The sequence below is a fragment of the Streptomyces sp. NPDC057565 genome (genome assembly GCF_042801455.1).
Taxonomy (GTDB): domain Bacteria; phylum Actinomycetota; class Actinomycetes; order Streptomycetales; family Streptomycetaceae; genus Streptomyces; species Streptomyces yanii.
This window is the reverse complement of sequence record NZ_JBHVFU010000059.1, coordinates 1-46,379: the sequence shown is the minus strand read 5'-3', so window position 1 is coordinate 46,379 and position 46,379 is coordinate 1. Positions and strand designations below refer to the sequence as shown.

Genomic DNA, 46,379 nt, shown 5'->3' with positions numbered 1-46,379 from the left:
CAAGACCCGCACCCCCTACGACGAAGCGACCGCCTGGTCACACCACGCACACCCCCATGCCACTTGACGTCAAACGGCATGGGATGTCTGATCCGTGGCCCGGTCCGGTCCGGCCCGGCTGCCCTTTGCGCACGGTCCGTAGCCCCGCCGGAGCGGTGGCGCCGCGGACCGTACTCTTGTCCCCGTGCAGGAACTCCACGATGCCCCCCTCGCCCCCCTGACCACCTTCCGGCTCGGCGGCCCCGCGGCCCGCCTCCTCACGGCAACGACGGACGCCGAGGTGGTCGCAGCCGTGCGTGAGGCCGACGAGGACGGCACTCCGCTCCTCGTCGTCGGTGGCGGCAGCAACCTGGTCATCGGCGACAAGGGCTTCGACGGCACCGCCCTGCGCATCGCGACCAAGGGCTTCGCGCTCTCCGGTACGACGCTGGAACTGGCTGCCGGAGAGATCTGGACTGACGCCGTCGCCCGCACGGTCGAAGCCGGTCTCGCGGGCATCGAGTGCCTGGCCGGAATCCCCGGCTCGGCAGGTGCGACGCCGATCCAGAACGTCGGTGCCTACGGCCAGGAGGTCGCGTCGACCATCACGGAGGTCGTCGCCTACGACCGGTACACCCGCGAAACGGTCACCATCCCGAATGCCGAGTGCGCATTCTCGTACCGCCACAGCCGCTTCAAGGCCGAACCCGACCGCTTCGTGGTGCTGCGTGTCCGTTTCGAGCTGGAAGACGCGGGCGGTCTCTCCGCGCCCATCAAGTACGCCGAAACGGCCCGTGCCATGGGGGTCGAACAGGGCGACCGGGTGCCCGCGGCGGCCGCCTGTGAGACCGTGCTGCGGCTCCGGGCCGGCAAGGGCATGGTGCTCGACCCGGAGGACCACGACACCTGGTCGGCGGGGTCCTTCTTCACCAACCCGATCCTCGACGGTGCGCAGTACGAGGCGTTCCTCGCCCGTGCCAAGGACCGGCTCGGCCCCGAGGTGACGCCCCCCGCCTTCCCCACGGACGGGGGACGCACCAAGACCTCGGCGGCCTGGCTCATCGACCGGGCCGGTTTCACCAAGGGGTACGGATCCGGGCCCGCCCGCATCTCCACCAAGCACACGCTCGCCCTCACCAACCGCGGCGGGGCGACCACCGAGGACCTGCTCGCGCTCGCCCGCGAGGTCGTCGCGGGCGTTCACGACGCCTTCGGCGTCACGCTCGTCAACGAACCGGTGACGGTCGGCGTCACCCTCTGACGCGGGTGTGGTGTCAGTACGCCACACCCACGCCCTGCTTCACCGCCGCCGGATCGTCGATCAGCGCCAGCATCGCGTGCGCCACATCGGCCCGCGAGATGGACCGGCCGCTGCGCGGATTGCTGCCGTAGACCGTCCGGTACGTCCCGGTCAGCGGACCGTTGGTGAGCTTCGGCGGCCGGACAGACGTCCAGTCCGTCGCGCTGCGGGCCAGTGCGGCCTCCATCAGCGTGAGGTCGGCATAGACCTCCTTGAGAATCGCCCCGATCGCCTTCAGCATCATCCGGTCCGGCAACGGATCGTCCGCGGGTTTCGGTGCGACCGGGGCCGCGCTCACCACGAGCAGCCGCCGCGTCCCCTCCGCCTCCATCGCCCGCAGCACCGAGCCGGTGAGCCGTTCGGCGATCCCGTCGGCCTTCCGGCCGCGCGAGCCGAGTCCGGAGAGCACCGCGTCCCGCCCGGCGACCGCTTCGCGCAGCGCCTCCGGATCGTCGATCCGCGCCGCTGTATGGACCGTGACGTCGGAGAGCGGGACCGGCAGCCGTGCCGGATCGCGGACCACTGCCGTCACGTCATGGCCCGCGGCCACCGCCTGGCGGACGATCTCCTGGCCGATGCCGCCCGTCGCGCCGAACACCGTGAGTCTCATCGCGCACCCTCCCCGGGTGGGTAAGTATTCACTCACCTCTAGAGTGAGTGGATACTCACCACGCGTCAAGCCTCATTGGAGTGCACATGGAGCAGAAGCCGGCCCGCGTCCGCATCATCGACGCCGCCCACCAGCTGATGCTCACCATCGGCCTGGCCCGGGCCACCACCAAGGAAATCGCCCGGGCCGCGGGCTGTTCGGAGGCGGCCCTCTACAAGCACTTCCCCAGCAAGGAGGAGCTGTTCGTGGCTGTCCTCAAGGAGCGGTTGCCGAAGCTCAACCCGCTCCTGCGGCGGCTGACCGCCGACCCGGCGGCGGGGGAGCGGACGGTCGAGGAGAACCTCACCGAGATCGCCCGCGAGGCCGCGCTCTTCTACGCCCAGAGCTTCCCGATCGCCGCGTCCCTCTACGCCGAGCCGCGGCTCAAGAGCCGCCACGACGCGGCCATGCGCGAGCTCGGCACCGGCCCGCACATGCCGATCCAGGGCGTCGCCGCCTACCTCCGCAGCGAGCAGTCCGCGGGTCGTGTCCGGCCCGGCGCCGACACCTATGCCGCCGCGTCGCTGCTGCTCGGCGCCTGCGTCCAGCGCGCGTTCGCCTACGACGCGACGGACGAGGGCCGCCCGCCGCAGTCACTCGACGAGTTCGCCGCATCCGTGGCCCGGACGGTGCTGCACGGAATCGGCGCGTGAGGGCTGTCCCGTCATCCCTGCGGGCGAACCGGCCGGGCCGACAGTCGCCGGCGGGCTGCTGGACCATGACGTTCCCGCGGTTGGAGGCGTTGACGAGGGCTATGGCGCACACCAGGGCCGCGAGCTGGTCCTCGGCGTAGTGCTTGGCGGCATTCGCCCAGGCCTCGTCCGTGACCCCACCGGCCGCGTCGGCTGTGCGAGTGCCCTGCCCCGCCGGCTCCAGGGCGGCGCGCCCGGCATCGGTCCCCACGAAAATGCCGGCCGGGTCCCGGGGTGATCCCGCCTTCTTCCCGGCCGTCGTGCTGTCAGGCCGGCTTCGCCAGCCAGTCGTCGATCCCGCCGAGGAGCCGCTCCCGTACGTCGGACGGCGCCGCCGACCCCCGTACCGACTGCCGCGCCAGCTCCGCCAGCTCCTCGTCCGTGAACGCGTGGTGGCGGCGTACGAGTTCGTACTGCGCGGCCAGCCGGGAGCCGAAGAGCAGTGGGTCGTCCGCGCCGAGCGCCATCGGCACCCCGGCCTCGAACAGAGTGCGCAAGGGTACGTCCGACGGCTTCTCGTAGACGCCCAGTGCCACGTTCGACGCAGGGCACACCTCGCAGGTCACCCCGCGCTCCGCCAGCCTGCGCAGCAGCCGCGGGTCCTCGGCGGCCCGTACGCCGTGGCCGATCCGGGCCGCGTAGAGGTCGTCCACGCAGTCCCGCACGCTCGACGGGCCGGCCAGCTCCCCGCCGTGCGGGGCTGCCAGCAGGCCGCCCTCCCTGGCGATGGCGAAGGCCCGGTCGAAGTCGCGCGCCATTCCGCGCCGCTCGTCGTTGGAGAGCCCGAAACCGACGACGCCCCGGTGCGCGTAGCGGACCGCGAGCCGTGCCAGAGTCCGCGCGTCCAGCGGGTGCTTCATCCGGTTCGCGGCGATCACCACCCGCATCCCGAGGCCGGTCTCACGGGCGGCGGCGTCCACCGCGTCCAGAATGATCTCGATCGCCGGGATCAGCCCACCGAGCAGCGGGGCGTACGAGGTGGGGTCGACCTGGATCTCCAGCCAGCCGGAGCCGTCGGCGACGTCCTCCTGGGCCGTCTCGCGCACCAGCCGCTGGATGTCCTCCGGCGCCCGCAGACAGGACCGGGCGATGTCGTAGAGCCGCTGGAAGCGGAACCAGCCGCGCTCGTCGGTGGCCCGCAGCTGGGGCGGTTCGCCGCCGGTCAGTGCCTCCGGCAGGCGTACGCCGTACTTGTCGGCGAGTTCGAGCAGTGTCGTGGGCCGCATCGACCCGGTGAAATGCAAATGCAGATGGGCCTTGGGCAACAGCCGTACATCACGCTCCATTCGAAGATCCTGCCGCACCGGCGGGTCCTCGCGGTAGCCGGATTCCTCATCGAGTCGATCCCCGAACAAAAAAATGACCCCCGGCCGCGGCCGGGGGTCACAGGGACGGGATCCGGGACGGTCAGTCCTTCGCCTCGCCCAGCAGCTTCTGGAGCCGCGACACGCCCTCGACGAGGTCCTCGTCGCCCAGCGCGTACGACAGCCGCAGGTAGCCCGGGGTGCCGAAGGCCTCGCCCGGAACGACCGCGACCTCGGCCTCGTCCAGGATCAGTGCCGCCAGCTCGACCGAGGTGGCCGGGCGCTTGCCGCGGATCTCCTTGCCGAGCAGTGCCTTCACCGACGGGTAGGCGTAGAACGCGCCCTCGGGCTCCGGGCACAGCACGCCGTCGATCTCGTTCAGCATCCGCACGATGGTCTGCCGACGGCGGTCGAAGGCGGTCCGCATCTCGGCGACCGCGTCCAGGTTCCCGGAGACGGCGGCCAGCGCGGCGATCTGAGCGACGTTGGAGACGTTGGACGTGGCGTGCGACTGCAGGTTGGTCGCGGCCTTGACGACGTCCTTCGGGCCGATGAGCCAGCCCACGCGCCAGCCGGTCATCGCGTACGTCTTGGCGACACCGTTGACCACGATGCACTTCTCGCGCAGGGCGGGCACGAGCGCCGGCAGCGAGGTGAACTTCGCGGTGCCGTAGACCAGGTGCTCGTAGATCTCGTCGGTCAGCACCCACAGGCCGTGCTCGACGGCCCACTCGCCGATCGCCTTGGCGTCGGCCTCGCTGTACACCGCACCGGTCGGGTTCGACGGGGAGACGAACAGGACGACCTTCGTGCGCTCGGTGCGCGCCGCCTCCAGCTGCTCGACGGAGACCCGGTAGCCGGTGGTCTCGTCGGCCACGACCTCGACCGGGACACCGCCGGCGAGACGGATCGACTCGGGGTAGGTGGTCCAGTACGGCGCCGGGACGATGACCTCGTCGCCCGGGTCGAGGATCGCGGCGAACGCCTCGTAGATGGCCTGCTTGCCGCCGTTGGTCACCAGGATCTGGGAGGCGTCGACCTCGTAACCGGAGTCGCGCAGCGTCTTCTCCGCAATGGCGGCCTTGAGCTCGGGGAGCCCGCCGGCGGGGGTGTAGCGGTGGTACTTCGGGTTGCGGCAGGCCTCGACCGCGGCGTCGACGATGTAGCCGGGGGTCGGGAAGTCGGGCTCGCCGGCACCGAAGCCGATCACCGGGCGGCCGGCGGCCTTGAGGGCCTTGGCCTTGGCGTCGACGGCGAGGGTGGCGGACTCGGAGATTGCACCGATGCGGGCGGAGACCCGGCGCTCGGAGGGGGAAGTGGCAGCGCTCATGGGCCCCATCGTTCCAGACCCCGATCCCGGCAGGCACACGGGTTTCAGGGACCGGACAGGACTCGGACAGCATGCGGACAACATGCGGCCACGAGTTGTCGGGAGCTGTCTGTTCGACGCCAGGCCGCTGAGCACGTACACTCACCTGTCGTTGGCCTTCACCAGCCGCACCGTTGCTGCACCCGAGGTAGGGGAAAGATGCGGTAGGTTGGTGGAAACCACAAAGGGTCGTAGCTCAATTGGTAGAGCACTGGTCTCCAAAACCAGCGGTTGGGGGTTCAAGTCCCTCCGGCCCTGCTACACACTCCTTCGCCAGGATGTGTGCGCATGTACGTACTTCAATGCACCGCCGTGCGGCTCCACCGGGCGCGGCACGGCCATGACCCGGAATCAGGTGAGTAGCGTGACGGACGCCGTGGGCTCCATCGACATGCCTGATGCTGAGGATGAAGTGCCCGAGTCGAAGAAGAAGACTCGGAAGGGCGGCAAGCGCGGCAAGAAGGGCCCCCTGGGCCGTCTCGCGCTGTTCTACCGCCAGATCATCGCCGAGTTGCGCAAGGTTGTCTGGCCGACTCGCAACCAGCTCACGACGTACACATCCGTGGTGATTGTCTTCGTCGTCGTCATGATCGGTCTTGTTACCGTGATTGACTTCGGATTCCAGCGGGTCATCAAGTACGTCTTCGGCTGATCCCGCGGAGGGCGCCCCAAGGGCGCCCCTTTCGCATGTTCCACCCATTTGTATCCAGGAAGAAGCAGCCACCGTGTCTGACCCGAACCTGAACGACGCCGTCGACGCGACGGCGGGCGACGTCGAGTCCGCCGAGGACGAGTTCGAGATCGTCGAGGCGGCGGACGCTGTGGAGCCGGACCAGGCCGAAGCCGACGACGCTGCCGCGGGCGAGCCCGCCGAGCAGGCCGCCGTGCGCGTCGAGGACGAGGACGGCTCCGAGGACGAGACCGACTCCGAGGAGGCCGAGGACAGCGCGTCCGAGAGCGACGAGGAGGCCGAGGAAGAGGCCGAGCCGGCCGCTCCCGTCGACGCCGTCACCGCGCTCCGTGACGAGCTCCGCGGTCTCCCCGGTGAGTGGTACGTCATCCACACCTACGCCGGTTACGAGAAGCGTGTGAAGGCCAACCTGGAGCAGCGCGCCGTCTCGCTCAACGTCGAGGAGTTCATCTACCAGGCCGAGGTGCCCGAGGAAGAGATCGTCCAGATCAAGAACGGCGAGCGGAAGAACGTCCGTCAGAACAAGCTCCCGGGTTACGTCCTGGTGCGCATGGACCTGACGAACGAGTCCTGGGGCGTCGTCCGCAACACGCCCGGAGTCACCGGCTTCGTGGGCAACGCCTACGACCCGTACCCGCTGACCCTGGACGAGATCGTCAAGATGCTCGCCCCGGAGGCCGAGGAGAAGGCCGCCCGCGAGGCCGCGGAGGCCGAGGGCAAGCCGGTTCCGTCCCGCAAGGTCGAGGTCCAGGTGCTGGACTTCGAGGTGGGCGACTCGGTCACCGTCACCGACGGCCCGTTCGCGACGCTGCAGGCGACGATCAACGAGATCAACGCCGACTCGAAGAAGGTCAAGGGTCTCGTCGAGATCTTCGGCCGCGAGACCCCGGTCGAGCTCAGCTTCGACCAGATCCAGAAGAACTAGCGGTTTCCGCCGACTCCTGGACACATGCCTACCGAGCAGGTCAGAGAGGCTTCGCAGCTTCTCTGACCTGCTCGGTTTTTGGTCGCGCAGCTATACCCGTTATCGTTGTGCGGTATGCCTGCATCCGGATGACCGGATGACGGCGAAAAACTCTCACTAGGACCCGGAGAGAGCAATGCCTCCCAAGAAGAAGAAGGTCACGGGGCTTATCAAGCTCCAGATCAACGCCGGAGCGGCCAACCCGGCCCCGCCGGTCGGCCCCGCGCTCGGCCAGCACGGCGTCAACATCATGGAGTTCTGCAAGGCCTACAACGCCGCGACCGAGTCGCAGCGTGGCATGGTCGTGCCGGTGGAGATCACGGTCTACGAGGACCGCTCCTTCACCTTCGTGACGAAGACCCCGCCGGCCGCCAAGCTCATCCTCAAGGCCGCGGGTGTGGACAAGGGCTCCGGCGAGCCGCACAAGACCAAGGTCGCGAAGCTCACGAGCGCCCAGGTCCGCGAGATCGCCACGGTCAAGCTGCCCGACCTGAACGCCAACGACCTGGACGCCGCGTCGAAGATCATCGCCGGCACCGCCCGTTCGATGGGCATCACGGTCGAGGGCTGATCAGCCCCGTAGTCCTTCAGTGGCAGGGCCAAGCGCTGGCCCGTACCACGCCTCCACACCTGAAACCACAGGAGCAAGAAGTGAAGCGCAGCAAGAACCTCCGCGCTGCGGACGCCAAGATCGACCGGGAGCGCGTCTACGCCCCGCTCGAGGCTGTCCGTCTCGCCAAGGAGACCGCGACCACCAAGTTCGACGGCACCGTCGAGGTCGCCTTCCGCCTGGGTGTTGACCCTCGCAAGGCCGACCAGATGGTCCGTGGCACCGTGAACCTCCCGCACGGCACCGGCAAGACCGCCCGGGTCCTGGTCTTCGCGACCGGTGACCGTGCTGCGGCCGCGGAAGCCGCGGGCGCCGACATCGTCGGCGCCGACGAGCTCATCGACGAGGTGGCGAAGGGCCGTCTGGACTTCGACGCCGTCGTCGCCACCCCGGACCTCATGGGCAAGGTCGGCCGCCTCGGCCGGGTGCTCGGTCCGCGTGGTCTGATGCCGAACCCGAAGACCGGCACCGTCACCCCCGATGTCGCGAAGGCTGTCAACGACATCAAGGGCGGCAAGATCGAGTTCCGCGTCGACAAGCACTCGAACCTGCACTTCATCATCGGCAAGGTCTCCTTCGACGAGACGAAGCTGGTCGAGAACTACGCCGCGGCGCTGGAGGAGATCCTCCGTCTGAAGCCGTCCGCCGCCAAGGGCCGCTACATCAAGAAGGCCGCACTGGCCACCACGATGGGCCCCGGCATCCCGCTGGACGCCAACCGCACCCGTAACCTCCTCGTCGAGGAGGACCCGGCCGCCGTCTGAGCCTCCGCGCTCGCACGACAGCCGTGTCACGTGTGACACCGACGGGCCCCGCAACCTTTCGAGGTGCGGGGCCCGTCCTCGTATCCGCCAGGGGGCGTACGGGGCGTCGCCACCACGCACTACCCCGGGACGGCCGACGCCGACAGGCCGACCGCGAAAAGGCTCCCGGCTCGACGCCGGTACGGCACCCAGGCCACGGTCGAGGAGCCTCCTGCCGCCGGCACGGTCGACTTCCAGAAGCTCGTGGAACAGCAGCAGGGCGGCACCGCCAGCGCGTCCTAAACCTCCCGCACCGCCCGAACCGGGGCGGATTTGCTTGGCGCGACCCCGGTCGCGTACTCTCCTCCAGAAGCCAAAGACCGCTGGTCGTTGCTGCGCTCTCGCAAGAGGGGGCAGTGACCGAAGGATCCGTTGAGTGCGGGCGACCTGCGCAGGTGACTGTGGAAAGCTCCCGGACTTCGTTCGGTCGAGCTACGCCCTGGCGCCTGCGCCGGGGCGTTTCGTCTTTCCCGGCCCCTTCTGAGCGGTCCTCATCACCCGGAAGGAGGCCGACGCTCATGGCAAGGCCCGACAAGGCTGCCGCGGTAGCCGAGCTCGCGGACCAGTTCCGCAGCTCGAACGCCGCCGTGCTGACCGAGTACCGGGGTCTCACCGTGGCACAGCTCAAGCAGCTGCGCCGTTCGCTCGGTGAGAACGCCCAGTACGCCGTGGTGAAGAACACGCTGACCAAGATTGCGGCCAACGAGGCCGGGATCACTTCGCTGGACGACCAGTTCACTGGTCCGACGGCGGTTGCCTTCATCACCGGTGACCCGGTGGAGTCGGCGAAGGGTCTTCGTGACTTCGCCAAGGAGAACCCGAACCTGATCATCAAGGGCGGTGTCCTTGATGGCAAGGCGCTGTCCGCCGATGAGATCAAGAAGCTTGCGGACCTCGAGTCCCGCGAGGTTCTGCTCAGCAAGCTGGCCGGTGCCTTCAAGGGCAAGCAGTCTCAGGCTGCCTCGCTCTTCCAGGCGCTGCCGTCGAAGTTCGTCCGCACCGCGGAGGCGCTTCGCGTCAAGCTCGAAGAGCAGGGCGGTGCCGAGTAATTCGGCTCGCGCAATGATCGTCGCCCACTAGGGAGACGGTCGCAGCGGGCCGAACGTACGCCCGCCTACATGTACATCCGGCACCTGCCGAATTAGTGGAAGGACGCCATCATGGCGAAGCTGTCCCAGGACGACCTGCTCGCGCAGTTCGAAGAGATGACCCTCATCGAGCTCTCCGAGTTCGTGAAGGCCTTCGAGGAGAAGTTCGACGTCACCGCCGCCGCCGCGGTCGCCGTTGCCGCCCCGGGTGCCCCCGGCGCCCCGGTCGAGGCTGCTGAGGAGAAGGACGAGTTCGACGTCATCCTCACCGGCGCCGGCGAGAAGAAGATCCAGGTCATCAAGGTCGTGCGTGAGCTGACCTCGCTGGGTCTGAAGGAGGCCAAGGACCTCGTCGACGGCACCCCGAAGCCGGTCCTCGAGAAGGTCGCCAAGGAGGCCGCCGACAAGGCTGCCGAGTCCCTCAAGGCCGCCGGCGCTTCCGTCGAGGTCAAGTGACTCAGGGAGTCTGCTGACTCCTTCTGACGGCCCGTGCCGCACGGCACGGACGTCACATCACGAAGGGCGACCACCCATCCGGGTGGTCGCCCTTCGGCGTACCCGAGACGGTTGCCTTGCTCTTCCGTGGTTGACGAGTATGGTGATCATCGCCGTACGCCTCTCGGGGCTGTCGGCCGATGCCGAGGGGCTGCGGGTGACGGTCTCGGGGGCCCTGTCCTGGCAGGGGGGGGCCTTGACGAACCGCACGTGGCGCGCAATTCTCAGGACGCGTCGTCACATCGATCCGAATCCGAGGCATGGATCGGTGACGAAGAGGGCAGTAAAGAAGAGCGCGTTCCGCGCGAGGGCGATTCATAGGTGTTGAGAACAGCTGTTGCGAGCTACAAGGGTCTCTGAGAACCCGGACTGGACATCAGTGTGCCGTTTGGCTACACTGACCCTTTGCGCTGCCTGTTAGCTGCCTCCTGCCCGTCACCAGGGGCATGCCCACGCTTGAGCACCGATGACCGATCCTCCCTGACCTGGGATTTCTGTCTCCGTGTCCAACTTGGGACCGGTACGCGCGTAGTGAGTCCGAGCCCTCGGAAGGACCCCCTCTTGGCCGCCTCGCGCAACGCCTCGACCGCGAATACGAACAACGGTGCCAGCACCGCCCCGCTGCGCATCTCTTTTGCAAAGATCAAGGAGCCCCTCGAGGTTCCGAACCTCCTCGCGCTGCAGACCGAGAGCTTTGACTGGCTCCTCGGCAATGCCGCCTGGAAGGCTCGCGTCGAGGCTGCTCTGGACAGTGGACAAGACGTCCCCACCAAGTCCGGCCTGGAGGAAATCTTCGAGGAGATTTCACCGATCGAGGACTTCTCCGGGTCGATGTCGCTTACGTTCCGCGACCACCGCTTCGAGCCCCCGAAGAACTCGATCGACGAGTGCAAGGAGCGCGACTTCACGTTCGCCGCCCCGCTCTTCGTCACGGCCGAGTTCACCAACAACGAGACCGGCGAGATCAAGTCCCAGACGGTCTTCATGGGCGACTTCCCGCTCATGACCAACAAGGGCACCTTCGTCATCAACGGCACCGAGCGTGTCGTCGTGTCGCAGCTCGTCCGCTCGCCGGGTGTCTACTTCGACTCCTCCATCGACAAGACGTCCGACAAGGACATCTTCTCCGCCAAGATCATCCCGTCCCGGGGTGCCTGGCTCGAGATGGAGATCGACAAGCGCGACATGGTCGGTGTCCGCATCGACCGCAAGCGCAAGCAGTCCGTGACCGTTCTCCTGAAGGCTCTCGGTTGGACCACCGAGCAGATCCTCGAGGAGTTCGGCGAGTACGAGTCCATGCGCGCCACCCTGGAGAAGGACCACACCCAGGGCCAGGACGACGCGCTGCTCGACATCTACCGCAAGCTGCGCCCGGGCGAGCCGCCCACCCGCGAGGCTGCTCAGACGCTGCTCGAGAACCTCTACTTCAACCCGAAGCGCTACGACCTCGCGAAGGTCGGACGCTACAAGGTGAACAAGAAGCTCGGCGCGGACGAGCCGCTGGACGCCGGGGTGCTCACCACCGACGACGTCATCGCGACCATCAAGTACCTGGTCAAGCTGCACGCCGGGGAGACCGAGACGGTCGGCGAGTCCGGCCGGACGATCGTCGTCGAGACCGACGACATCGACCACTTCGGCAACCGTCGTCTGCGCAACGTCGGCGAGCTCATCCAGAACCAGGTCCGTACGGGTCTCGCCCGTATGGAGCGCGTCGTGCGTGAGCGCATGACGACCCAGGACGTCGAGGCGATCACGCCGCAGACCCTGATCAACATCCGGCCGGTCGTCGCCTCCATCAAGGAGTTCTTCGGCACCAGCCAGCTGTCGCAGTTCATGGACCAGAACAACCCGCTGTCGGGTCTCACCCACAAGCGCCGTCTGTCGGCACTCGGCCCGGGTGGTCTCTCCCGTGAGCGGGCCGGCTTCGAGGTCCGTGACGTGCACCCGTCCCACTACGGACGCATGTGCCCGATCGAGACCCCTGAAGGTCCGAACATCGGTCTGATCGGTTCGCTCGCCTCGTACGGACGTGTCAACGCGTTCGGCTTCATCGAGACGCCGTACCGCAAGGTCGTCGACGGCCAGGTCACCGACGAGGTCGACTACATCACGGCCGACGAGGAAGACCGTTACGTCATCGCCCAGGCGAACGCGACCCTCTCCGAGGAGCTCCGTTTCGTCGAGCCCCGCGTCCTGGTCCGCCGTCGTGGCGGAGAGGTCGACTACGTGCCCGGCGCGGACGTCGACTACATGGACGTCTCGCCGCGCCAGATGGTGTCCGTCGCCACCGCGATGATCCCCTTCCTGGAGCACGACGACGCCAACCGTGCCCTCATGGGCGCGAACATGATGCGTCAGGCGGTGCCGCTGATCAAGTCTGAGGCTCCGCTCGTCGGCACGGGCATGGAGTACCGCTGCGCCACCGACGCCGGTGACGTCCTGAAGGCCGAGAAGGACGGTGTCGTCCAGGAGGTCTCCGCGGACTACATCACCGTCACCAACGACGACGGCACGTACACCACGTACCGCATCGCCAAGTTCTCGCGCTCCAACCAGGGCACCTCGGTCAACCAGAAGGTCGTCGTCTCCGAGGGCGACCGGGTCATCGAGGGCCAGGTCCTCGCCGACGGGCCGGCCACCGAGAACGGTGAGATGGCGCTCGGCAAGAACCTGCTCGTGGCGTTCATGCCGTGGGAGGGTCACAACTACGAGGACGCGATCATCCTGTCGCAGCGCCTCGTGCAGGACGACGTCCTCTCCTCGATCCACATCGAGGAGCACGAGGTCGACGCCCGTGACACCAAGCTCGGCCCGGAGGAGATCACCCGGGACATCCCGAACGTCTCCGAAGAGGTCCTCGCCGACCTCGACGAGCGCGGCATCATCCGTATCGGTGCCGAGGTCGTCGCCGGTGACATCCTCGTCGGCAAGGTCACGCCCAAGGGTGAGACCGAGCTGACCCCCGAGGAGCGCCTGCTCCGCGCGATCTTCGGTGAGAAGGCGCGCGAGGTGCGCGACACCTCGCTGAAGGTGCCGCACGGTGAGATCGGCAAGGTCATCGGCGTCCGCGTCTTCGACCGCGAAGAGGGCGACGAGCTGCCGCCGGGCGTGAACCAGCTGGTCCGCGTCTACGTCGCGCAGAAGCGCAAGATCACCGATGGTGACAAGCTCGCCGGCCGTCACGGCAACAAGGGCGTCATCTCGAAGATCCTCCCGATCGAGGACATGCCGTTCTTGGAGGACGGCACCCCGGTCGACATCATCCTCAACCCGCTGGGTGTCCCGTCCCGAATGAACCCGGGACAGGTCCTGGAGATCCACCTCGGCTGGCTCGCCAGCCGCGGCTGGGACGTCTCCGGCCTCGGTGACGAGTGGGCCAAGCGCCTGCAGGCCATCGGCGCCGACCAGGTCGCCCCCGGCACCAACGTCGCCACGCCCGTCTTCGACGGTGCGCGCGAGGACGAGATCTCCGGTCTCTTCGAGGCCACGATCCCGAACCGCGACGGCGACCGCCTGGTCCAGCCCTCGGGCAAGGCCAAGCTGTTCGACGGCCGCTCCGGTGAGCCGTTCCCGGACCCGGTTTCGGTCGGGTACATGTACATCCTCAAGCTCCACCACCTCGTCGACGACAAGCTGCACGCTCGCTCGACGGGTCCGTACTCCATGATCACCCAGCAGCCGCTGGGTGGTAAGGCTCAGTTCGGTGGACAGCGCTTCGGTGAGATGGAGGTGTGGGCGCTGGAGGCATATGGCGCCGCTTACGCCCTCCAGGAGCTGCTGACGATCAAGTCCGACGACGTGACCGGCCGCGTGAAGGTCTACGAGGCCATCGTCAAGGGCGAGAACATCCCCGAGCCGGGCATCCCCGAGTCCTTCAAGGTGCTCATCAAGGAAATGCAGTCGCTCTGCCTCAATGTGGAGGTGCTCTCCTCGGACGGCATGTCCATCGAGATGCGCGACACGGACGAGGACGTCTTCCGCGCGGCGGAGGAGCTCGGTATCGACCTGTCCCGGCGCGAGCCGAGCAGCGTCGAAGAGGTCTGACGGGTCTGGCCGGGGCCTCGCTCATGAGGCCCCGGCCCTGCCCCGGACCCGTTCAGACCATTGATTGAGACTCGACCCCGAAAGAGGGATTGACGACAAGTGCTCGACGTCAACTTCTTCGACGAGCTGCGGATCGGCCTTGCCACCGCGGACGACATCCGGACCTGGTCGCACGGCGAAGTGAAGAAGCCGGAGACCATCAACTACCGCACGCTCAAGCCCGAAAAGGACGGACTCTTCTGCGAGAAGATCTTCGGTCCGACCCGGGACTGGGAGTGCTACTGCGGCAAGTACAAGCGTGTCCGCTTCAAGGGCATCATCTGTGAGCGTTGTGGCGTGGAGGTCACGCGCGCCAAGGTGCGTCGTGAGCGCATGGGCCACATCGAGCTTGCCGCCCCCGTCACCCACATCTGGTACTTCAAGGGCGTCCCGTCGCGTCTCGGCTACCTGCTTGATCTCGCGCCGAAGGACCTCGAGAAGGTCATCTACTTCGCCGCGTACATGATCACGTTCGTGGACGAGGAGCGCCGTACGCGTGACCTGCCCTCGCTGGAGGCGCACGTCTCCGTCGAGCGTCAGCAGGTCGAGAACCGTCGCGACTCCGACCTGGAGGCCCGCGCCAAGAAGCTCGAGAGCGACCTGGCCGAGCTCGAGGCCGAGGGCGCCAAGGCCGACGTGCGCCGCAAGGTGCGCGAAGGTGCCGAGCGTGAGATGAAGCAGCTGCGCGACCGTGCGCAGCGCGAGATCGACCGTCTCGACGAGGTGTGGAACCGCTTCAAGAACCTCAAGGTCCAGGACCTCGAGGGCGACGAGCTGCTCTACCGCGAACTGCGTGACCGCTTCGGCACGTACTTCGACGGCTCCATGGGTGCCGCTGCCCTGCAGAAGCGTCTGGAGTCCTTCGACCTCGACGAGGAGGCCGAGCGCCTCCGCGAGATCATCCGTACCGGCAAGGGCCAGAAGAAGACCCGTGCGCTCAAGCGCCTCAAGGTCGTCTCCGCGTTCCTGCAGACCAGCAACAGCCCCAAGGGCATGGTGCTCGACTGCGTGCCGGTCATCCCGCCGGACCTGCGTCCGATGGTGCAGCTGGACGGTGGCCGCTTCGCGACCTCCGACCTGAACGACCTGTACCGCCGTGTGATCAACCGCAACAACCGCCTCAAGCGTCTCCTTGACCTCGGTGCCCCCGAGATCATCGTGAACAACGAGAAGCGGATGCTGCAGGAGGCCGTCGACGCGCTGTTCGACAACGGCCGCCGTGGTCGCCCGGTCACCGGTCCGGGCAACCGCCCGCTGAAGTCCCTGAGCGACATGCTCAAGGGCAAGCAGGGTCGTTTCCGTCAGAACCTTCTCGGTAAGCGTGTGGACTACTCCGCGCGTTCCGTGATCGTCGTCGGTCCGCAGCTGAAGCTGCACCAGTGCGGTCTGCCGAAGGCGATGGCGCTGGAGCTCTTCAAGCCGTTCGTGATGAAGCGCCTGGTCGACCTGAACCACGCGCAGAACATCAAGTCGGCCAAGCGCATGGTCGAGCGCGGCCGCACCGTGGTGTACGACGTCCTCGAAGAGGTCATCGCCGAGCACCCGGTGCTGCTGAACCGTGCACCCACCCTGCACCGCCTCGGCATCCAGGCCTTCGAGCCGCAGCTGGTCGAGGGCAAGGCCATCCAGATCCACCCGCTCGTCTGCACCGCGTTCAACGCGGACTTCGACGGTGACCAGATGGCCGTGCACCTGCCGCTCTCCGCGGAGGCGCAGGCCGAGGCCCGCATCCTGATGCTGTCCTCGAACAACATCCTGAAGCCGGCCGACGGTCGTCCCGTCACCATGCCGACCCAGGACATGGTGCTGGGCCTGTTCTTCCTCACCACGGACGAGGAGGAGCGCAAGGTCATCGGCCAGGGCCGTTCCTTCGGTTCCACGGCCGAGGCGATCATGGCCTTCGACGCCGGCGAGCTGTCGCTCCAGGCGCAGGTCGACATCCGCTTCCCGGTGGGCACCATCCCGCCGCGTGGCTGGGTGCCGCCGGTCGCCGAGGAGGGCGAGCAGGAGTACCAGCAGGGCGACACGTTCCGGCTGCGTACGTCCCTGGGCCGCGCGCTCTTCAACGAGCTGCTGCCCGAGGACTACCCGTTCGTCGACTACTCGGTGGGCAAGAAGCAGCTCTCCGAGATCGTCAACGACCTGGCCGAGCGCTACCCCAAGGTCATCGTGGCGGCGACGCTCGACAACCTGAAGGCGGCCGGTTTCCACTGGGCGACCCGCTCGGGTGTCACCGTGGCCATCTCCGACGTCGTCGTGCCCGAGGCCAAGAAGGCCATCGTCGCGGGTTACGAGGCTCAGGACGAGAAGGTCCAGAAGCAGTACGAGCGCGGTCTGATCACCAAGGACGAGCGCACGCAGGAGCTCATCGCGATCTGGACCAAGGCGACCAACGAGGTTGCCGAGGCGATGAACGCGAACTTCCCGCGGACGAACCCCATCTTCATGATGGTTGACTCGGGTGCCCGAGGAAACATGATGCAGATGCGTCAGATCGCCGGTATGCGTGGTCTGGTGTCCAACGCCAAGAACGAGACCATCCCGCGTCCGATCAAGGCGTCCTTCCGTGAGGGCCTCACCGTTCTGGAGTACTTCATCTCCACGCACGGTGCCCGTAAGGGTCTGGCGGACACCGCCCTGCGTACCGCCGACTCGGGTTACCTGACCCGTCGTCTGGTGGACGTCTCGCAGGACGTGATCATTCGCGAGGAGGACTGCGGCACCGACCGTGGCCTCAAGCTGAAGATCGCCGTCAAGGGTGCGGACGGTGTGCTCCGCAAGACGGAGGACGTCGAGACCTCGGTCTACGCCCGCATGCTCGCCGAGGACGTCGTCGTCGACGGCAAGGTCATCGCGCCTGCCAACGTCGACCTCGGTGACGTCCTGATCGACGCCCTGGTGGGCGCCGGCGTCGAGGAGGTCAAGACCCGTTCGGTCCTGACCTGTGAGTCCGCGGTCGGCACCTGTGCCTTCTGCTACGGACGCTCGCTCGCCACCGGCAAGCTGGTCGACATCGGTGAGGCGGTCGGCATCATCGCCGCCCAGTCCATCGGTGAGCCCGGTACCCAGCTGACGATGCGTACCTTCCACACCGGTGGTGTGGCCGGTGACGACATCACCCAGGGTCTGCCCCGTGTCGTCGAGCTCTTCGAAGCCCGTACGCCCAAGGGTGTCGCCCCGATCTCGGAGGCGGCCGGCCGCATCCGTATCGAGGAGACCGAGAAGACCAAGAAGATCGTCGTCACCCCGGACGACGGCAGCGACGAGACGCCGTTCCCGATCTCGAAGCGTGCCCGTCTGCTCGTGGGCGAGGGCGACCACGTCGAGGTGGGCCAGAAGCTCACCGTGGGTGCCACCAACCCGCACGACGTGCTGCGCATCCTCGGTCAGCGCGCGGTCCAGGTCCACCTGGTCGGCGAAGTCCAGAAGGTGTACAACTCGCAGGGCGTGTCGATCCACGACAAGCACATCGAGATCATCATCCGGCAGATGCTGCGCCGCGTGACGATCATCGAGTCCGGCGACGCGGAGCTGCTGCCGGGCGAGCTGGTCGAGCGGTCGAAGTTCGAGACCGAGAACCGTCGTGTGGTCACCGAGGGCGGTCACCCCGCCTCCGGCCGTCCGCAGCTGATGGGTATCACCAAGGCCTCGCTCGCCACCGAGTCGTGGCTTTCGGCGGCGTCCTTCCAGGAGACGACCAGGGTTCTGACCGACGCGGCGATCAACGCCAAGTCGGACTCCCTGATCGGCCTCAAGGAGAACGTCATCATCGGTAAGCTCATCCCGGCCGGTACGGGCCTGTCCCGCTACCGCAACATCCGGGTCGAGCCGACCGAGGAGGCCAAGGCCGCGATGTACTCGGCCGTCGGCTACGACGACATCGACTACTCGCCGTTCGGCACGGGCTCCGGCCAGGCCGTTCCGCTGGAGGACTACGACTACGGTCCGTACAACCAGTAAGCGAGTCGGTTCGAAGGTCTGAACGCCTGAAGGGCGGTCACCCCGTTGCGTACGGGGTGGCCGCCCTTCGGCGTGCGTGGGTCGGCGTCCGGGCCACAGACAGGGCCGCAGGTGGTGCAGCCGGGTCGTCCTGGCTCTCACCCAGGTGCACGGTGTGCAGCACCTCGGCGAGCATCCGCGCGAAGCCGAGCGCGGTGGCGCGCAGCTCGGCGCGGCGGCCGGCGGCGGCCATCGGGCAGGGGAGGACGGGCAGGAGCAGCGGCAGCCCGTACAGGACGGTGACGGTGGCAGGACGGTGACGGTGGCGAAGGCGAGGGCGCCGAAGAGAGGTGTGACGGTGTGCACGGGGCGTCATGGGGTGCGCCGCGTCGACCGGTGAGCACGTGGGCTGATGAAAATGACCGGGGCATGTGCGGGGAACGACTGGTTTGCACCAGGTGGTGAACGGGCCGCAACGCTCTGTCCTGCGTGTCCCGGCGGACAGCATTTGTTTTGACCGGAGTCCGTGAGGTAGGTACGCTCAGACCTTGTGCCTGGGGTGTGCCTGGGCTCGTGTGCGTGTCCTCAACCGCACGGCGAGTCCGTCAGTGGCCACCGCGATCTGTGCCCCCTTCTGCCCTCGGGCGGGAGTCCACAGTATTCGACACACCCGACCGCGTGGGTCGGTGACGTTCCAGGTTAGTTTCACGAACGGCACACAGAAACCGGAGAAGTAGTGCCTACGATCCAGCAGCTGGTCCGGAAGGGCCGGCAGGACAAGGTCGAGAAGAACAAGACGCCCGCGCTTGAGGGTTCGCCCCAGCGCCGCGGCGTCTGCACGCGTGTGTTCACGACCACCCCGAAGAAGCCGAACTCGGCCCTCCGTAAGGTCGCGCGTGTGCGTCTGACCTCCGGTATCGAGGTCACGGCCTACATCCCGGGTGAGGGACACAACCTGCAGGAGCACTCCATCGTGCTCGTGCGTGGTGGCCGTGTGAAGGACCTGCCGGGTGTTCGTTACAAGATCATCCGCGGCTCCCTTGACACCCAGGGTGTCAAGAACCGCAAGCAGGCCCGCAGCCGCTACGGCGCCAAGAAGGAGAAGTAAGAATGCCTCGTAAGGGCCCCGCCCCGAAGCGCCCGGTCATCATCGACCCGGTCTACGGTTCTCCTCTTGTCACCTCGCTGATCAACAAGATCCTGCTCAACGGCAAGCGTTCCACTGCCGAGCGGATCGTGTACGGCGCCATGGAAGGCCTCCGCGAGAAGACCGGCAACGACCCGGTCATCACGCTGAAGCGCGCGCTTGAGAACGTCAAGCCCTCGCTCGAGGTCAAGTCCCGCCGTGTCGGTGGCGCCACTTACCAGGTGCCGATCGAGGTCAAGCCCGGTCGCGCCGCCACCCTCGCGCTGCGCTGGGTCGTGGGTTACTCCCGCGCCCGCCGCGAGAAGACGATGACCGAGCGCCTCATGAACGAGCTGCTCGACGCCTCCAACGGTCTTGGCGCTGCCGTCAAGAAGCGCGAGGACACCCACAAGATGGCCGAGTCCAACAAGGCCTTCGCGCACTACCGCTGGTAGTCGCTACCCACATCGAGACCGAGAGAAGATTGAGCCTTATGGCCACCACTTCGCTTGACCTGGCCAAGGTCCGCAACATCGGGATCATGGCCCACATCGACGCGGGCAAGACGACCACCACTGAGCGGATCCTCTTCTACACCGGCGTTTCTTACAAGATCGGTGAAGTCCACGACGGCGCAGCCACGATGGACTGGATGGAGCAGGAGCAGGAGCGCGGCATCACGATCACGTCCGCCGCGACGACCTGCCACTGGCCGCTCAATGATGTTGACCACACCATCAACATCATCGACACCCCGGGTCACGTCGACTTCACCGTCGAGGTGGAGCGTTCGCTCCGCGTCCTCGACGGCGCTGTCACCGTGTTCGACGGTGTCGCGGGCGTCGAGCCGCAGTCCGAGACCGTCTGGCGTCAGGCGGACCGCTACGGCGTGCCGCGTATCTGCTTCGTCAACAAGCTCGACCGCACCGGTGCCGACTTCTTCCGCTGTGTCGACATGATCACGGACCGCCTCGGCGCGACCCCGATCGTGATGCAGCTCCCGATCGGTGCCGAGGCCGACTTCACGGGTGTCGTCGACCTCGTGACGATGAAGGCGTTCATCTACCCGGTGGAAGCCACCAAGGGCGAGGCGTACGACATCGTCGACATCCCCGCGAACCTGGTGGAGAAGGCCGAGGAGTACCGCGCCAAGCTCCTCGAGGCCGCCGCGGAGAACGACGAGGCCCTCATGGAGCTCTACCTGGAGGGCGAAGAGCCTTCCGCGGAGCAGCTCTACGCGGGCATCCGTCGCATCACCATCAACTCGGGCAAGGGCGGCGAGACGACCGTCACCCCCGTGTTCTGCGGCACCGCGTTCAAGAACAAGGGCGTTCAGCCCCTGCTCGACGCCGTCGTGCGCTACCTCCCCTCCCCCCTGGACGTCGAGGCCATCGAGGGCCACAGCGTCAAGGACCCGGAGGAGGTCGTCAAGCGCAAGCCGTCCGAGGACGAGCCGCTCGCGGCCCTCGCGTTCAAGATCATGAGCGACCCGCACCTCGGCAAGCTCACCTTCGTCCGGGTCTACTCGGGCCGCCTGGAGTCCGGCACCTCGGTGCTGAACTCCGTCAAGGGCAAGAAGGAGCGCATCGGCAAGATCTACCGCATGCACGCGAACAAGCGTGAGGAGATCGAGTCGGTGGGCGCCGGCGACATCATCGCCGTCATGGGCCTGAAGCAGACCACCACCGGTGAGACGCTGTGCGACGACAAGAACCCGGTGATCCTGGAGTCCATGGACTTCCCGGCGCCGGTCATCCAGGTCGCCATCGAGCCCAAGTCCAAGGGTGACCAGGAGAAGCTGGGTGTCGCCATCCAGCGTCTCTCCGAGGAGGACCCGTCCTTCCAGGTGCACTCGGACGAGGAGACCGGCCAGACCATCATCGGTGGTATGGGCGAGCTTCACCTCGAGGTGCTCGTCGACCGGATGAAGCGCGAATTCCGCGTCGAGGCCAACGTCGGCAAGCCCCAGGTCGCGTACCGCGAGACGATCCGCAAGGCCGTCGAGCGCATCGACTACACCCACAAGAAGCAGACCGGTGGTACCGGTCAGTTCGCCAAGGTGCAGATCGCGATCGAGCCCATCGAGGGCGGCGAGGCCTCGTACGAGTTCGTCAACAAGGTCACCGGTGGCCGCATCCCCCGTGAGTACATCCCCTCGGTGGACGCGGGTGCTCAGGAAGCCATGCAGTTCGGCATCCTGGCCGGTTACGAGATGGTCGGCGTCCGCGTCATCCTTCTCGACGGTGGCTACCACGAGGTCGACTCCTCCGAGCTGGCGTTCAAGATCGCCGGTTCGCAGGCGTTCAAGGAGGGTGCCCGCAAGGCGTCCCCCGTGCTCCTCGAGCCGATGATGGCCATCGAGGTGACCACGCCCGAGGACTACATGGGCGATGTCATCGGTGACATCAACTCCCGCCGTGGCCAGATCCAGGCCATGGAGGAGCGCAGCGGCGCTCGCGTCGTGAAGGGCCTCGTGCCCCTTTCGGAGATGTTCGGCTACGTCGGAGACCTCCGCAGCAAGACCTCGGGTCGCGCAAGCTACTCGATGCAGTTCGACTCCTACGCCGAGGTTCCGCGGAACGTCGCCGAGGAGATCATCGCGAAGGCCAAGGGCGAGTAACTCTCCCGAGCTCACGCTTTAGGCTTGTCACCGGAGCCTGGTGGGGCATTCGTCGCAGAGCGCAAGCAATGCGGTGAATGCCCCCGGGCCCGGCATCCCAGCAAAGATCACCTGGCGCCGATGAAGCAAGGCGTACAGAACCACTCCACAGGAGGACCCAGTGGCGAAGGCGAAGTTCGAGCGGACTAAGCCGCACGTCAACATCGGCACCATCGGTCACATTGACCACGGTAAGACGACCCTCACGGCCGCCATTACCAAGGTGCTGCACGACGCGTACCCGGACCTGAACGAGGCCTCGGCCTTCGACCAGATCGACAAGGCTCCTGAGGAGCGCCAGCGCGGTATCACGATCTCGATCGCGCACGTCGAGTACCAGACGGAGTCGCGTCACTACGCGCACGTCGACTGCCCGGGTCACGCCGACTACATCAAGAACATGATCACGGGTGCCGCGCAGATGGACGGCGCCATCCTCGTGGTCGCCGCCACCGACGGCCCGATGCCGCAGACCAAGGAGCACGTGCTCCTGGCCCGCCAGGTCGGCGTTCCGTACATCGTCGTCGCCCTGAACAAGGCCGACATGGTGGACGACGAGGAGATCCTGGAGCTCGTCGAGCTCGAGGTCCGTGAGCTCCTCTCCGAGTACGAGTTCCCGGGCGACGACCTGCCGGTCGTCAAGGTCTCGGCGCTCAAGGCTCTTGAGGGCGACAAGGAGTGGGGCCAGACCGTCCTCGACCTGATGAAGGCCGTCGACGAGTCGATCCCGCAGCCCGAGCGCGACGTCGACAAGCCGTTCCTGATGCCGATCGAGGACGTCTTCACGATCACCGGTCGTGGCACTGTCGTCACCGGTCGTATCGAGCGTGGTGTCCTGAAGGTCAACGAGACCGTCGACATCGTCGGTATCAAGCAGGAGAAGACCACCACCACGGTCACCGGCATCGAGATGTTCCGCAAGCTGCTCGACGAGGGCCAGGCCGGTGAGAACGTCGGTCTGCTCCTCCGTGGCATCAAGCGCGAGGACGTCGAGCGCGGCCAGGTCATCATCAAGCCCGGTTCGGTCACGCCGCACACCGAGTTCGAGGCCCAGGCCTACATCCTGTCGAAGGACGAGGGTGGCCGTCACACCCCGTTCTTCAACAACTACCGCCCGCAGTTCTACTTCCGTACCACGGACGTGACGGGCGTTGTGACCCTCCCCGAGGGCACCGAGATGGTCATGCCGGGCGACAACACCGTCATGAACGTCGTGCTGATCCAGCCGGTCGCCATGGAAGAGGGCCTGAAGTTCGCCATCCGTGAGGGTGGCCGGACCGTGGGCGCCGGCCAGGTCACCAAGATCGTCAAGTAATTACCTGACTGTCTGACCTGGTAGCTCCGCACAGAGCACCAAGAAGGGCCCCGGCCCGCCGCGCAAGCGGTGGACCGGGGCCCTTCGCCATGTCCCGGTGCGGCGTCACGGACGCCAGAACCAGGGGCGGGCGTCGGGCCCCAGCCCCACCACCGCCGGGCGCCTCACGCCTTCCGCGTGGAGCGCGGGACCGTCGAGCGCCACCGCTCCCCGCGTGCGTACGGAGAGCCCCGCGCCGGTACGGAGCTGGATCTGGCCCTTCTCGGTGCGGCCCAGCAGCACCTGACCGAACGGCGAACCGGCCACGGTCACCGGCCCGTACCCGTCGAAGTCGGTGCGTTGCTCCGCCGCACCCGCGCGTACGACCGTCAATGCGGCTCGCGCCGCCGCCCGGTACAGCAGCTCCACGGACCCGTCCGCGACGACCTGCGCGGCCGCCCCGTCGCCCGGCACCGGCGCCCCGTCGATCTGCGGATGGGCGGTCAGTTCGGCTCCGGGTGTCTCCTGCGTCCAGTGGTGCACCGTGTGATGCCCGGCGGCGAACACATGGACCAGGCCCTGCCCGTCCACCACGGCGCTCAGTCCGTCCTGGACCTCGCCGCCGCCCGTGTCCCGCCAGTCGCTCCACCACCCGGACGGTTCCCGCACCCGCGTGCTCACGCCCTTGTCCGCGTTCCGTACGAAGAGATGGACCCGCCCGTCGGAGGCCGTCACCGCCACCGGGACGCCGATCCTGCGGCCGCGGTCCTCGTCCCGCTCCGGGTTGCCCAGCCCCCGCCAGGCGCGGAAGGCGCCGTCGGGGGAGCTCTGTTCGAGGAGCACGATCTCCCGCTCGTCGGCCGCCCCGTGTCCACCGAGCGCCGCGAAGCGCAGCCCGAACAGCAGCTGCCTGCCGTCCGCCGTCGTCGCCCCGCCGAGCACCGGTGCCAGCGGTCCGCCGCCGAGATCGTCGGGATCGTCCCAGACCCCGCTGCCGGGTGCGCTCTCGCGCCACCGCACCGCCCGCAGTCCGAGGACTCCGTACGCGGTGAGCCGCCCGTCCGTTCCGGTGGCGAGGGTCGGGCGGGGGCCCGGGTAGCGGTAATGGGTGGAGCGGACCCAGCCCTTGCGGTTGGTCAGCGGCCTGCCGCCGCCCACGTTGTAGTCACCGCAGCCCGCCACGTTCCCGCACCGCCAGTCGGCCTCGCCCCCGTACGGGACGAGGTGCGCCGCCTTCTCCTTCAGCACGCGGTACGGCAGGTTCTTCGGCCAGTGCCGGTTGTAGTAGCCGCGGTACGCCGTGGTGACGAACCGCGGCACGGGCCCACCGCCGCCGGTGACGCGGGCCACCCACCGGATCAGCGCCGCCCAGGTGAACGAGGCGGTCGCGGTGTGGTCGGGGTGGTCGGAGTAGCCGGGCTGCTCGCTGTCCCGGCGGCGGGCAGCCTCGGTGCTGTGCTGGATGTCCGGGTCCGGGTCCATGGTGTGGACGAGGGTCGGCCGGTAGTGGTCGAGGAGCCCGACGAGGACGTCGATCATCCTGTCGTACGTGTACCAGCCCACCCGCTTCAGCGGCGAGCCCTCGGCGACGACGGTGGGCAGGCCGAGCTCCCGGTCGTGCCAGAGGCTGGGCAGGCCCAGCCTGCCGCGGCCGGTGTGCATCGCCGTATTGAGGAAGATCAGCTCGACCCGGCGTCCATGGTGCGTCAGGGTGTTGATCTCGGCCCGGAGCCCGTCCGCCGGCGCGATGACGGACTTCTGCCAGGCGGTGAACATCGGCAGCCCGAGCTGGATCGCGTACGACTGGCGCAGCCCCTGGTGCCTGGCGGAGGAGTATGCGGCCTTGTCGGCGGCGGGCCGTGGCGCGCCGGGAATCCGGTTGAGGCCGATGGCCTCACCGGCGGTGAGGTACACACAGACCACCGGGGTCCCGGCGTCCAGAGCCTGCTGGGTGTCCGGGTTCATGAAGTACAGGTCGTCGTCCGGGTGGGCGAGGATCTGCATCAGCAGGGACTGCCGGGCGTCTCCGATCACCATTCCGGGCGCCGGATCCGCCATGGCGTCACTGCGCCGGGGCGCCGGTACGGAACAGGCGCCGACGCCCATCAGGGCGGCTGCGGCGGCCGCCACGACGCTGCGCCGCCGCACCCCGGCACCGCCCGGTCCCAGGCCGAATCGATCCCTCACGCCCCGTGCTCCGTCCGTTCACCCCGTCGAAGCGGCCGGTCGGTGCCGCTTCCCGCGGCAGATTAGACGGGGATCGGAGCGGTCGCGTTGCTTGTCGCGGCTACACGCCGGACCGGCGCACCATAAAGACATCGATCGGGTCCTCGCGCTCCAGGGTGAACCCGTGGCGTTCGTACAGCTGACGGGCGGCGCTGCCCTGGAGGACGTCCAGGCGGACGTCCACGCCCGCGGCATCGGCGCGTTCCAGCAGTCCGCGCAGGACGGCGGTACCGATACCACGGCCCTGGAGGGCGGGGGAGAGGTAGAAGTTCTCCAGCCACCAGCCGCTCTCGACCGGGCGCAGGGTGACGCAGCCGGCGAACACGCCGTCGGCGACCACGACGGAGGTGTGCTCCGCCGCGAAGATGTCCCGCAGCCGCTGCCGCACGCGATGCTCGTCGTAGCGGCCCAGGCGCTCCAGGTCGGGGCGCATGACAACGGCCCGGAGCTCCGCCACCTGCTCGACGTCGGCGGGGTCCGCGGGGCGCAGGGCCCAGCCCCGGTTCGTAGGCACAGACATGGCGGGATTCTCGCAGGGCCGTCAGCGGCCGCCGTGAGGGCGCTGTACGTCCGGGGCACCGCGCCCGGGCCCGGTCAGTGCAGGGTCGGCACGTCCCCGCCGTCGACGCGCGTGAGAGTGACCCCGGTGAGTCCCCGCAGTCGGCGCTCCGCGACCCCTTCGACCAGTGCGTGGTCCGGAGGGACCGGACCGAGGCCGATCGCATAGCGGACCGGGTCCGCGCCGAAGGGGCGGGGCCAGGCGTGGGACTCGGGGGCGACTTCCGACAGGTCGCCGAGCAGGGCGCGCATGCGGCCGCGCACCCGGCCCTCGTCCGGTCCCGGGCGTACGGCCACGACCGCCCAGGCCGCGTGGCGGCGGTGCAGCGGTGGCGGCGACAGCAGCCCGGGGGAGCCCGCCTCCAGCAGCTCCCAGGCACGGAACAGCTCCTGGGTGAGCAGGTCGCGCATGCCCGGCGTGACCTGGTCGGTGCAGGAGCGTACGGGCTCCGACGGAGTCGTGATCGTGACCGGCGGTTCCGGCGTCTGCGGTCCCGCCGTACCCACCGGCACGCGCCAGTCCCAGGCCGCCCAGGTCGCGAAGAAGCGCCTCAGCAGCCCGTCGGGCGACAGGTCATCCGCCCCGCGGACCGTACGGGCCGCCAGGAGGGACCACGCCAGGCCGGGAAGTCCGCCGAACGGCGCCGAGTCCAGGCCGCGTGCCTTCGCCCACGCCTTGACCTCCCGGGCCAGTCGCGCGAAAGCCTCCTGCCGGTCGCCCGCCAGGGCGAGCACCGCCTCCGCGTCGCTCACCGCGCTGAGCGCGACCGCCGCCGCCTCGCCCAACTCCGCTCGGCGCTCGATCGCATCCGCCGGGTCCATCGGACCGGTGGGGACCACGACCAGGTCCACGCGCAGGCCGTCGACGTCCGTCCGCAGGCCGGGGACCCGCGCTCCGGCCACCTCCCGGACGTCCGCCGCGTCCGGCAGCACCGCCGCCAACCGGGCTCGTACAACGGTCAGTTCGGCATCGCCCGGCAGCGCCGCCACCAGATCCAGATCCGCGCCGGGCAGGGCGCAGCCCATGCGCCGGGAGCCGACGACGTGAACGACCCCGTCGGCCAGCGCCTCGCGGACGCGGCGCACGACACCGGTGGCGTCCGCGACCGGTCGGGCGCCGCCCGAGGCCGGGCCGGGGTTCCCGTGTCCGGGGTTTCCGTGTCCGGGCGCGAGGGGCTCGTCCGCCGGGTGCGCGTCCGGTACCCAGCGCACCTCGCCCGTTCCCAGCGCCACCGTCGCCCGTATCCGCATCGGCTCGTCGCCGCGGCGCGACAGCAGCGCCAGCTCCCCGACCCGGACCGGCATCGGATCGAGCCGCCAACCGCACTCGGCGGCCAGGGCGTGCGGGTCCCTGGTCCGGCCCAGGCTGAGGTGCGGGGTGAATCCCCCGTGGTGGCCACGGCAGGTGGGGAACCGCCGTACGAGCTCCTCCCACAGGCCGGCCCACGGTTCCCCGCCCCCGGCCGCCGGGTCCAGCCACACCGTGGCCCCCTCGCGGTGCCCGAACCACTGCACACCCGCCAGCAGCGCGTCGAAGGGTGCACACCCGGCGGCAGCGGCGGCGAGCAGCGGCGCGGCCTGTTCGAAGGCGTACTCCGGGACGAAGCCGAAGAGCAGATTGACGTGCGGCGGCCAGCGGCGGATCTGCGGGTCGTGGTCCCGCCGGATCGCCTGCAGCGGCGGCCAGAGCTCCTGCGGCGGAATCCATGCCAGTGCCGTACGGGGCGTGGGCTTCACGTCCAGGGCCTCGGCGCTCTCCGCGTCCACAGGGGCCAGTTCGGTCAGCACGCCGTAGTGGTCGGAGATGTACAGGCCCTCGGCCGTGGGGATGTCGCCACGGAGTTCGGCGCGCCGCACCCGCAGTCCCTCCGCGCGCAGCAGTACCCGGTCCAGCCGGGACGCACGCCCGGTCAGCGAGGCGACGGAGGCCAGCGGATTGACGCGCGGGTCGAACGTCGGTGTCGCATCGTCCGGACCGTGGACCTCGCTCCACGCGTCGCGCATTCCGAGCGTCGTGCCCGGCGCGTCGGTGCCGTCGTTGAAGTCGCCCATGAGGACGAGGTCACCGTCCAGGGATGCCAGCCCCTCGGCGATCCGGGCCAGCTCGGCGTTGCGCCGCTGTGTGCCGTTCTCCGAGTGGTCGCTGCTCAGGTGGGTCGTGGCTACTGTGACCGGCCCGGCGCCGGTCTCCGCGACGAGGGCCGCCACCGCCTTGTGCGGGCCGAGCTCGTGGTGACCGGCCTCCCGCACGGGCAGCCTGCTCAGCAGCAGCAGACCGCACGCGTCGACGTCCCGCGCCGCCGGTTCCGTCCCCAGGGTGTACGCCTCACGCACCCACGGCTCCCGCAGCAGCAGGGTGAGCAGCTGCGGCTCGACCTCCTGGAGCGCGATGACATCGGCGTCGGCCTCGCGGAGCGCGGCGATCAGCAGCGGTCTGCGCGCGGCCGTGTCGATGCGGTCGGCGTCGTAGCGGTCCCACAGGGTGTTCCAGGTCAGTACGCGCAGCCGTCCCCCGGGCCCGGCGCCCCGGGGTGTCCGCGCAGGGACCCAGTCGGCGCCGTCCCAGGCGTACGGCGTGCGGGCGGTGAAGAACGGCGCCCGCAGCCTGCGTGCCTCGCGCACCCGCCCGGCGTCCGTGTCGTCGATCCGGTCGACGCCCGTGGTCCGGTCCCATACGACCTCGCCGTCGGCCTCGAAGAACAGCACCCGGTGCCAGGGGATCTCGCCGCCCGGCACGAACGCGGGCAGCGGGATGCGCTCGGGCGGGGCCCCGCGCTGGTTGATCCCGACCACGAAACGGGCGGGGTCGAAGCGCGCGTCCCAGCACACCCGGTGGTAGATCTCCTCGCTGGTGCGCACGGCTATGCCTCCTCCTCGATCGTCCCGCTCGCCCCGATGTACCAGGTGCGGTGCGCCTGGCCCGGGTACGGCGGGGCGAAGCGGTGCAGCTGGGCGGCGAGAACGCCGGGCGGCACCGGGTGCTCGCGTCCCGCGTTGCGCCGGGTCAGCTCGTCCTCGTCGACGAGCATCACGGCGTGGGTGACCAGTGCGTCCCGGCGCCGGGCGACGGAGCGCACCAGGGAACGCTGCTGCTGATTGAGTGAGGTCGCGTCCCACACCACGGTCCCGCCGGCGGCCAGCGCGGCGTCCAGCCGGTCGAGTCCGGTGCGCAGGACATCCGCGTTTGCCTTCTGGTCGGCGCGGGAGCCGCGGGCCGCGCGCAGCTCGTCGAGGCAGATGAGGGTGTCCACCCCGGCCAGCTCCCGTGCGAACGTGCTCTTGCCGCTGCCTGACGGGCCGACCATCTGGATCAGCTTCGGGAAGGCGCCCGACCGCCACCGCCAGGTGGCCGCGACCGCTTCCCCGGCCGTGCGGATCCGTCCGAGCGCGTACGCCTCGCGTGCCTCGGCCAGGCAGCGGACCGAGGCGTCGGTGTCCAGCCCGGCGAACTGCTCCCGCAGCCCGGCGAGCGGTCCGGCGTCCTGCGCGTGCAGCGCGGACCACTCCACCTGGTCGCGCGCCTCGTCGTCCCGGGCGGTCGCGCGTGCGACGGCATGGAGGACGCCCAGGTCGGCGGCGTACGACAGCCGCACCAGACCGGCGCGCCGCTCCTCGTCCGGGTAGGGCCGGTGCAGGGCCGGATGCAGCCCGACGAGGTCGGCGACGCGCCTGGCCAGCGGCATGCCCAGCGCCGGGGCGAGCTTCGGCGCGAGCCACGACCGCCGGCTGCCGTGCAGCAGCGCAGCCAGTACGCCGGAGAGACGGACGTCCCCCGACTGCCCGACGGCCAGCCGGCCGAGGGCATCCGCGTCCCCGCCGGGCAGATCCAGCGCGGCGGCCAGAGCCTGCGCGTCGGCGTCGGCGCCCGCCCGCACCGCCCACAGCGGTGCCTGCGGGCCCAGACCGTTCGCGACGACGGCCGCGTGCATCCAGTGCGTACCGGTGCGTACATGGTGGGGCCTGACCCACTTCGCGACCCGCCGCGCGAAGTCGTCGTCGGCGAATCCTTCGACGGTCCGGACGACGTACCCCTCCTGGCGGTCCCGGTCGACGCCGAGCGCCCGCAGCGCCCGCTCGTCGAACGTGCCCCTCCACAGCACCCTGGGCACGGGGATGCCGAGTGCGCGCAGACAGCTCACCGTCTCGTCCCAGTCGAGGCAGCGCCCGTCCGCCTCCCACACGGAGAAGCCGTAGAAGTAGCTGTCCAGGCCCTCGTACGCGATCGAGTGCCGGGCGTACATGTTCTCGCCGCACACTCGCCGGCCCGTGGGGATCGCGTGCCCGATCCGGCCCTGCAGGGCCTTGACCCAGGTCCTGGACGGGTGAGGCGCCGAATCCGGCGAACGGGCGTGCACACCGTCGGCGTACAGAGTGGTGTTCTCGCCGTCGAGCTTCTCGGTGACGACGACCTCGCGGCCACGGAACCCGCACAGGCCGGTCACCCGTACATCGTCCGTGGTCGCCCCTGGGGACCACGGCAGATGCGGTGTCCGTGGATAGTGCGTACGCATGACGGTCGAGGCCCCCGTGTCGATGACGTGGTCAGCGTAGGAGGGTGGGGGAGCGGCGTTCCAGCGGATATTCCTCCCGCTGTTCTCCCGGCTCCCCGCCGCCGCGTCGCAGGGCGTCGGACGAGCCGCGGTTTGACACGCAACACCCGCGGGGTAATCTCTTCGGCCGGATTGGCCAGGCTCCCGCCGCGTATGGCACACTGACCAGGTTGCTCGGTTGAGTGTCAATGCTGCGCGCCTCCCGCCGGGAGGACCGGAAGCGAGTCCCACAGTACTCGTCGGCCCCATGAGGGCCGGACGTACGGGAATCTTTCGGGAAGCGTAAGTGGGGCGCCGGCCAGGCACCCGGTGGGTGTTCCACCCCCGACGCTCTTCATTGAGCACAGCGCGGTCCATGGCCCGCACCCCCTTGGTTGGGAAATCCTTCGGGAGATCTGCGTAGAGGGGATGCGACACGCCCGACCGCGTGGGTCGGAGGAGGAGTTACCAGAACCCCCGGGTTCCAGAGCGTTACGAGAGACAGGACTACTAGTAGCCATGGCGGGACAGAAGATCCGCATCCGGCTCAAGGCCTACGACCACGAGGTCATCGACTCCTCGGCGAAGAAGATCGTCGAGACGGTGACCCGCACTGGTGCGTCGGTCGCGGGCCCGGTGCCGCTGCCCACTGAGAAGAACGTGTACTGCGTCATCAAGTCGCCGCACAAGTACAAGGACTCGCGCGAGCACTTCGAGATGCGCACGCACAAGCGCCTCATCGACATCCTCGACCCCACGCCGAAGACGGTTGACTCGCTGATGCGTCTCGACCTGCCGGCCGGCGTCGACATCGAGATCAAGCTCTGAGGTGACGCGCGAGATGGCTAAGAACATTAAGGGCGTCCTGGGCGAGAAGCTCGGCATGACCCAGGTCTGGGACGAGAACAACCGGGTCGTCCCGGTGACCGTCGTCAAGGCCGGGCCCTGCGTCGTCACCCAGGTCCGCACCAACGACAGCGACGGCTACGAGTCGGTCCAGATCGCCTTCGGCGAGATCGACCCGCGCAAGGTGAACAAGCCCCTCAAGGGCCACTTCGCCAAGGCCGACGTGACCCCGCGCCGCCACCTGGTGGAGCTCCGCACCCCTGACGCCAGCGAGTACACGCTGGGCCAGGAGGTCACTGCCGCAGTGTTCGAGTCCGGCGTCAAGGTTGACGTCACGGGCAAGAGCAAGGGCAAGGGCTTCGCCGGTGTGATGAAGCGTCACAACTTCAAGGGTGGCAAGGCGTCCCACGGTGCCCACCGTGTGCACCGTATGCCCGGCTCCATCGGTGGCTGTGCCACCCCCGGCCGTGTCTTCAAGGGCATGCGCATGGCGGGTCGCATGGGCAACGAGCGTGTCACCACCCAGAACCTGACCATCCACGCGGTTGACGCGGAGAAGGGTCTGCTCCTCATCAAGGGCGCAGTCCCCGGTCCGAACGGCGGCCTCGTCCTGGTCCGTACCGCGGCCAAGGGGGCTTGAGGTAATGAGCACCATTGACATCCTTTCGCCGGCAGGCGACAAGGCCGGTACCGTCGAGCTCCCCGCGGAGATCTTCGACGCGAAGACCAGCGTTCCGCTGATCCACCAGGTCGTTGTCGCTCAGCTGGCTGCTGCCCGTCAGGGCACGCACAAGACCAAGCGTCGCGGCGAAGTCCGTGGTGGTGGCCGCAAGCCGTACCGCCAGAAGGGCACCGGCCGCGCCCGCCAGGGTTCGACCCGCGCACCGCAGTTCGTCGGCGGTGGCGTCGTCCACGGCCCGCAGCCGCGCGACTACTCGCAGCGCACCCCGAAGAAGATGAAGGCCGCCGCCCTGCGCGGTGCCCTCTCCGACCGGGCACGCCACTCCCGTATCCACGTCGTCACCGGCGTGGTCGACGGTGCAGTCTCCACGAAGGCCGCCAAGACGCTGTTCGGCAAGATCTCGGAGCGCAAGAACCTGCTCCTGGTCGTCGAGCGCGCCGACGAGGCCGCGTGGCTGTCCGCCCGCAACCTGCCCCAGGTGCACATCCTGGAGCCGGGCCAGCTCAACACGTACGACGTGATCGTCTCCGACGACGTGGTCTTCACTCAGGCCGCCCTCGAGTCCTTCGTGTCTGGCCCCAAGGCCGATGAGACCGAAGGGAGCGACGCCTGATGAGCGAGGCGACCGTAACCAGCAAGACCTTCACGGACCCGCGCGACGTTCTCGTCAAGCCGGTCGTTTCCGAGAAGAGCTACGCGCTGCTCGACGAGAACAAGTACACGTTCATCGTCGCGCCCGGCTCCAACAAGACCCAGATCAAGCAGGCCGTGGAAGCGGTCTTCTCGGTCAAGGTCACCGGGGTCAACACGATCAACCGGCAGGGTAAGCGCAAGCGCACCAAGACCGGTTTCGGCAAGCGCGCCGACACGAAGCGCGCCATCGTGACCCTCGCCGAGGGCGACCGTATCGACATCTTCGGCGGTCCGACCGCCTAAGGGCGGTCTGGATCGTCCGGAATCGGACGAGGACTGAGAAATGGGTATCCGCAAGTACAAGCCGACGACCCCGGGCCGTCGTGGCTCCAGCGTCGCCGACTTTGTCGAGATCACGCGGTCCACGCCGGAGAAGTCGCTGGTCCGCCCCCTGCACAGCAAGGGCGGCCGTAACAACGCCGGTCGTGTGACCGTTCGCCACCAGGGCGGTGGCCACAAGCGCGCCTACCGAGTGATCGACTTCCGTCGTCACGACAAGGACGGCGTGCCGGCCAAGGTCGCGCACATCGAGTACGACCCGAACCGCACCGCGCGCATCGCGCTCCTGCACTACGCGGACGGCGAGAAGCGCTACATCATCGCGCCGCGTGGACTGACGCAGGGCGACCGGGTCGAGAACGGCCCGACGGCCGACATCAAGCCCGGTAACAACCTGGCGCTGCGCAACATCCCGGTCGGTACGACCATCCACGCCATCGAGCTGCGGCCCGGCGGCGGCGCGAAGTTCGCCCGTTCCGCGGGTGCCTCCGTGCAGCTGCTGGCGAAGGAGGGCACCATGGCCCACCTTCGTATGCCGTCGGGTGAGATCCGCCTGGTCGACGCCCGCTGCCGCGCCACGATCGGCGAGGTCGGCAACGCCGAGCAGTCGAACATCAACTGGGGCAAGGCCGGACGCATGCGCTGGAAGGGCGTTCGCCCGACCGTCCGCGGTGTCGCGATGAACCCGGTTGACCACCCGCACGGTGGTGGTGAGGGCAAGACCTCCGGTGGTCGCCACCCGGTCTCGCCGTGGGGTCAGAAGGAGGGTCGTACTCGCTCGCCGAAGAAGGCATCGAGCAAGTACATCGTCCGCCGCCGCAAGACGAACAAGAAGCGCTAGGAGCGGGTTTAGATGCCGCGCAGTCTCAAGAAGGGGCCCTTCGTCGACGGCCACCTCATCAAGAAGGTGGACGTACAGAACGAGGCAGGCACCAAGAACGTCATCAAGACCTGGTCCCGTCGCTCGATGATCGTCCCGGCCATGCTGGGTCACACCATCGCGGTGCACAACGGCAAGATCCACGTCCCGGTGTTCGTCACCGAGTCGATGGTCGGCCACAAGCTCGGCGAGTTCTCGCCGACTCGCACCTTCCGCGGCCACGTCAAGGACGACCGGAAGTCGAAGCGCCGCTAACCGCGGGGTGGAACGACTATGACTTACACCGAAGGGACAACCATGGAAGCCAGGGCCCAGGCGCGGTACATCCGCGTCACGCCCATGAAGGCCCGCCGCGTGGTGGACCTCATCCGTGGCATGGACGCCACGGAGGCTCAGGCGGTCCTGCGTTTCGCCCCGCAGGCCGCGAGCGTGCCGGTTGGCAAGGTGCTGGACAGTGCCATTGCCAACGCCGCACACAACTACGACCACACCGACGCCTCTTCGCTGATCATCAGCGAGGCGTACGTGGACGAGGGCCCGACCCTGAAGCGGTTCCGTCCGCGTGCTCAGGGCCGTGCCTACCGGATCCGTAAGCGGACCAGCCACATCACCGTGGTCGTCAGCAGCAAGGAAGGAACCCGGTAATGGGCCAGAAGGTAAACCCGCACGGGTTCCGGCTCGGCATTACCACGGACTTCAAGTCCCGTTGGTACGCCGACAAGCTGTACAAGGACTACGTCAAGGAAGACGTCGCCATTCGTCGCATGATGACGAAGGGCATGGAGCGGGCCGGCATCTCGAAGGTTGAGATCGAGCGCACCCGCGACCGCGTCCGCGTTGACATCCACACCGCCCGCCCGGGCATCGTCATCGGTCGCCGTGGCGCCGAGGCCGACCGCATCCGTGGCGAGCTGGAGAAGCTGACCGGCAAGCAGGTCCAGCTGAACATCCTCGAGGTCAAGAACCCCGAGGTGGACGCTCAGCTGGTGGCCCAGGCCGTCGCCGAGCAGCTCTCCTCCCGCGTCTCCTTCCGTCGTGCGATGCGCAAGAGCATGCAGAGCTCGATGAAGGCCGGCGCCAAGGGCATCAAGATCCAGTGCGGTGGCCGCCTCGGCGGCGCCGAGATGTCCCGCTCGGAGTTCTACCGCGAGGGCCGTGTGCCCCTGCACACGCTCCGCGCGAACGTCGACTACGGCTTCTTCGAGGCCAAGACGACCTTCGGCCGCATCGGTGTGAAGGTCTGGATCTACAAGGGCGACGTCAAGAACATCGCCGAGGTCCGCGCCGAGAACGCTGCTGCCCGCGCAGGCAACCGCCCGGCCCGTGGCGGCGCTGACCGTCCGGCCGGCCGCGGTGGCCGCGGTGGCGAGCGTGGCGGTCGCGGTCGTAAGCCGCAGCAGTCCGCGCCGGCAGCGGAGGCCTCCAAGGCCGACGCTCCCGCCGCCGCTGCTCCGGCTGAGAGCACCGGAACGGAGGCCTGACCGAAATGCTGATCCCCCGTAGGGTCAAGCACCGCAAGCAGCACCACCCGAAGCGCAGCGGTATGTCCAAGGGTGGCACGCAGGTTGCGTTCGGCGAGTACGGCATCCAGGCGCTGACCCCGGCGTACGTGACGAACCGCCAGATCGAGGCAGCTCGTATCGCGATGACCCGCCACATCAAGCGTGGCGGCAAGGTCTGGATCAACATCTACCCGGACCGTCCCCTGACGAAGAAGCCCGCCGAGACCCGCATGGGTTCCGGTAAGGGTTCTCCCGAGTGGTGGATCGCGAACGTCAAGCCGGGTCGGGTGATGTTCGAACTGTCCTACCCGAACGAGAAGATTGCTCGTGAGGCGCTCACCCGCGCTGCTCACAAGCTTCCGATGAAGTGCCGCATCGTTCGGCGCGAGGCAGGTGAGGCGTGATGTCGGCCGGAACCAAGGCGTCCGAGCTGCGCGAGCTGGGCAACGAGGAGCTGCTCAACAAGCTCCGCGAGGCCAAGGAAGAGCTGTTCAACCTCCGCTTCCAGGCGGCGACCGGGCAGCTCGAGAACCACGGTCGGCTCAAGTCCGTCCGTAAGGACATCGCCCGGATCTACACCCTGATGCGCGAGCGCGAGCTGGGCATCGAGACGGTGGAGAGCGCCTGATGAGCGAGAAGACTGTGACTGAGACGAACACCGACCGCGGTTTCCGCAAGACCCGTGAGGGTCTCGTCGTCAGCGACAAGATGGACAAGACTGTCGTCGTCGCTGTCGAGGACCGCGTGAAGCACGCCCTGTACGGCAAGGTCATCCGCCGTACGAACAAGCTGAAGGCTCACGACGAGCAGAACGCTGCGGGCGTCGGCGACCGTGTCCTCCTCATGGAGACCCGGCCGCTGTCTGCGACGAAGCGCTGGCGCGTCGTCGAGATCCTCGAGAAGGCCAAGTAATTCCTGAGGGGCATTCCCCTCAGGCAAGTTCCGCCAGGCTCGGTGGGGTTCGACCCGTTCAGGGTTCGAACCCCACCGGGAACCGGCAGACGATCAGGAGATAGACGTGATCCAGCAGGAGTCGCGACTTCGCGTCGCCGACAACACGGGTGCGAAGGAAATCCTCACCATCCGTGTTCTCGGTGGTTCGGGTCGCCGCTACGCGGGCATCGGTGACGTCATCGTCGCCACCGTCAAGGACGCGATCCCCGGTGGCAACGTGAAGAAGGGTGACGTCGTCAAGGCCGTCATCGTTCGCACCGTCAAGGAGCGTCGTCGTCAGGATGGCTCGTACATCCGCTTCGACGAGAACGCCGCCGTCATTCTGAAGAACGACGGCGACCCCCGCGGCACCCGTATCTTCGGCCCGGTGGGCCGTGAGCTGCGCGAGAAGAAGTTCATGAAGATCATCTCGCTCGCGCCGGAGGTGCTGTAAGCATGAAGATCAAGAAGGGCGACCTGGTTCAGGTCATCACCGGTAAGGACAAGGGCAAGCAGGGCAAGGTCATCGTTGCCTACCCTGCTCAGGACCGTGTCCTCGTCGAGGGTGTCAACCGGGTCAAGAAGCACACCAAGGCCGGTCAGACGGCTCGCGGTTCGCAGACCGGCGGCATCGTCACCACTGAGGCCCCGATTCACGTCAGCAACGTTCAGCTGGTTGTGGAGAAGGACGGCAAGAAGGTCGTCACCCGCGTCGGCTACCGCTTTGACGACGAGGGCAACAAGATCCGCGTTGCCAAGCGGACCGGTGAGGACATCTGATGACTGCCACCACTGCGCCGCGTCTCAAGACGCGCTACCGCGAGGAAATCGCCGGCAAGCTGCGTGAGGAGTTCTCGTACGAGAACGTCATGCAGATTCCCGGTCTGGTCAAGATCGTGGTCAACATGGGTGTGGGCGACGCCGCCCGCGACTCCAAGCTGATCGATGGCGCCGTGCGCGACCTCACCACGATCACGGGCCAGAAGCCGGCCGTCACCAAGGCCCGCAAGTCCATCGCGCAGTTCAAGCTGCGCGAGGGTCAGCCGATCGGCTGCCACGTCACCCTCCGCGGTGACCGGATGTGGGAGTTCCTGGACCGTACGCTGTCGCTCGCGCTGCCGCGTATCCGTGACTTCCGTGGCCTGTCGCCGAAGCAGTTCGACGGCCGTGGCAACTACACCTTCGGTCTCACGGAGCAGGTCATGTTCCACGAGATCGACCAGGACAAGATCGACCGGGTCCGGGGCATGGACATCACCGTGGTCACCACGGCGACCAATGACGACGAGGGTCGTGCCCTCCTTCGTCACCTCGGCTTCCCGTTCAAGGAGAACTGACCGTGGCGAAGAAGGCTCTGATCGCTAAGGCCGCCCGTAAGCCGAAGTTCGGCGTCCGCGGGTACACCCGCTGCCAGCGCTGCGGCCGGCCCCACTCCGTCTACCGCAAGTTCGGCCTGTGCCGCGTGTGCCTTCGTGAGATGGCTCACCGTGGCGAGCTGCCGGGCGTGACCAAGAGTTCCTGGTAAATCTCCTTCGCCCTCTGGGCGTTGGAACTACCCGGAAGCTCTCGGTAAGCATCTGGTCGGCAGGAGTCCGGCTCTTCATGCCGTAGGCTTGAAGGGTTGGGCGCCTGCCGCCCTGGACCGACTTACTACGCCGTAGGTCCCCGCACCGCACCCGTCCCGCCACTGAGTGGGGAGAGGGATGGCGCATACAGGAAACCCCGGCGAGAGAGGCCGAAGGCCAATTCATGACCATGACTGATCCCATCGCAGACATGCTCACGCGTCTGCGTAACGCGAACTCGGCATACCACGACTCCGTCGTGATGCCGCACAGCAAGATCAAGTCGCACATCGCGGAGATCCTCCAGCAGGAGGGCTTCATCACCGGCTGGAAGGTCGAGGACGCCGAGGTCGGCAAGAACCTCGTCCTCGAGCTGAAGTTCGGCCCGAACCGCGAGCGTTCGATCGCCGGCATCAAGCGCATTTCGAAGCCGGGTCTGCGTGTCTACGCAAAGTCCACCAACCTGCCGAAGGTCCTCGGCGGCCTGGGCGTGGCGATCATCTCCACGTCCCACGGTCTCCTGACCGGCCAGCAGGCTCAGAAGAAGGGCGTAGGTGGGGAAGTCCTCGCCTACGTCTGGTAGTCGGGAACGGAGGAATAGCTCATGTCGCGAATCGGCAAGCTCCCCATCCAGGTTCCCGCCGGTGTGGACGTCACCATCGATGGCCGCACGGTCGCGGTGAAGGGCCCCAAGGGCACCCTCACCCACACCGTCGCGTCGCCGATCGAGGTCACCAAGGGTGAGGACGGCGTCCTGAACGTCGTCCGCCCGAACGACGAGCGTCAGAACAAGGCCCTCCACGGCCTGTCCCGCACGCTGGTGGCGAACATGATCACCGGTGTGACCCAGGGATACACCAAGGCGCTCGAGATCAGTGGTGTCGGTTACCGCGTCCAGGCGAAGGGCTCCAACCTGGAGTTCGCCCTGGGCTACAGCCACCCGATCCTGATCGAGGCCCCGGAGGGCATCACCTTCAAGGTGGAGTCCCCCACGAAGTTCTCCGTCGAGGGCATCGACAAGCAGAAGGTCGGCGAGACCGCGGCCAAGATCCGCAAGCTGCGGAAGCCTGACCCGTACAAGGCCAAGGGCGTCAAGTACGCCGGCGAGGTCATCCGCCGCAAGGTCGGAAAGGCTGGTAAGTAGCCATGGCATACGGCGTGAAGATCGCCAAGGGCGACGCCTACAAGCGTGCCGCCCTCAAGCGTCGCCACATCCGCGTCCGCAAGCACATCTCCGGTTCGCCGGAGCGTCCGCGCTTGGTCGTGACGCGTTCCAACCGCCACATGGTCGCTCAGGTCATCGACGACATCGCGGGCCACACGCTCGCGTCGGCGTCGACCCTGGACGTGTCCATCCGTGGTGGCGAGGGTGACAAGAGCGCCCAGGCCAAGCAGGTCGGCGCCCTGGTCGCTGAGCGTGCCAAGGCCGCAGGCGTCGAGGCCGTCGTGTTTGACCGCGGTGGCAACCAGTACGCCGGGCGGATTGCCGCTCTGGCTGACGCCGCCCGTGAAGCCGGGCTGAAGTTCTAAGCCCCGGTTCCTACGCACAGCGGACGTAACAGAGAGAGGTAAATCCAATGGCTGGACCCCAGCGCCGCGGAAGCGGTGCCGGTGGCGGCGAGCGGCGGGACCGGAAGGGCCGTGACGGCGGCGCAGCTGCCGCCGAGAAGACCGCGTACGTTGAGCGCGTTGTCGCGATCAACCGCGTCGCCAAGGTTGTGAAGGGTGGTCGTCGCTTCAGCTTCACCGCGCTGGTCGTGGTGGGCGATGGTGACGGCACCGTCGGTGTCGGTTACGGCAAGGCCAAGGAAGTTCCCGCGGCCATTGCCAAGGGCGTGGAAGAAGCCAAGAAGAACTTCTTCAAGGTTCCGCGTATCCAGGGCACCATTCCTCACCCGATCCAGGGCGAGAAGGCTGCGGGCGTCGTCCTGCTGAAGCCTGCTTCCCCCGGTACCGGTGTTATCGCCGGTGGCCCGGTGCGCGCCGTTCTGGAGTGCGCCGGCGTTCACGACATCCTGTCGAAGTCGCTCGGCTCCGACAACGCGATCAACATCGTGCACGCGACCGTGGAGGCCCTCAAGGGCCTGCAGCGTCCCGAGGAGATCGCGGCTCGCCGTGGTCTGCCGCTCGAGGACGTCGCCCCCGCGGCTCTGCTTCGTGCACGTGCGGGAGCGGGTGCGTAATGGCTCGCCTCAAGATCACGCAGACGAAGTCGTACATCGGCAGCAAGCAGAACCACCGCGACACCCTGCGTTCGCTCGGGCTCAAGCGCCTGAACGACGTGGTTGTCAAGGAGGACCGCCCCGAGTTCCGCGGCATGGCTCACACCGTCCGCCACCTCGTGACGGTTGAGGAGGTCGACTGACATGGCGGAGAACAACCCGCTGAAGGCCCACGACCTCCGGCCTGCCCCGGGCGCCAAGACCGCCAAGACCCGTGTGGGTCGTGGTGAGGCGTCCAAGGGTAAGACCGCTGGTCGTGGTACCAAGGGCACGAAGGCCCGCTACCAGGTTCCGGAGCGCTTCGAGGGTGGCCAGATGCCCCTCCACATGCGTCTCCCGAAGCTCAAGGGCTTCAAGAACCCGTTCCGCACCGAGTACCAGGTCGTGAACCTGGACAAGCTCGCGACGCTCTACCCCGAGGGTGGAGAGGTCACCGTGGCCGACCTGGTCGCCAAGGGTGCGGTGCGCAACAACCACCTCGTCAAGGTCCTCGGACAGGGCGAGATCTCCGTGGCGCTGCAGGTTTCGGTTGACGCCGTCTCCGGCTCCGCCAAGGAGAAGATTGCCGCCGCCGGCGGCACCGTCACTGAGCTCGTCTGAGACAACTCGGACAACTCGATGGCTTGAACATCCGACCGGGGATGCCTCTTATTTGGGGCATCCCCGGTTGGTCGTTCCTAGGGGGGCATGGTCGCCGGTAAGGTGGCGTGCACTGTTGCTGTGGTAACCCCTGGGCGCATGCCCGGGAATCTTTGACTCTTTCGTATTTGTCGATCCTCAAGACCGTCACCTCTCGCTCTGCGCGGGGGTCGCAGGAGGCACCGTGCTCACCGCGTTCGCCCGGGCGTTCAAGACGCCCGACCTGCGCAAGAAGCTGCTCTTCACGCTCGGCATCATCGTGCTCTACCGGCTCGGGGCGCACATCCCGGTACCGGGAGTGAGCTACGAGAACGTCCAGACCTGTGTTGACCAGGCAAGTAAGGGCAACAACAGCCTCTTCGGCCTGGTGAACATGTTCAGCGGTGGTGCACTGCTGCAGATCACGATCTTCGCGCTCGGCATCATGCCGTACATCACGGCCAGCATCATCCTTCAGCTGCTGACCGTGGTCATTCCCCGACTCGAGGCGCTCAAGAAGGAAGGGCAGTCCGGCCAGGCCAAGATCACGCAGTACACGCGTTATCTGACCGTCGCACTCGCCATCCTCCAGGGCACCGGCCTGGTGGCCACCGCCACCAGCGGCGCGCTGTTCAGCGGCTGCCCGGTCGCCGACCAGATCGTGCCGAACCACTCGATCTTCACGACCGTCGTCATGGTCATCACCATGACCGCGGGTACCGCTGCCGTCATGTGGCTCGGTGAGCTCATCACCGACCGCGGCATCGGCAACGGCATGTCGATCCTGATGTTCATCTCGATCGCCGCCAGCTTCCCCGGCGCCCTGTGGGCCATCAAGCAGAGCGGCAAGCTGGCGGACGGCTGGATCGAATTCGGCACCGTCATCCTGGTCGGCTTCGTCATGGTGGCCCTCGTGGTCTTCGTCGAGCAGGCCCAGCGCCGTATCCCGGTGCAGTACGCGAAGCGCATGATCGGCCGCAGGTCGTACGGCGGTACATCCACGTACATCCCGCTGAAGGTGAATCAGGCGGGTGTGATTCCCGTCATCTTCGCTTCTTCGCTGCTCTACATCCCGGCCCTGGTCGTCCAGTTCTCCAACTCCACTGCGGGCTGGGCCACATGGATCAAGGACCACTTCGTCAAGGGTGACCACCCGTACTACATCACGGCGTACTTCCTGTTGATCGTCTTCTTCGCCTTCTTCTATGTGGCGATTTCGTTCAACCCCGAGGAAGTCGCCGACAACATGAAGAAGTATGGTGGCTTCATCCCGGGTATCCGGGCTGGTCGACCTACTGCCGAGTACCTGAGCTACGTGCTCAACAGGATTACTTGGCCGGGCTCGCTGTACCTGGGTCTGATCGCTCTGGTGCCGACGATGGCGTTGGCAGGCTTCGGTGGCGCTAACCAGAACTTCCCGTTCGGCGGGACGAGCATCCTCATCATCGTGGGTGTGGGTCTGGAGACCGTGAAGCAGATTGAGAGTCAGCTCCAGCAGCGCAATTACGAAGGGTTCCTCCGCTGATGCGAATCGTCCTCGTCGGACCGCCCGGTGCCGGCAAGGGAACGCAGGCTGCGTACCTTGCCAAGAACCTGTCGATTCCGCACATCTCCACGGGCGATCTCTTCCGCGCCAACATCAGCCAGGGCACCGACCTTGGCAAGCAGGCCCGCGCCTACATGGACGCGGGGCAGCTGGTGCCGGACGAGGTCACCATTGCGATGGCCAAGGACCGCATGTCCCAGCCGGACGCCGTGAACGGCTTCCTGCTCGACGGCTTCCCGCGCAACGTGGGCCAGGCCGAGGCTCTCGACGAGATGCTCAAGGGCGAGGGCGTGATGCTGGACGCGGTTCTCGACCTGGAGGTCCCCGAGGACGAGGTCGTCAAGCGCATCGCGGGGCGGCGTATCTGCCGCAACGACAGCGCGCACGTCTTCCACGTGACGTACAACCCGCCGAAGACCGAGGGTGTCTGCGACACCTGCGACGGCGAGCTGTACCAGCGCGACGACGACACCGAGGAAACGGTCCGTACGCGGCTCGAGGTCTACCACACCCAGACCGAGCCGATCATCGACTACTACCGGGCCCAGGGCCTGGTGGTCACGATCTCGGCGCTCGGCAAGGTCGAGGACGTGACCAAGCGGTCGATGGAAGCCCTCAAGAAGGACCGCGAGGACTGAGGAACACCCCGTAATACCTGTACAGACGGCCGCGGCGTCCTTGGGCGCCGCGGCCGACTGTTTGCGCCGTATCGTGGAGTACGCCGCACCCGTTCCCCTTCGATGCAGAGAGGCGCCGCGCAATGGTGCAGATCAAGACCCCCGAGCAGATCGCGAAGATGCGTGAGGCGGGGCTGGTGGTCGCTGCCATTCACGCGGCCACCCGCGAGGCGGCGGTGCCCGGCGCCACCACCCATGACCTGGACCAGGTCGCACGCAAGGTGATCGCCGACCACGGTGCGAAGTCGAACTTCCTCGGGTACGGCGGGTTCCCCGCGACCATCTGCACCTCGGTCAACGAGGTCGTCGTGCACGGAATCCCGGACGAGAAGACCGTCCTCAAGGACGGCGACATCATCTCCATCGACGCCGGCGCGATCGTGGACGGCTGGCACGGCGACGCGGCGTACACGGCGTTCGTCGGGACCGGCCACGCTCCGGAGCTCATCGAGCTGTCCCGGGTGACCGAGGAGTCCATGTGGGCCGGGATCGCCGCGATGAAGGTGAACAACCGCCTCGTCGACATCTCGAAGGCGATCGAGTCCTTCATCCGCCGCCAGCCGCGTCCGGCCACCGGCAAGTACGGGATCATCGAGGACTACGGCGGCCACGGCATCGGCACCGAGATGCACATGGACCCGCACCTGCTGAACTACGTCGCGCGCAAGCGCGGCAAGGGCATCAAGCTGGTTCCCGGCGTCTGCCTGGCCATCGAGCCGATGGTCTCGCTCGGTACGCCGCAGACCGAGGTGCTCCAGGACGACTGGACGGTCATCACGACCGACGGCACCTGGTCCTCCCACTGGGAGCACTCGATCGCCCTGACCGAGCAGGGCCCCCTGGTCCTGACGGCCCCCGACTGCGGCCGCGCGAAGCTGGCGGAGTACGGGATCCAGGCCGCGCCGGACCCGCTGGGCTGAGGGGCCCCACCGGCTGAGAACGCGCCCCCGGGCAGGTCTAAGGATCTACTCCGATGGGCAAACTTGACGGATTCGTCTTTTGGGGTCCGCTGACGTAGACTGACTCGTCGGCTCTCGTGCATCCGTGTGTCCGCATGCGGAGCGGAGAGTCGATCAAGGTAGCCGATTCGAAAGGCGAAGCGTGGCCAAGAAGCAAGGTGCCATCGAAATTGAGGGCACCGTGATCGAGTCCCTCCCGAACGCCATGTTCAAGGTGGAGCTCCAGAACGGTCACAAGGTCCTCGCGCACATCAGCGGCAAGATGCGGATGCACTACATCCGTATCCTCCCGGATGACCGGGTCGTGGTGGAGCTCTCTCCGTACGACCTGACGCGTGGCCGGATCGTCTACCGATACAAGTAGATCTTGCCCACGCCCTGCTACGGCGGGGTGATGGCACTGACCCGGAGAACCTGACATCCCATGAAGGTCAAGCCGAGCGTCAAGAAGATCTGCGACAAGTGCAAGGTGATCCGCCGCCACGGTCGGGTCATGGTCATCTGCGACAACCTGCGCCACAAGCAGCGCCAGGGCTGACGCACGACCCCCTGCATCTCGCAGCACTTCGCGCGACGCACGTAATACGTACATACGCAGTGCCCGTCCAAGCTTCGGCTGACGACACCTCCGGCGGGGGCCGGGGACCCGGACGTACCACCGCTTCCCTTTCGGGAACGGTCGGCGGCCGGGAGTGGTATTGCGGAAGACCCCCGAAATAACAACTGGAGCCATTGAATGGCACGCGTTTCAGGTGTTGACATCCCGCGCGAAAAGCGCGTGGAGGTTGCCCTCACCTATGTCTTCGGTATCGGGCGCACCCGGTCCAAGGAGATCCTCGCCACCACGGGTGTGAACCCGAACACGCGCGTTCGCGACCTGGCCGAAGAGGACCTGGTCAAGATCCGCGAGTACGTGGACGCCAACCTCCGCACCGAGGGTGACCTCCGTCGCGAGATTCAGGCCGACATCCGCCGCAAGGTCGAGATCGGCTGCTACCAGGGTCTGCGTCACCGCCGCGGCCTGCCGGTCCACGGCCAGCGCACCAGCACGAACGCTCGTACCCGCAAGGGTCCGCGTCGCGCGATCGCCGGTAAGAAGAAGCCGGGCAAGAAGTAGTCCTCAGCGGACGCACTGCGACAGTCCGGATCCCCGGGCCGTTGCAGCATCCAGCGGTCTTCGCTGTAGGACCGATCACCTCCCCTCTCCATCTGGAGTAAAGACATGCCCCCCAAGGGACGTCAGGGCGCAGCCAAGAAGGTGCGTCGCAAGGAAAAGAAGAACGTTGCTCACGGCCACGCGCACATCAAGAGCACGTTCAACAACACGATCGTCTCGATCACGGACCCCTCGGGCAACGTGATCTCCTGGGCCTCTGCCGGCCACGTCGGCTTCAAGGGCTCGCGCAAGTCCACCCCCTTCGCCGCGCAGATGGCCGCCGAGTCGGCCGCCCGCCGCGCGCAGGAGCACGGCATGCGCAAGGTTGACGTTTTCGTCAAGGGTCCGGGCTCCGGCCGCGAGACCGCGATCCGCTCCCTCCAGGCCACTGGCCTCGAGGTCGGTTCGATCCAGGACGTCACCCCCACTCCGCACAACGGATGCCGGCCGCCCAAGCGCCGTCGCGTCTGACGCACTGAAGCAACGGAGACAACTGGAAAATGGCGCGATACACCGGGGCCGACTGCAAGCGTTGCCGTCGGGAGAAGCAGAAGCTGTTCCTTAAGGGCAGCAAGTGCGAGAGCGCGAAGTGCCCGATCGAGATCCGTCCTTACCCCCCGGGTGAGCACGGACGCGGGCGCACCAAGGACAGCGAGTACCTTCTTCAGCTTCGTGAGAAGCAGAAGTGCTCGCGGATCTACGGTGTCCTTGAGAAGCAGTTCGTGAACTACTACAAGGAAGCGAACCAGAAGACCGGTAAGACCGGTGAGAACCTTCTGCGCATCCTTGAGACCCGCCTCGACAACGTGGTCTACCGGGCCGGCTTTGCCAAGTCCCGCGACCACGCCCGTCAGCTGGTGCGTCACGGACACATCGCCGTGAACGGCACGAAGACCGACATTCCGTCGGCCCGCGTCGCCGTGAACGACGTCATCGAGGTCCGCAAGAAGTCCAAGGCCCTGACCCCCTTCCAGGTGGCCCAGGCCGAGGCCGGCGAGCGCACCGTCCCGGCATGGCTCGAAGCTGTGCCGTCGACGCTGCGGATCCTCGTGCACTCCCTGCCCGAGCGCCAGGTGATCGACACCCAGGTGCAGGAGCAGCTGATCGTCGAGCTCTACTCCAAGTAGGAGAGCTCGCGGGTCCGGGCGGTACGGCTCCTTCGGGTCGTGCCGCCCGTACCCTTGTCAGTATCTGGGGGCGTCAAATAGTGGGCGCCCACGACTGAAGGACCACAGCATGCTTATCGCTCAGCGTCCGTCGCTGACCGAAGAGGTCGTCGACGAGTTCCGCTCCCGGTTCGTGATCGAGCCGCTGGAGCCGGGCTTCGGCTACACCCTCGGTAACTCCCTCCGCCGCACGCTCCTCTCCTCGATCCCCGGCGCTGCTGTCACCAGCATCCGGATCGACGGTGTCCTGCACGAGTTCACCACCGTGCCGGGCGTCAAGGAGGACGTCACCGA

Annotated in this window: 52 protein-coding genes, 1 tRNA gene and 2 pseudogenes; 46 read left to right on the top strand and 9 right to left on the bottom strand. The window is 67.5% G+C overall.

Going from position 1 to position 46,379, the window contains the following annotated elements; all coding sequences use genetic code 11:
• The first annotated feature begins 184 nt into the window (after positions 1-184).
• Positions 185-1,240 (top strand): UDP-N-acetylmuramate dehydrogenase, encoded by a 1,056-nt coding sequence (locus ACFU8W_RS43415; protein ID WP_384050117.1) that lies wholly within the window; start codon positions 185-187, stop codon positions 1,238-1,240.
• 13 nt (positions 1,241-1,253) lie between these two features.
• Here ACFU8W_RS43415 and ACFU8W_RS43410 read toward each other — a convergent pair whose 3' ends face one another.
• On the bottom strand, positions 1,254-1,889 hold the full coding sequence (locus tag ACFU8W_RS43410) for an NAD(P)-dependent oxidoreductase (RefSeq protein ID WP_384050114.1): 636 nt from the start codon (positions 1,887-1,889) through the stop codon (positions 1,254-1,256).
• Positions 1,890-1,975: 86 nt separating this feature from the next.
• Here ACFU8W_RS43410 and ACFU8W_RS43405 point away from each other — a divergent pair, with 86 nt between their 5' ends.
• Positions 1,976-2,581, top strand: a complete 606-nt coding sequence (locus ACFU8W_RS43405) for a helix-turn-helix domain-containing protein (protein ID WP_345514945.1) — start codon at positions 1,976-1,978, stop codon at positions 2,579-2,581.
• 25 nt (positions 2,582-2,606) lie between these two features.
• Here the strand turns inward: ACFU8W_RS43405 and ACFU8W_RS43400 are convergent.
• The 3 genes and pseudogenes from ACFU8W_RS43400 to ACFU8W_RS43390 form a co-directional block, all read right to left on the bottom strand.
• Positions 2,607-2,831: pseudogene (locus ACFU8W_RS43400) on the bottom strand (carboxymuconolactone decarboxylase family protein); the annotation flags it as partial.
• Positions 2,832-2,886: 55 nt separating this feature from the next.
• Complete coding sequence (locus ACFU8W_RS43395) at positions 2,887-3,906, bottom strand: adenosine deaminase (RefSeq protein WP_266982623.1); 1,020 nt, start codon at positions 3,904-3,906, stop codon at positions 2,887-2,889.
• 121 nt (positions 3,907-4,027) lie between these two features.
• A complete protein-coding gene (locus ACFU8W_RS43390; protein WP_266982621.1) occupies positions 4,028-5,254 on the bottom strand; it encodes a pyridoxal phosphate-dependent aminotransferase in 1,227 nt (408 codons plus the stop codon).
• 224 nt (positions 5,255-5,478) lie between these two features.
• On the opposite strand from ACFU8W_RS43390, the gene ACFU8W_RS43385 reads away from it, so the two are divergent.
• The 10 genes from ACFU8W_RS43385 to ACFU8W_RS43340 all read left to right on the top strand — a co-directional run bounded on the left by ACFU8W_RS43385 (position 5,479) and on the right by ACFU8W_RS43340 (position 17,990).
• Positions 5,479-5,551: transfer RNA gene (locus ACFU8W_RS43385), tRNA-Trp, on the top strand.
• 106 nt (positions 5,552-5,657) lie between these two features.
• Positions 5,658-5,945, top strand: coding sequence for a preprotein translocase subunit SecE (gene secE / locus ACFU8W_RS43380; protein WP_037687986.1), 288 nt, complete (start codon positions 5,658-5,660; stop codon positions 5,943-5,945).
• 73 nt (positions 5,946-6,018) lie between these two features.
• Positions 6,019-6,909 (top strand): transcription termination/antitermination protein NusG, encoded by an 891-nt coding sequence (gene nusG, locus ACFU8W_RS43375; protein ID WP_384050109.1) that lies wholly within the window; start codon positions 6,019-6,021, stop codon positions 6,907-6,909.
• Between the two features lie 175 nt (positions 6,910-7,084).
• Complete coding sequence (gene rplK, locus ACFU8W_RS43370; RefSeq protein WP_030914099.1) at positions 7,085-7,519, top strand: 50S ribosomal protein L11; 435 nt, start codon at positions 7,085-7,087, stop codon at positions 7,517-7,519.
• 80 nt (positions 7,520-7,599) lie between these two features.
• Positions 7,600-8,322: a 50S ribosomal protein L1 gene (rplA, locus tag ACFU8W_RS43365; RefSeq protein ID WP_345514952.1), complete on the top strand. Its 723-nt coding sequence runs from the start codon at positions 7,600-7,602 to the stop codon at positions 8,320-8,322.
• Positions 8,323-8,385: 63 nt separating this feature from the next.
• A complete protein-coding gene (locus tag ACFU8W_RS43360; RefSeq protein WP_384050105.1) occupies positions 8,386-8,604 on the top strand; it encodes a hypothetical protein in 219 nt (72 codons plus the stop codon).
• 275 nt (positions 8,605-8,879) lie between these two features.
• Positions 8,880-9,410 (top strand): 50S ribosomal protein L10, encoded by a 531-nt coding sequence (rplJ, locus tag ACFU8W_RS43355; RefSeq protein WP_345514953.1) that lies wholly within the window; start codon positions 8,880-8,882, stop codon positions 9,408-9,410.
• 111 nt (positions 9,411-9,521) lie between these two features.
• On the top strand, positions 9,522-9,905 hold the full coding sequence (gene rplL, locus ACFU8W_RS43350) for a 50S ribosomal protein L7/L12 (protein ID WP_345514954.1): 384 nt from the start codon (positions 9,522-9,524) through the stop codon (positions 9,903-9,905).
• A 600-nt stretch (positions 9,906-10,505) separates the two neighbouring features.
• A complete protein-coding gene (gene rpoB / locus ACFU8W_RS43345) occupies positions 10,506-13,991 on the top strand; it encodes a DNA-directed RNA polymerase subunit beta (RefSeq protein WP_345514955.1) in 3,486 nt (1,161 codons plus the stop codon).
• 99 nt (positions 13,992-14,090) lie between these two features.
• Positions 14,091-17,990: a DNA-directed RNA polymerase subunit beta' gene (locus tag ACFU8W_RS43340; RefSeq protein ID WP_345514956.1), complete on the top strand. Its 3,900-nt coding sequence runs from the start codon at positions 14,091-14,093 to the stop codon at positions 17,988-17,990.
• A 37-nt stretch (positions 17,991-18,027) separates the two neighbouring features.
• On the opposite strand, the gene ACFU8W_RS43335 is transcribed toward ACFU8W_RS43340, so the two are convergent.
• Positions 18,028-18,345 carry a hypothetical protein gene (locus ACFU8W_RS43335; protein WP_384050100.1) on the bottom strand — a complete coding sequence of 106 codons (318 nt, stop codon included), beginning with the start codon at positions 18,343-18,345 and terminating at the stop codon, positions 18,028-18,030.
• Between the two features lie 360 nt (positions 18,346-18,705).
• Between ACFU8W_RS43335 and rpsL the strand changes: the two genes are divergently transcribed.
• The 4 genes from rpsL to tuf all read left to right on the top strand — a co-directional run bounded on the left by rpsL (position 18,706) and on the right by tuf (position 23,069).
• Complete coding sequence (gene rpsL / locus ACFU8W_RS43330) at positions 18,706-19,077, top strand: 30S ribosomal protein S12 (protein ID WP_003948652.1); 372 nt, start codon at positions 18,706-18,708, stop codon at positions 19,075-19,077.
• Positions 19,078-19,079: 2 nt separating this feature from the next.
• A complete protein-coding gene (rpsG, locus tag ACFU8W_RS43325; RefSeq protein WP_030977935.1) occupies positions 19,080-19,550 on the top strand; it encodes a 30S ribosomal protein S7 in 471 nt (156 codons plus the stop codon).
• Positions 19,551-19,588: 38 nt separating this feature from the next.
• Complete coding sequence (gene fusA / locus ACFU8W_RS43320) at positions 19,589-21,715, top strand: elongation factor G (RefSeq protein WP_345514958.1); 2,127 nt, start codon at positions 19,589-19,591, stop codon at positions 21,713-21,715.
• Between the two features lie 160 nt (positions 21,716-21,875).
• Positions 21,876-23,069, top strand: a complete 1,194-nt coding sequence (gene tuf, locus ACFU8W_RS43315) for an elongation factor Tu (protein WP_266358734.1) — start codon at positions 21,876-21,878, stop codon at positions 23,067-23,069.
• 105 nt (positions 23,070-23,174) lie between these two features.
• Here tuf and ACFU8W_RS43310 read toward each other — a convergent pair whose 3' ends face one another.
• From ACFU8W_RS43310 to ACFU8W_RS43295, 4 genes are all read right to left on the bottom strand, one after another.
• A complete protein-coding gene (locus ACFU8W_RS43310) occupies positions 23,175-25,154 on the bottom strand; it encodes a PIG-L family deacetylase (protein WP_384050120.1) in 1,980 nt (659 codons plus the stop codon).
• 181 nt (positions 25,155-25,335) lie between these two features.
• Positions 25,336-25,794, bottom strand: a complete 459-nt coding sequence (locus ACFU8W_RS43305) for a GNAT family N-acetyltransferase (protein WP_384050096.1) — start codon at positions 25,792-25,794, stop codon at positions 25,336-25,338.
• Between the two features lie 74 nt (positions 25,795-25,868).
• Positions 25,869-28,691 (bottom strand): poly(A) polymerase, encoded by a 2,823-nt coding sequence (locus ACFU8W_RS43300; RefSeq protein ID WP_384050093.1) that lies wholly within the window; start codon positions 28,689-28,691, stop codon positions 25,869-25,871.
• Positions 28,692-28,693: 2 nt separating this feature from the next.
• Positions 28,694-30,343, bottom strand: a complete 1,650-nt coding sequence (locus ACFU8W_RS43295; RefSeq protein ID WP_384050091.1) for an RNA ligase family protein — start codon at positions 30,341-30,343, stop codon at positions 28,694-28,696.
• 537 nt (positions 30,344-30,880) lie between these two features.
• Here ACFU8W_RS43295 and rpsJ point away from each other — a divergent pair.
• From rpsJ to ACFU8W_RS43145, 30 genes and pseudogenes are all read left to right on the top strand, one after another.
• Positions 30,881-31,189, top strand: a complete 309-nt coding sequence (gene rpsJ / locus ACFU8W_RS43290; RefSeq protein WP_003948644.1) for a 30S ribosomal protein S10 — start codon at positions 30,881-30,883, stop codon at positions 31,187-31,189.
• Between the two features lie 13 nt (positions 31,190-31,202).
• Positions 31,203-31,847, top strand: a complete 645-nt coding sequence (gene rplC / locus ACFU8W_RS43285) for a 50S ribosomal protein L3 (RefSeq protein WP_030914132.1) — start codon at positions 31,203-31,205, stop codon at positions 31,845-31,847.
• A gap of 4 nt (positions 31,848-31,851) precedes the next feature.
• Positions 31,852-32,502, top strand: a complete 651-nt coding sequence (gene rplD, locus ACFU8W_RS43280) for a 50S ribosomal protein L4 (protein WP_266982601.1) — start codon at positions 31,852-31,854, stop codon at positions 32,500-32,502.
• Complete coding sequence (gene rplW / locus ACFU8W_RS43275) at positions 32,502-32,825, top strand: 50S ribosomal protein L23 (RefSeq protein WP_030914135.1); 324 nt, start codon at positions 32,502-32,504, stop codon at positions 32,823-32,825. The genes rplD and rplW overlap by 1 nt, the downstream gene beginning before the upstream one ends.
• Before the next feature lie 40 nt (positions 32,826-32,865).
• On the top strand, positions 32,866-33,702 hold the full coding sequence (gene rplB / locus ACFU8W_RS43270; RefSeq protein ID WP_266982598.1) for a 50S ribosomal protein L2: 837 nt from the start codon (positions 32,866-32,868) through the stop codon (positions 33,700-33,702).
• A 12-nt stretch (positions 33,703-33,714) separates the two neighbouring features.
• Positions 33,715-33,996: a 30S ribosomal protein S19 gene (gene rpsS, locus ACFU8W_RS43265; protein ID WP_003966956.1), complete on the top strand. Its 282-nt coding sequence runs from the start codon at positions 33,715-33,717 to the stop codon at positions 33,994-33,996.
• A gap of 42 nt (positions 33,997-34,038) precedes the next feature.
• Positions 34,039-34,386 carry a 50S ribosomal protein L22 gene (rplV, locus tag ACFU8W_RS43260; RefSeq protein WP_030351438.1) on the top strand — a complete coding sequence of 116 codons (348 nt, stop codon included), beginning with the start codon at positions 34,039-34,041 and terminating at the stop codon, positions 34,384-34,386.
• Positions 34,386-35,222, top strand: coding sequence for a 30S ribosomal protein S3 (rpsC, locus tag ACFU8W_RS43255; RefSeq protein ID WP_384050085.1), 837 nt, complete (start codon positions 34,386-34,388; stop codon positions 35,220-35,222). Before rplV ends, rpsC begins: the two co-directional genes overlap by 1 nt.
• A gap of 5 nt (positions 35,223-35,227) precedes the next feature.
• Positions 35,228-35,647, top strand: a complete 420-nt coding sequence (rplP, locus tag ACFU8W_RS43250; RefSeq protein ID WP_072485538.1) for a 50S ribosomal protein L16 — start codon at positions 35,228-35,230, stop codon at positions 35,645-35,647.
• The gene (gene rpmC, locus ACFU8W_RS43245; RefSeq protein ID WP_015035581.1) at positions 35,647-35,871 is read left to right on the top strand and encodes a 50S ribosomal protein L29; all 225 of its coding nucleotides are present in this window, start codon (positions 35,647-35,649) and stop codon (positions 35,869-35,871) included. The genes rplP and rpmC overlap by 1 nt, the downstream gene beginning before the upstream one ends.
• The gene (gene rpsQ / locus ACFU8W_RS43240; protein WP_030977953.1) at positions 35,871-36,155 is read left to right on the top strand and encodes a 30S ribosomal protein S17; all 285 of its coding nucleotides are present in this window, start codon (positions 35,871-35,873) and stop codon (positions 36,153-36,155) included. Before rpmC ends, rpsQ begins: the two co-directional genes overlap by 1 nt.
• A 106-nt stretch (positions 36,156-36,261) precedes the next feature.
• On the top strand, positions 36,262-36,630 hold the full coding sequence (gene rplN, locus ACFU8W_RS43235; RefSeq protein ID WP_003966950.1) for a 50S ribosomal protein L14: 369 nt from the start codon (positions 36,262-36,264) through the stop codon (positions 36,628-36,630).
• Positions 36,631-36,632: 2 nt separating this feature from the next.
• The gene (gene rplX, locus ACFU8W_RS43230) at positions 36,633-36,956 is read left to right on the top strand and encodes a 50S ribosomal protein L24 (RefSeq protein WP_073786786.1); all 324 of its coding nucleotides are present in this window, start codon (positions 36,633-36,635) and stop codon (positions 36,954-36,956) included.
• Positions 36,956-37,513 carry a 50S ribosomal protein L5 gene (gene rplE, locus ACFU8W_RS43225; protein ID WP_037688009.1) on the top strand — a complete coding sequence of 186 codons (558 nt, stop codon included), beginning with the start codon at positions 36,956-36,958 and terminating at the stop codon, positions 37,511-37,513. Before rplX ends, rplE begins: the two co-directional genes overlap by 1 nt.
• Before the next feature lie 2 nt (positions 37,514-37,515).
• A complete protein-coding gene (locus ACFU8W_RS43220; protein ID WP_003948630.1) occupies positions 37,516-37,701 on the top strand; it encodes a type Z 30S ribosomal protein S14 in 186 nt (61 codons plus the stop codon).
• A 224-nt stretch (positions 37,702-37,925) separates the two neighbouring features.
• Complete coding sequence (rpsH, locus tag ACFU8W_RS43215; protein WP_005313538.1) at positions 37,926-38,324, top strand: 30S ribosomal protein S8; 399 nt, start codon at positions 37,926-37,928, stop codon at positions 38,322-38,324.
• Between the two features lie 21 nt (positions 38,325-38,345).
• On the top strand, positions 38,346-38,885 hold the full coding sequence (gene rplF, locus ACFU8W_RS43210) for a 50S ribosomal protein L6 (RefSeq protein ID WP_093897252.1): 540 nt from the start codon (positions 38,346-38,348) through the stop codon (positions 38,883-38,885).
• Positions 38,886-38,887: 2 nt separating this feature from the next.
• Positions 38,888-39,271 (top strand): 50S ribosomal protein L18, encoded by a 384-nt coding sequence (gene rplR / locus ACFU8W_RS43205; protein ID WP_030914149.1) that lies wholly within the window; start codon positions 38,888-38,890, stop codon positions 39,269-39,271.
• A 47-nt stretch (positions 39,272-39,318) separates the two neighbouring features.
• Entirely contained in the window at positions 39,319-39,924 is a 606-nt protein-coding gene (rpsE, locus tag ACFU8W_RS43200; RefSeq protein WP_072485533.1) for a 30S ribosomal protein S5, read from the top strand.
• The gene (gene rpmD / locus ACFU8W_RS43195) at positions 39,924-40,106 is read left to right on the top strand and encodes a 50S ribosomal protein L30 (protein ID WP_030914154.1); all 183 of its coding nucleotides are present in this window, start codon (positions 39,924-39,926) and stop codon (positions 40,104-40,106) included. The genes rpsE and rpmD overlap by 1 nt, the downstream gene beginning before the upstream one ends.
• A gap of 1 nt (position 40,107) precedes the next feature.
• Positions 40,108-40,563: a 50S ribosomal protein L15 gene (rplO, locus tag ACFU8W_RS43190; protein WP_037688017.1), complete on the top strand. Its 456-nt coding sequence runs from the start codon at positions 40,108-40,110 to the stop codon at positions 40,561-40,563.
• Positions 40,564-40,786: 223 nt separating this feature from the next.
• Positions 40,787-42,106 (top strand): preprotein translocase subunit SecY, encoded by a 1,320-nt coding sequence (gene secY / locus ACFU8W_RS43185; protein WP_345514965.1) that lies wholly within the window; start codon positions 40,787-40,789, stop codon positions 42,104-42,106.
• A complete protein-coding gene (locus ACFU8W_RS43180) occupies positions 42,106-42,765 on the top strand; it encodes an adenylate kinase (protein WP_345514967.1) in 660 nt (219 codons plus the stop codon). The genes secY and ACFU8W_RS43180 overlap by 1 nt, the downstream gene beginning before the upstream one ends.
• A gap of 122 nt (positions 42,766-42,887) precedes the next feature.
• A complete protein-coding gene (gene map / locus ACFU8W_RS43175; protein ID WP_345514968.1) occupies positions 42,888-43,724 on the top strand; it encodes a type I methionyl aminopeptidase in 837 nt (278 codons plus the stop codon).
• A 181-nt stretch (positions 43,725-43,905) separates the two neighbouring features.
• Positions 43,906-44,127 carry a translation initiation factor IF-1 gene (gene infA / locus ACFU8W_RS43170; RefSeq protein ID WP_003956442.1) on the top strand — a complete coding sequence of 74 codons (222 nt, stop codon included), beginning with the start codon at positions 43,906-43,908 and terminating at the stop codon, positions 44,125-44,127.
• A 60-nt stretch (positions 44,128-44,187) separates the two neighbouring features.
• Positions 44,188-44,301, top strand: coding sequence for a 50S ribosomal protein L36 (gene rpmJ / locus ACFU8W_RS43165; RefSeq protein WP_003956441.1), 114 nt, complete (start codon positions 44,188-44,190; stop codon positions 44,299-44,301).
• Positions 44,302-44,499: 198 nt separating this feature from the next.
• Complete coding sequence (rpsM, locus tag ACFU8W_RS43160) at positions 44,500-44,880, top strand: 30S ribosomal protein S13 (protein ID WP_018519286.1); 381 nt, start codon at positions 44,500-44,502, stop codon at positions 44,878-44,880.
• Positions 44,881-44,985: 105 nt separating this feature from the next.
• Positions 44,986-45,390, top strand: coding sequence for a 30S ribosomal protein S11 (gene rpsK / locus ACFU8W_RS43155; protein WP_003956432.1), 405 nt, complete (start codon positions 44,986-44,988; stop codon positions 45,388-45,390).
• Between the two features lie 29 nt (positions 45,391-45,419).
• Entirely contained in the window at positions 45,420-46,046 is a 627-nt protein-coding gene (gene rpsD, locus ACFU8W_RS43150; protein ID WP_345514969.1) for a 30S ribosomal protein S4, read from the top strand.
• Between the two features lie 109 nt (positions 46,047-46,155).
• Positions 46,156-46,379: pseudogene (locus tag ACFU8W_RS43145) on the top strand (DNA-directed RNA polymerase subunit alpha); the annotation flags it as partial.

What these genes read in the sequence shown, in the direction of transcription:
- ACFU8W_RS43295 (WP_384050091.1), bottom strand. Translation starts at nt 30,343, where the DNA reads ATGCGTACGCACTATCCACGGACACCGCATCTGCCGTGGTCCCCAGGG.
- rpsC (WP_384050085.1), top strand. Translation starts at nt 34,386, where the DNA reads ATGGGCCAGAAGGTAAACCCGCACGGGTTCCGGCTCGGCATTACCACG.
- ACFU8W_RS43410 (WP_384050114.1), bottom strand. Translation starts at nt 1,889, where the DNA reads ATGAGACTCACGGTGTTCGGCGCGACGGGCGGCATCGGCCAGGAGATC.
- rplF (WP_093897252.1), top strand. Translation starts at nt 38,346, where the DNA reads ATGTCGCGAATCGGCAAGCTCCCCATCCAGGTTCCCGCCGGTGTGGAC.
- rplE (WP_037688009.1), top strand. Translation starts at nt 36,956, where the DNA reads ATGACTGCCACCACTGCGCCGCGTCTCAAGACGCGCTACCGCGAGGAA.
- rpmC (WP_015035581.1), top strand. Translation starts at nt 35,647, where the DNA reads ATGTCGGCCGGAACCAAGGCGTCCGAGCTGCGCGAGCTGGGCAACGAG.
- rpsE (WP_072485533.1), top strand. Translation starts at nt 39,319, where the DNA reads ATGGCTGGACCCCAGCGCCGCGGAAGCGGTGCCGGTGGCGGCGAGCGG.
- rpmD (WP_030914154.1), top strand. Translation starts at nt 39,924, where the DNA reads ATGGCTCGCCTCAAGATCACGCAGACGAAGTCGTACATCGGCAGCAAG.
- rpsM (WP_018519286.1), top strand. Translation starts at nt 44,500, where the DNA reads ATGGCACGCGTTTCAGGTGTTGACATCCCGCGCGAAAAGCGCGTGGAG.
- rpsQ (WP_030977953.1), top strand. Translation starts at nt 35,871, where the DNA reads ATGAGCGAGAAGACTGTGACTGAGACGAACACCGACCGCGGTTTCCGC.
- rpsH (WP_005313538.1), top strand. Translation starts at nt 37,926, where the DNA reads ATGACCATGACTGATCCCATCGCAGACATGCTCACGCGTCTGCGTAAC.
- ACFU8W_RS43405 (WP_345514945.1), top strand. Translation starts at nt 1,976, where the DNA reads ATGGAGCAGAAGCCGGCCCGCGTCCGCATCATCGACGCCGCCCACCAG.
- ACFU8W_RS43310 (WP_384050120.1), bottom strand. Translation starts at nt 25,154, where the DNA reads ATGGGCGTCGGCGCCTGTTCCGTACCGGCGCCCCGGCGCAGTGACGCC.
- map (WP_345514968.1), top strand. Translation starts at nt 42,888, where the DNA reads ATGGTGCAGATCAAGACCCCCGAGCAGATCGCGAAGATGCGTGAGGCG.
- rplL (WP_345514954.1), top strand. Translation starts at nt 9,522, where the DNA reads ATGGCGAAGCTGTCCCAGGACGACCTGCTCGCGCAGTTCGAAGAGATG.
- rpsJ (WP_003948644.1), top strand. Translation starts at nt 30,881, where the DNA reads ATGGCGGGACAGAAGATCCGCATCCGGCTCAAGGCCTACGACCACGAG.
- ACFU8W_RS43305 (WP_384050096.1), bottom strand. Translation starts at nt 25,794, where the DNA reads ATGTCTGTGCCTACGAACCGGGGCTGGGCCCTGCGCCCCGCGGACCCC.
- rplW (WP_030914135.1), top strand. Translation starts at nt 32,502, where the DNA reads ATGAGCGAGGCGACCGTAACCAGCAAGACCTTCACGGACCCGCGCGAC.
- ACFU8W_RS43180 (WP_345514967.1), top strand. Translation starts at nt 42,106, where the DNA reads ATGCGAATCGTCCTCGTCGGACCGCCCGGTGCCGGCAAGGGAACGCAG.
- rplP (WP_072485538.1), top strand. Translation starts at nt 35,228, where the DNA reads ATGCTGATCCCCCGTAGGGTCAAGCACCGCAAGCAGCACCACCCGAAG.
- rplR (WP_030914149.1), top strand. Translation starts at nt 38,888, where the DNA reads ATGGCATACGGCGTGAAGATCGCCAAGGGCGACGCCTACAAGCGTGCC.
- rpmJ (WP_003956441.1), top strand. Translation starts at nt 44,188, where the DNA reads ATGAAGGTCAAGCCGAGCGTCAAGAAGATCTGCGACAAGTGCAAGGTG.
- rplX (WP_073786786.1), top strand. Translation starts at nt 36,633, where the DNA reads ATGAAGATCAAGAAGGGCGACCTGGTTCAGGTCATCACCGGTAAGGAC.
- rplD (WP_266982601.1), top strand. Translation starts at nt 31,852, where the DNA reads ATGAGCACCATTGACATCCTTTCGCCGGCAGGCGACAAGGCCGGTACC.
- rpsD (WP_345514969.1), top strand. Translation starts at nt 45,420, where the DNA reads ATGGCGCGATACACCGGGGCCGACTGCAAGCGTTGCCGTCGGGAGAAG.
- rplJ (WP_345514953.1), top strand. Translation starts at nt 8,880, where the DNA reads ATGGCAAGGCCCGACAAGGCTGCCGCGGTAGCCGAGCTCGCGGACCAG.
- rplO (WP_037688017.1), top strand. Translation starts at nt 40,108, where the DNA reads ATGGCGGAGAACAACCCGCTGAAGGCCCACGACCTCCGGCCTGCCCCG.
- rpsS (WP_003966956.1), top strand. Translation starts at nt 33,715, where the DNA reads ATGCCGCGCAGTCTCAAGAAGGGGCCCTTCGTCGACGGCCACCTCATC.
- rpsK (WP_003956432.1), top strand. Translation starts at nt 44,986, where the DNA reads ATGCCCCCCAAGGGACGTCAGGGCGCAGCCAAGAAGGTGCGTCGCAAG.
- rplC (WP_030914132.1), top strand. Translation starts at nt 31,203, where the DNA reads ATGGCTAAGAACATTAAGGGCGTCCTGGGCGAGAAGCTCGGCATGACC.
- rplV (WP_030351438.1), top strand. Translation starts at nt 34,039, where the DNA reads ATGGAAGCCAGGGCCCAGGCGCGGTACATCCGCGTCACGCCCATGAAG.
- rpsG (WP_030977935.1), top strand. Translation starts at nt 19,080, where the DNA reads ATGCCTCGTAAGGGCCCCGCCCCGAAGCGCCCGGTCATCATCGACCCG.
- rplK (WP_030914099.1), top strand. Translation starts at nt 7,085, where the DNA reads ATGCCTCCCAAGAAGAAGAAGGTCACGGGGCTTATCAAGCTCCAGATC.
- rplB (WP_266982598.1), top strand. Translation starts at nt 32,866, where the DNA reads ATGGGTATCCGCAAGTACAAGCCGACGACCCCGGGCCGTCGTGGCTCC.
- ACFU8W_RS43395 (WP_266982623.1), bottom strand. Translation starts at nt 3,906, where the DNA reads ATGGAGCGTGATGTACGGCTGTTGCCCAAGGCCCATCTGCATTTGCAT.
- ACFU8W_RS43335 (WP_384050100.1), bottom strand. Translation starts at nt 18,345, where the DNA reads ATGACGCCCCGTGCACACCGTCACACCTCTCTTCGGCGCCCTCGCCTT.
- ACFU8W_RS43390 (WP_266982621.1), bottom strand. Translation starts at nt 5,254, where the DNA reads ATGAGCGCTGCCACTTCCCCCTCCGAGCGCCGGGTCTCCGCCCGCATC.
- fusA (WP_345514958.1), top strand. Translation starts at nt 19,589, where the DNA reads ATGGCCACCACTTCGCTTGACCTGGCCAAGGTCCGCAACATCGGGATC.